This window comes from Arenibacter catalasegens (assembly GCF_002909235.1).
Lineage (GTDB): Bacteria > Bacteroidota > Bacteroidia > Flavobacteriales > Flavobacteriaceae > Arenibacter > Arenibacter catalasegens.
The window spans coordinates 1-57671 of the sequence record NZ_PHQQ01000014.1 but is presented as its reverse complement, the minus strand read 5'-3'; the positions used below and the strand labels follow the sequence as shown (position 1 = coordinate 57671).

Below are 57671 nucleotides of genomic sequence, written 5' to 3'. Positions count from 1 at the left end.
CTCCCTTCAATTAATTCCAGACCCAGCACTTTTTCATAATTTGGAGTAACAATCAACATATTTTGGGTTTCATACTCAAAATCCCCGTCTTTTCTACGCCACTCCATGAGGTATGGGTCTAATGGAGATGCTCCTTGTGCAAAACTCTTTATTGAAGAATTTGACGCCAGTTCATTTTTCAAGTGCTGAAATGTTTTCGCGTCCTCTATTTGTTGTTCTTCTTTGGTATCATACTCCTGATTTACAAAAAGTTCGGTGATAATAATATCGTCTTTATCAAAACCTAAATCTTTGCCCAACATTAATTGAAGCTGAAGGACAATTGTAATAGAGGAAATCAACAACAAAAAGGACAGTGCATATTGAAAAATTACCACCAACTTTCTACCCGCTATTTGATTTCCAGTAAAGCCCTTGTTCTTTAATCCATTTATTATGGAAAAACCATAAGTAGCAATGATGGGATAAATGGACCCAAGGAATACCAACAGACATAAAATTGCCATGACCACAGTTGTCACCTGCCATAGGGGCGGAGTGTAATTAAGGCCGATAAAACTATTAAAGGTGGGCAATACCATTTGAAACACTACCGTAACAATTACAGCGGCGAGACTGATAAGTACTGCCTGCTCTATCATAAATTGCCCAAAAAGATGTCCCTTTTGGGCTCCATTGATTCTTTTTAGCGCGCTATTCTTGACCCTGACATTAGCGCTGATCACTTGTAGGTTCGAAAAATTCAGTACCGAGACCAAGAGAATCACCAACATGATCACAATTTGCATGTACATGTTTTTTTTGTCCACAATATGGCTAATAATATTATTAGTATTTAGGTTTTCCTTTTCAATTGCTTCCTGGTCAAAAGGGATTAGGCCGAGTGTACTCTCTTTAAATTGAAAGTGATCTTGTGCTTTGAATTTTATCTTTTCTTCAAAAGCCGTCCTGTCAATATTTTTTCGCATCAATAAAAAATCGCCCCCCATTCTACTAAATAAATGGAGATCGGAAGTCTGGGTCGGCAAAATAAAATCGAACTCTATGGAACTATTTTGAGGAGGATCAATGAGAATTCCACTTACTGTAAAATTTTTTTTGACACGAGTTTTCACTTGTACTACCTTGCCCATAGGATCTTCTTCCCCGAATATGATTTTGGCCAATTTTTCGGTCAGTACTATGCCATGGGGTTGGGCTAAAGCGGTTTCTTTATCGCCAAATTTCAGTTTATAATCAAAAACTTGAAAAAAAGTACTGTCCGCAACTAGTCCTTCGGGAGAAAAGAAATTGTCATTATAATAAATTGCCAAGTTCCCCTTTACATATTTACTGATTCTAACTTTATGCTCCACTTCAGGATAGTCCCCATAATTAATTTGCGCAAATGCTTTTCCATCGAATATTTGAGGGAGACTTTGTGGCGTTGCATTTACCGAAAGCATATAGATATCTTTTTTCCTATTATGAAAGCCATCCATATTAAGCTCATTGGGCACATAGGTAAAAAGTAATGCTATGCAAAGTGCCCCGAGACAAAGGGTTAGTAGACTTCCGCCAAATATGACCTTGTTAGCCTTAAAATTCCGGATGGCAAATTTTAGATAGTGTTTTAGCATAATGCTTTCGTTTATCGTTGTCCGTTATTGCTCATTGTTTACTTCTTACGGCCAACTTTTTACTGAAAATTGTCCACTAAAAAAATTGTTTACTGTATACTGCTCACTGGCAACTGCCAACTGTTTACTGTTCACTTTTTCACTCCGTCCTCAAGCTTTTTACCGGATTGGCCAATGCCGCTTTAATACTTTGGTAGCTTACAGTAAGTACAGCTATGGTTAGGGCAATTAGCGCCGCAAAGGCAAACACCCACCAACTAATTTCAATTCTATATGTAAAATCTTCGAGCCATTTGTTCATTAGGTACCAGCCAACGGGCAAGGAAATAATAATCGCTACCCCCACCATTTTTAAAAAGTCGGTCGTAAGGCGATAGGTAATTTGGCCAATACTTGCACCCAAAACTTTACGGATGCCTATCTCTTTGGTACGTTTTTGAGCATTGAAAGCCGCTAAACCAAACAATCCAAGGCATGCGATTAAAATAGACAGGATGGTAAAGGTTACGAAAATGCGTCCTAATTGCTGTTCGGCTTCATAGGTGGTATTAAAGGAGTCTTCCATAAAACGATAACCGAAAGGTTGCCCTGGAGCCATTTCATTCCATATCCCTTCAACACTTGCGATGGAGTTCGAAAAATCTCCAGCTTCAAGTTTTATGGCCATTGAACCGATTGACGTGCCTAAAGTCATACTCAAAGCACCAATATCATCCCTTAATGATTCATAATTAAAATTTTTGATAATGCCAATAATTGTAAAATGGTCGGAAGTACCATTTTCAAAATTGCGGATAATGCGCATTCCTAAGGCCTCTTTGGGCTGCACTCCCAAAATGGCGACCGCCGACTCGTTGATCAGCATAGCCGTAGAGTCGGTACCAAACTGTCTATCGAAATTCCTGCCCTCTAGGATTTCCATATTCAAAGTGGGGAGGTAATTATCGTCAACATTCCATATCTGCATATTGATGGAATTTTCCGCTGTTGCCCCCCCTTCCTTAAAAAAGGAGGTATTACTTCGGACAGATGGTGTTGGTAAAAAGCTGCTCAATGTAGCACTTTCCACTTGGCCAAGTTGTTCCACTTCTTCCTTAAAAGCCGTGGCTTTATTGCTCAATGTATATACATCATCAACAATTAAAACCTGATCTTTTGTGAAACCCAGATCTTTACTCTGAATGAACTCCAATTGCATAAAGACCACCAAAGTACTTACAATTAAAAACACGGAAATTGCAAATTGGAATACCACAAGAAAACTTCGAATGTTGCCGCCACCAGTACTAGTTGTGCCAGCACCCTTAAGTACTTTCACGGGCACAAAACGGGACATGAAAAATGCGGGATACATTCCTGAAAAGAGGGCCAGTACTGTCGCCCCAAAAAGTAAGGCTACCCAGAAAACAGGATCGGTAAATGGTATGGAAATAGACTTGCCAGAAAGTTCATTAAAATAAGGCGTGGCTACTATTGCTATTGCCAAGGCAAACAAAAGCGAGATGAAGGAAATTAAACCTGATTCCGTCAAAAATTGGCGTATCAAGGCAGATTTGTCCGACCCCAATGTTTTGCGAATACCCACTTCTTTTGCTCTTTTAAGGGACTGTGCCGTTGATAGGTTCATAAAATTAACGCTAGCCAATAAGATCAAGAACAAGCCAATGAACGAAAGAATATAGACATTTTGAATACTACTATTTGGGCTTAGTTCATGGTCTTTGTTAGAATACAGGTGTATATCCTTTAACGCAATAGTGCTATAATAAAGATAATTACCAGAATCGGCCAACTGTTCTTCGGTTGCTCCTGGCAAAAATGTCTGTACGTAGGGCATTATGTATGTACCTAACATAGACTGTAAAGGCTCCTGAAAATCGGCAATATCGGCACCAGGTATCAGCTTAATAAAGGTGAAGAAATTATGACTTGTCCATTCCTGGTTTTGCGCATCTTCATTCCCCGCCATAGCCATAAAAACGTTGTGATTTCTAAGAAATGAACGCTCTGGCATATCCTCTATAACCCCTGTTACCGTATAGGTATCGGTATTGTTCAATAATAAACGTTGGCCTAAAGCTTTTTTTATATCAAAATGTTTTATGGCGGCAGATCTGGTCAGTACTAAGGTGTTGGGTTCTTTTAGTGCGGTTTTCATATCCCCTACCAACAGATCCAGACCGAACATCTCAAAGAAAGAAGCATCCACAAAGGTTGAACCTTGTTCCTTTATATTTGCTTCCGTATCACTCTTTCTTAGCAGCATACTGCCCAAATTCCTAAATCTAGTAGTTAGTTCCACTTGTGAAAAATCGCTCTTCATGGCGGCAGCCATAGGTGCTGAAACTTGTGCGGATCTGCTCTCCGTACCCCCGAATTTTACATCTGTATTTATTCTATGAATACGGTCGGCATCTTTGAACATCGTATCAAAATTCATCTCATCATAGATGTATAAGGAGATAAGCAATCCCCCAGCCATTCCAATGGCTAGACCGAAGGTATTCAGAAAGGTAAAAAAAGGCTGCCTTTTAAGGCTTCTCCAAGCAATTTTAATGTGGTTTTTAAACATGATGCTCGATTTTGATGCCGAAACATTTTCAGCATTGATTGATGAATAAACACTCTTTCTCCTATATACCTGCAAGGTTTCCAAAACCTTGTAGGTTTTCATTGCCATGTAGGTTTCCGAAACCTATTGGTTTCACTTCCAAGTCCTAGCCCAGACCTACAAGGAGGTCCGCCAAAAAAGGCGGACTACAAACTCTCTTCCTCCTTAACCTGAAAGGTTTCCAAAACCTTGTAGGTTTTCATTGCCATGTAGGTTTCCGAAACCTATTGGTTTCACTTCCAAATCCTAGCCCAGACCTACAAGGAGGTCCGCCAAAAAGGCGGACTACACCTTGCAGGTCTTTCGTTGCCGTTACTTGGTATTCTACTTCATGGCTCCCATAGCCCTATTATGGCTTTCCGTAGCAATCTGTCCGTCAAATAGGTTCACGATACGATGTGCATAATGCGAATCCCTATCCGAGTGGGTAACCATCACTATAGTAGTGCCTTCCTGATTTAGTTCTGTCAACAGGTTCATCACTTCGATCCCGTTTTTGGAATCCAGATTTCCCGTAGGCTCATCCGCCAAAATCAACTTTGGGTTTGTAACAACAGCCCGTGAAATAGCCACACGTTGTTGTTGACCTCCCGAAAGTTGTTGTGGAAAATGCTTTTCACGGTGCGCTATTTTCATTCGCTCCAAAACGGCCATTACCTTTTGCTTACGCTCACTTTTATTCATTTTGAGATAGATCAATGGCAATTCAACATTTTCAAATACGGTAAGTTCATCTATCAAATTAAAACTTTGGAAGACAAAGCCGAGATTACCCTTTCGCAATTGTGTACGCTGATTTTCCTTTAAGTGTCCAACCTCATGGCCGGCAAATTGGTAATTACCAGAAGTGGGATTGTCCAGCATACCTATAATGTTCAAAAGGGTAGATTTGCCACAACCCGATGGGCCCATTATGGCTACGAACTCTCCATCCTGAACTTTGAGGTTGACATTGTTCAAGGCCAAAGTTTCTACCTCCTCGGTCCTAAAGCTTTTTTTAAGATTTTGTATCTGTATCATTCTAAAAGGTTTACACGTTAATTAAAGGATGTCCTTACCATCCCGTTTGTGACAGTTTCGGATATATATTTTTATTATTATTTCAACACTATATTATCGGCGTCTCCAAAACTATCATAGTTAGAAGTAATTACCTTTTCACCATTCTCCAATCCTTCCAATACTTCATAATATCTGGAGTTTTGTTTTCCTATTCTTATATTCCGCTTTAATGCCTGATTGCCATCTGGATCTACTACAAAAATCCATTGTCCACCAGTACTTTGGAAAAAGCTTCCCTTGGGTAGCAAGAGCGCATCACTGGATTCCCCCAATTGTAATTTTATATTATAGCTTTGACCTGCGCGAATGTTTTGCGGCTTTTCACCTGTAAAAACCAAATCAATCTTAAACTTGCCATTTCGTACTTCAGGATATACTTTTCTTAACCTGAGGGTATGCTCTGTCCCATTCCGCTCAAAACTTGCATTTAAATCGCGCTTCACTCGGTCTATATAATGCTCATCTATATCTGCTTCAATCTTATAATCTGTTAGCACATTCACCTGACCAATACGTTCGCCTTGACCTATATTCTGCCCAATTTCTGCATCTAAAAACCCCAATTGCCCGTCTGCCGGTGCCCGTACGTTCAAATGATCGAGACGTTCATAGACCATAGTCAACGTCTTCCGCATGCGCTCAAGATCCGTATCCAAACCCGATAAGGATGTAATTCGCATTTCATCATCGTGTTCCGTTTGTAGTTTAACAATTTCATATTGTTTTTTGGAAAGCTCAAAATTTTCTTTAGAAATTAAATAGTCCTCCTTCGAAATTAATTCGTCGTCATATAAAGCTTGGTTTTGTTCAAAATTTCGTTTCAACTTCGTAAGCTCGTACTGGGAATTGGCCAAGGATTTTCTGCCTTCTACCTGCCTGGAATCGAAAGTTAATTTAGTGGACCTGAGGTCGTTTTGCTTTAAGGCCAAATTACTTTCACTATTTAATATTTGCTCATATAGACCTATATTTTCCAACTTTAAGATTATGTCTCCTTTTTCTACCATTGTCCCTTCTTCAATTAATTTTTCGGTAACCCGACCCCCTTCATAGGCATCCATATAAATTGTGGCTATCGGTGCCACAGTTCCATTAATGGTGATATAATCATCAAATTTCCCCTGTACCACCTCTGCAATAGACAATTTGTCCTTTTCAGTTCTGAAAGTGTTGCCCACACTGCCCGTTATCATTTTCCATCCCATAAAAAGCAACAACACCCCTAGGGCAATGTACCCGTAGTGTTTTGGCCTCAGTCCTTTCTTCTTTTCTAATTGTATATCCATTTTAATTATTGCTATTAATGTTAAAAATAGGTGAGCCCTGGTAAAAAGACAGCGTATTTTGGTTAATTTGGTGTAGTAGTTTTACCTGTAAATTTTTGTTTTGAGAGGTGGCATACATTGACTTTGCAAGATTTAGTTCCATAATGGTAAACAGTCCCTTTTCATATTTTTTTTGTGCGACACCAAAAGCCAGTTCTTGAGCCATAATCTGTTTTTCACTTTGGACAAGTTCAACATTTAATGCCTTATTTTCTTGAATTAGTTGTTGTATGGCCTTATATATTTCCTGCTCCTGAATCTCCATGTTGTTTTGCTCCCTACTTATTGCTATTTTCTGTTGCTTTATAGCAGAACGTGTAGACCAAGCATTAAAAATGGGAACGCTAAGGGAAAAACCAACAAATCTGGAGGCATTATCCTTAATTTGATTTTTGAATGGAATAGTAACGCCTAAAGTATCTCTAGTAGTCTCGTAATATCCTGTCCCATAACCGGTAGCAAAAGAAAGTGAAGGATAAAGCCGACCCCTGGTAATTCCCAGTTCCTTTTTGGCTGCCTCTGTTCTATACCTTTGTGCCTTTAACAGGGGCACAAAATCTTTCGCTAATAGGTAAATACTGTCCGTTTCCAATTCGATTTCAGCTAGTGCAAGAGGAATAATAGGGCTAAGTTGAATGGTGTGGGCATTTTCCAAATTCATTTCCTGAATCAAAATGAGCTTTGCCGCTTGTAATTGATTTTCACTTTGGGTAACATCCAATTGATCCGTATACAGTATGGATTCTGCCTCATACAGATCTGCCCCAGCTTTCAACCCAAGTTCAATCTGCTTTTTGGCGAGTTTAAAATTCGCTTCAGAGATGGTCAGTTGCTCCTCTGAAATGGCCAATAGACCTTCATAAAACTGTATATCGTGATAGGCCGTCATTACCCTTAGCGCCAACAAAAACCTTTGTTGCTGTGCAGTTTCTTTGGTTGCTTTGAACAAAAGCTTTCTTGCCTTAATAGTATTGATCTTCTGGAATCCTTGAAAAAGATCAATGGAAGCACTCAAAGAATAACCATTGGAAAAGAAATCGGTATTTATAATATCATTGGTATTTGGATCGGTAGATCGGCCATAACGAATATTATAATCAGCGAATCCGTTAACCCTAGGAAGAAGGTCCCTTATAGACTGATTGTAACTTTCCTTACCGGAATTTTCCAAATATTGATAATCCATCAGGGTGAGATTATGCTCCAAGGCATAAGAAATGCAGTTGTCCAATGTCCAGTTCTCCTGGCCAAAGACATACACGGTGATGAAAAATAGGATAAAAAATAATTTTCCTTTCTTAAAATTCATAATGCAAATACGATTAAAAAAGTCACCATATTGATAAATATATCAATTGTCGACCCACAACCACATTCCAAGTTCGTGCCATATACTTATTTAATTGATTTACAGGTATTTATGTATTAATTTTAAAATTCAACAAATATTAATGTAAAATAGTTATACAATAAATGTCCAATATTTGGACACTTATGATATTTTAATGAGCAGGTTTTGTAGTTTTAACTTTACCAAATTTGAGATAACCATGGTAGATGCGAAAATCCTAGTAATAGACGACAACAAAAGTGTCTTAAGTGCACTGGAAATATTATTGCAGTTCGAGTACGACAATATCATAACAATTTCCAATCCAAATCAAATATCATCCTTTCCTGACTTGGCTAAAATTGATGTTGTTCTGTTGGATATGAATTTTTCCGCCGGTGTGAATTCCGGAAACGAAGGCCTGTTTTGGCTAAAGGAAATCAAAAAAAAATCACCCTTTACTGCTGTTATTATGATGACAGCCTACGGGGACGTAGAGCTTGCGGTTAGGGCCCTGAAGGAAGGTGCATCAGATTTTATCTTAAAACCTTGGAACAATGAGAAGTTTTTGGCCACCGTCAAAGCTGCCTATATGCTGCGTAAATCCCAAAAGGAAATAAATCAACTAAAACAAAAGGAAACCAATTTAAAACAGGTCATTAACCAAGATAAAACTTTTATCATTGGCAATTCAAAAGCCTTGACTTCCGTATTAAATCTAACCCAAAAAGTAGCCAAAACAGATGTCAATGTCTTAATTACGGGTGAAAATGGAACAGGGAAAGAACTCATTGCACGACAACTTCACAGACTATCTCCTAGGCAGAACGAAGTCTTTATTGCTGTAGATATGGGCTCCATTTCCGAAAATTTATTCGAAAGCGAACTATTTGGTCATCTTAAAGGGGCCTTTACAGACGCTAAGGAGGATAGAATCGGTAAATTTGAAGCTGCCAACGGAGGCACCTTGTTTTTGGATGAAATTGGAAACCTATCTTTCCAAATGCAGGCCAAATTGCTTTCTGCAATCCAAAATAAAGTCATTGTGCGTGTTGGTTCCAATAAGGCTATTCCAGTAGATATTCGATTGGTCTGCGCAACCAACGGCAATTTGGAACAAATGGTAATAGATGGCCTATTTAGGGAAGATCTGTTGTATAGAATAAATACCATCCAAATTGAAGTTCCTGCACTACGGGAAAGAGGTGATGACATATTGATATTGGCCGATTTTTATTTAAAGAAATATAGTGCCAAATATGCAAAACACGGAATCCGCATTAACGATATTGCCGAAGAAAAGCTGAAACAATACTCTTGGCCGGGAAATGTGAGGGAATTACAACACACCCTGGAAAGGGCGGTAATACTCTGCGAAGGAAATATTCTAAAACCTACCGATTTCATATTGAATGCCAAGTCTTCACCATCAACTGAGCTTGGGCCAAAGACCTTGGACGAAATGGAGGAAATTATGATTATGGAGGCACTTCACAACAATGAAGGCAATTATAGTGCAGCAGCGGCCCAATTGGGAATCTCTCGACAAACACTCTACAACAAAATTAAAAAGCAGGAAAAAAATGGTGAGTAAAAACTTCTATTTCCAGACCATTGGCAGAGTAGTATTTATAAGTGCTACAGCCATTTTAATTGCTTATCTACTATTTAAAGAAAGCTATGTCCTTGCCGCCCTAACATCATCCGTTCTTGTATTGCAAACCTACCATTTAATAAGATATGTAAATGAGACCAACAGAAAAATTGCCTACTTCTTCGACGCTATAAAAAATGAGGATTTTACCCTTAGATTTCCAGAAAAATTGAGTGTTAAGTCGCTTAAAGAACTTAATCACAGTCTGAACATGCTCAATGAAATGATTCAAAAGATTCATTTAAAAAATCAGACACAAGAACGGTTTTACCAAGAGATCTTAAAACAGGCGGACATTGGCATTTTAGCGATCAATAACAAAGGACATATCCTTTTTGCCAATCCAAGACTTGAGCATATGCTTAATTATACACCGCTTAACCATATTAAGCAACTATCACAGGTTGACGAAAATTTATACCAAATTTTCAGTGAATTAAAACCTTTCGAGCGCCGAATGTTCCAGTTGACCAATGAACGCGAAAAAGTAGATCTCGCCATAAAGTCCTCTTCCTTTAATTTAGACGGACAAGAATTATTATTAGTGGTTATCCAAGATATCCATCAGGAATTGGACGAAAAGGAAACCGAATCCTGGACCAAATTGATTAGGGTGTTGACCCATGAGATTATGAATTCCATTACGCCAATAACTTCCATTTCCGATTCCATTTTAAAATATCACTCAACGGCAAATAAAGACCTTGTGGATGGAACTGAATATCAAAAACGTTTGGACAACACCATTAAAGGCTTGGAAGTGATTAAAGATCAAGGAACTAACCTGATGAGCTTCGTACAATCGTACCGAAGTTTCTTAAATATACCTCTGCCAGATAAGAAAATTGTTACTGTTCAAAATTTATTGGATAAGGTAATATTGTTGGTAGGACAGGATCTAGAGAATTCGAATACGTCCATTGAAATGCAAATGGAGACCCAAGGCTTAGAACTATTTATTGATGAAAATCAAATTACACAAGTCTTAATCAATTTGTGTAGAAATGCATTGCAATCCCTCGAACAACAGAAAGACAGTTCCATAAAACTGAAGGGCGGAACCACTGCTGTCGGACAAAAATATATAGAAGTAGAGGACAATGGTCCCGGTATTCCTGCTGAATTGATAAATGAAATTTTTGTCCCCTTTTTCACTACCAAAAATTCTGGAACGGGTGTAGGTTTAAGTCTTTCCAAACAGATTTTACGGATGCACGGGGGTAATTTAAAAGTGAGCTCCCAACCCGACAGGTATACCACTTTTACATTGTTATTTTAAATCCACCTTTACTATTAAATAATTCTCAACCACTATTTTTATAAAAACCCCAACCCCATGGATTTTTTCAATATTGCAACAGTACTTATTTTTCTTTCTGCCATCTTCGGATATATTAATGTTCGGTTCCTGAAATTACCCAATTCCATTGGCCTAATGTTAATTACCATATTGTTTACCTTGGTAGTTTTCGCTATAAGTGGATTTAATGACACTTTATTAAATGCCGAAAAATATATCATTACCCATATCGATTTTAGAACTGTTCTAATGGATGTAATGTTGAGCTTTCTATTGTTCGCCGGGGCATTGCACACCAACTTTGAGCAGCTAAAAGTGCAACGTTGGCCCGTATTCGCCTTTGCTACCCTTGGGGTTTTAGTTTCCACGTTTCTAGTGGGAACAGCCATGTATTATATTTTACAAATTACCGGTTTACAGGTAGATTATGTTTACTGTCTACTTTTTGGCGCCCTCATATCCCCAACCGATCCCATTGCCGTTCTTGGCATCTTAAAAAAGGCTGGGGTTCCAAAAAAATTGGAGACCAAGATTGTTGGAGAATCCCTGTTCAATGACGGGGTAGGCGTGGTCGTATTCTTGACCATTTTTCAAATTGCTTCCTTTGGAAGAAGTGAAATGGGAGCGAGCGACATTTTTAAACTATTTGGTCAAGAAGTTATCGGTGGACTCGCTTTAGGATTACTTTTAGGATGGGTCACTTTTAGACTCATGAAGTCGATTGATGATTACGATATAGAGGTTATTATTACTTTGGCAGCAGTAATGACGGGAACCGCCATAGCACATCAACTACATCTTTCGGCTCCATTAGCTATGGTTACGGCCGGATTAATTGTCGGCAATGACAAAGTAAGAAACACGGCCATGTCCGAGAATACCGAAATTTATGTGGATAAATTTTGGGAATTGCTGGATATCCTTTTGAACACAGTGCTATTTGTACTTATTGGAATGGAAATTTTGGTCCTTACTATTGAACTTAATTATTTCATAGCAGGTCTAATAGCCATTCCCATTGTATTGGCATGTAGATACCTATCTCTTTTACTCCCCATTAATTTCTTTAAGAAAAAATTGAACTTTGTTCCCAATACCAACATTATTATGACCTGGGGTGGCCTTAGGGGTGGTATTTCCATTGCCCTGGCATTGGGACTTACCGCTGAAATGCACCGAGATCTTTTCTTGGTCATCACCTATGTAGTTGTGGTTTTCTCAATTTTGGTACAGGGCTTAACAGTAGGGAAACTTGTCAATAAGTTATCTAAGTAACACCGTCCAATGATTAAGCCAGGGACTCCAAAGCTAGCCAAGCCATTAAACCACCTCCTGTTTCCAAGGCAGATTCATCAATATTAAAAGTAGGGGTGTGCAATCCAGAAGTAATACCTTTTTCTATATTCCCTACTCCCAATAGATAAAAGCAAGCTTGATTTTTTTGTGTGTAGTAGGCAAAATCCTCAGCAGCCATCCATAAATCCAGATCTACCACATTATCTTCTCCTAGAAATGATATTGCACCTTGTTTCATGGAATGGGTCAAGGCCATATTATTGTTAAGATGTGGATACCCTCTTGGAATATCTACAATGCATTCCGCTCCCATGCCTTCTGCAATCGATTTTATCATTTTCGTGAGTTTTTCTATGGCCTCTGTTCTCCATTCCTCATCGTAGGTCCTAAAAGTACCTTCAATGGTTACCTTGTCCGGTATTACGTTATTGGCACCATCTCCAATAATACGCCCAAAAGACAAAACGCTGGGAGTTTTAGGTGATGCCATTCTACTAACTATTTGTTGGGCAGCTACAATAACATGGGAAGCAATTAGAATGGGATCTATGCATTCCTCCGGTACCGCGGCATGACCGCCTTTACCGATGATGGTTATATAAATCTCGTCCATACTCGCCATAAATAGTCCAGGTCTAAAACCAACCTTCCCGGCTGGAAGATTGGGCATCACATGTTGTCCTAAATGGGGAATTGGGCCTAGGGACTTATAAGCGGCTTCTTTCATAACCAAGGTTGCCCCTCCTGGCATTACTTCTTCCCCGGGTTGAAATAATAATTTTACAGTTCCAGAAAATTCATTCCTAAGCTCAAATAGAATTTTAGCCGTCAGCAACAAAGAAGTCATATGCACATCGTGCCCACAAGCATGCATAACCCCTTTATTTTGGGAAGTGTATTCCACTGTATTTTCTTCATGAATGGGAAGGGCATCCATATCCGCCCTTAAAAGGATGGTTTTTCCTTTAGCCGTTCCATTAATAGTGGCCAATAATCCAGTTTCTGCAACCGATTCAATATCCTGAATCCCAATGGCGGTAAGTTGTTGCCTTACATAGGCACAGGTCTCCTGCTCTTTAAACGAAAGTTCCGGGTGCTGATGAAGATACCTTCGTATGTCTATAAAATCTGAAGAATAGATTTTTGCCAGTTCTTTTATTTTGTCAATTGTATTCATATAACTTCCCGTATAATTCTATTAAACTATAATTTTACAGCTAAAATCCTAGCCCGTGCATCACCCCTTCCGTCCCAATCCACTCATCCTTGGATTGGGCCACCTACCCCTTCTAGGGGAAGGGGCTTTTTAAGCTTCACAATTCTTGAAATTACCCCCTATATACCATTCACTTTGCTCCTTCCCTTGATAAGGGAAGGTGGCTTTTGGACCTTTTTCAGGGACAAAAGTCGGAAGGGATTCACTACAGAACATCAATTTATTCACCCAAGTCACCCCTTCCGTCCCAATCCACTCATCCGTAGATTGGTCCACCTTCCCCTTCTAGGGGAAGGACCTTTTTAATCTTCACTATTCTTGAAATTATCCCTTATTCCCTGTAATACACTGGGCAAATTCTCAAAAACCATTTTATTTTCAAAACGAATAACCTTGAATCCTTTTCTTTTCAAAAATGCAGTTCTTATATCGTCCTTTTCAACGGCGATCGTATTGTTATGCACCTCTCCATCCAATTCTATTATCAAGTTCTCCTGCGCACAATAAAAATCTGTAACATAATTGCCAATTCCATGTTGTCTTCTAAATTTTCTGCCATCCATTTTATTGGCCTTCAACTCATTCCAAAGAAAAGCCTCCGCAGAAGTCAAGTTCTTTCGTAGTTCTATTCTATTGGTTTTGGTTTCAGGTCTATTATGTATTTTTTTAGGCTTCATATCCCTTCCAAATATAATACTCATTTTGCTCCCTCCCTTGACAAAGGAAGGTGGCTTTTGGACCTTTTTCACGGACAAAAGTTGGAAGGGATTTAGCGCAGAACGCCAATTTACCCTCCCAAATCACCCCTTCCGTCCCAATCCACTCGTCTGTGGATTGGTCCACCTTCCCCTTCTAGGGGAAGGACCTAAATGATATCTTTTATGTTTAAAATTACAACCATAAATCAAAACCTTTGCTCCTTCCCTTGATAAGGGAAGGTGGCTTTTGGACCTTTTTCAGGGACAAAAATCGGAAGGGATCAAATACAGAACACCAATTGATTCTGCTAAATTACCCCTTCCCCTTCCACAGGAAAAAACCACAGCTATTTATTGATTATATTCTTATTTCAATCTTCAATTATATAATTCAAAAATTCCGTGCTATTCCACTGCTGGTATTGTTCAGGGACATCCTCTACCATAAACACCCCTAAATTAAGGGTTTCTTCGATAACCTTTCTACCCTCATCAATTCCAAGCACACTTAAAGCAGAGGCATAGGCATCTGCCATAGTCCCATTGGGAGCTATAGTCGATACTTGAATATTGTTGCTTAGGGCCATCCCATTTCTGGGGTCTATTATATGGGAATATCGTTTCCCATCGATCATGACATATTGATAGAAGTCACCGGAAGTGGCCACTGCCTGATTTCTCAACTTTATTTTTTGAAAAACTTCCTCCCCATTTTTATCAAAAAAACTAAATCCTAAAATCCAAAACTCTTTATTGGGCGGGGCATCGCTAACGGTGATATCACCCCCCATATCCACCAACGCTGCTTTTATACCATGCCTTTTCAACAATTTTATAGCCTCATCCGCAGCAAACCCTTTACCTATTCCTCCCACGTCCAATTGCATGCCTTCCTTCCTTAGTTTTATGATATTCCCAACCTGGAATTCCAGATTACCATAACCTATGCTGTTCATGGCGGACAGTATTTCATCAATTAAGGGAAGTTGGCTGTTTTGTCTGGCCTTTCTCCAAAGTTCAATTAATGGCCCTAGCGTAATATCAAAAGCACCATAGGTCTTTTTTGAATAGGCATCAGAAACATATAGGAGGCGAAATAGATCATTACTAGCTGCGAAGTCCATCTTCGGACTACTACTCAGCTTGTTAATTTCACTTTGGGGAAGATAATTGCTTAAAGTACTATTTAAGTCATCTATTCTATTAAATACCATTTCCGCAATGGAGTCTGCCTTAACCTTATTGTTATCCCTGTGGTAAAACACCAAACCAATTTGGGTACCCATTTGCTTATGGGTATATTCAAACCTGGTCTGAGCGGTTAAAAAGGAATGAAATAGATATATTATAATTGGGAGATGGAAAGCTCTACTCATTATTGGGAATTGTAAATCCGCTCACAAAATTACTCTATAGTATCTACAATAGTATCTTTCTCTATAAATACTGTTTTAAGTTCTGGATCTATTCCGTGGTCCAATTGCAAATTGGGCAAGGCTTCTTTTAGCTCGGAGAGTCCCTTATCCGAAATTTGTGTTTCCCATATATAAAGACTTTTTAGTCCCTTTAAATCCTTTAGAACGGCTACACTTTTATCTGTAATCCTAGTTTCATAAGCCTTGAGTACTCTAAGATTTAGAAGACCTTTTAATTTCAAGAATTCTATGTCCGTAATGGGGGTGCGATCTACTTCCAACCATTCCAAATTTTTGCACATCGCTACCAATTCCATTTCCTTTACACCAATGGGGATGCTACTTAAATCCAATTCAACAATATTGTTTGCAATCCGTTTTAAATCGGTAATATTTTTTGTATTGTATTCCGGTGGCAAAAATACGGATATACTGAGTGCTGCCTGTGAATCACTTGATATCCTTTTAATGGTGATGTAATCCGATGTCAAATTTTGCAAGGTACTATCTGCGACCCTGGGAAGTTTTGCCCATGTATTGGTTGCTCCTGGCTTCATCATTTTTTTAACCATTCCCGCCAGAGGTTCATTGTTATCCAAATGACTTAATTTTACGGTGTCCGAGGCTCCCAGAGTTATCCAGCGCTCCAGTATTTGTATTTCATTTTCAGATAATGGTTTCTTACCATCAGGCGGCATATGTTCTTCGTCATCCATAGGTAAACGTAGACGTCTAATAAGCTCGCTCTTCATTGGATCTCCCATAACTATGGAAGGCCCACTTTCACCACCTTCAATTAGCTCACTAATACTGGTCATTAAAAGCTCTCCTTTTTTCTTGTTCGGATTATGACAACCGATACAATTATTATCCCAGACCCTATGTACTATATGTTCATAAATCAAAGGGTTTTCAGGTATTTTTTCCAATGTTTTACTCTTGGGGAGGGCCAAAAAATCTTCCCCATGGGTAATCATTCCCCCATAATGTCCAGTTATTCCTACCAAGAAAATCAATACCACCTGTATGCCTTTGACCAAGTAAGTTTGCTGTAAGTGGTTAGTGCTCAGCCAATACCAAATAACCGCCAAAATAGCTACGCCTGCCCCCATCCATTGGTGCCAAAAAATAAGGTCTCCCTTGGGCACTGTTTCCGTTCCCAAGAAGAATCCGGTAATGGCAGTAATCAAAGCGGACAACGTTGCAACCGTAAGTAAAAGTGTGGGTACTATTCTATTGAAAAGGCCAATTGCAGCTGCCATTAGTAAAAGTACGATGGGAAAATGCAAAATCAAAGGGTGCCAGCGACCCAACCATGCCACAAGACTAGGAAGGTCCATAAAAGATTCAAAAATTAAACAGAAAATAAGAAATACGGTAAGACCGAAAATAACATAATCGACCCAAGGAGAACTATTTTTTTGAGCCATATACTATGTTAAGATATCATTTACAACATTACCCGCAACATCCGTCAGCCTAAACCTACGTCCCTGGTATTTATAAATTAATTGTTCGTGATCCAGTCCTAAATTATTCATGATAGTGGCATGGAAATCGTTGATATGAACCGGGTTTTTTACAATATTATACCCAAACTCATCGGTTTCCCCATAGGTGATACCAGGTTTTATTCCGCCACCGGCCATCCAAATACTAAAAGCTCTAGGATGGTGATCCCTACCATAATTTTTTGGATCAAAATTCCCTTGACAGTAGTTGGTCCTTCCAAACTCTCCGCCCCAAATAACCAAAGTATCCTCCAACATTCCACGTTGTTTCAAATCTAGGATAAGAGCGGCAGAGGCCTGATCAACGTCCTTGGCCTGCCCGGCCATTTCATTGGGTAGATTTCCGTGCTGGTCCCAACCTTGATGGTACAACTGTATAAATCGAACCCCATTTTCCGCAAGCCTTCGGGCTTGTAAACAATTGGCGGCATAGGTGCCGGGTACCTGAGAATCCTCCCCATATAATTTAATTATGGATTCTGGTTCCTTTTTAATATCCATAACATCGGGCACGGACATTTGCATCCTATAGGCCATTTCATACTGCGCTATCCTAGATTCTATCTCATCGTCCCCAGTTTCAACATGATGCATTTTATTGAGTGAAGACACATGATCTAATAAATGCCGCTTATCCGAACGTGAAATCCCATCAGGGTCGTTCAAATATAGCACAGGATCTTTACCAGAGCGCATCAATACACCTTGATGCTTGGAATCCAAGAATCCACTGGACCATAATTTGGAATATAACCCCTGACTATTTCCTTTCCCTCGCGATGTTAGCACTACGAATGAAGGTAAATTTTCATTCTCACTTCCCAGTCCATAACTCATCCATGAACCCATACTAGGTCTTCCCGATTGCTGGCTACCTGTCTGAAAAAAGGTAATTGCCGGGTCATGGTTTATGGCCTCTGTATGCATACTATTAATGATACAGATCTCGTCCGAAATTTTGGCAATATGCGGAAAAAACTCACTTACCCATGCGCCACTTTTTCCATGTTGCGCGAACTTGGCCGCGGAAGGCATCAATGGAAATTTATCCTGCCCAGAGGTCATTCCGGTAAGACGCTGCCCGTTACGTATAGATTCCGGTAAATCCTCCCCCATACGTTTGGTAAGGGTAGGCTTATAGTCAAAAGATTCCAACTGGGACGGTGCCCCGGATTGGAACAAATAAATGACTCGTTTTGCTTTTGGGGCAAAGTGTGGAATTCCAAGCGGCTGACTGGCCAATGGAACTTTACCACCTTTAAATAGATCTGGTATTAATAATGACCCCAAAGCCACAGAACCTATCCCTACACTTAATTGGGAAAAAAAATGCCTCCGGTTTACCTTTAGTGGGTCTTCAGATTTGGTTTTGTCTTTATCCATAATTGTTATTCTTTGGTAATTGTTTCGTCGAGATTGTAAATCACCTGTGCTGTTAACATCAGGGCAGCTGTTTGTTCCGGATCGGTTTCTAAACGCTTATAATCCCCCTGGGCCACCAATTTCTCTGCATTACCTTTGTTATTCAAAAAATTGTCAAGGGCATCGGTATAGTACTCCTCCAAAACCTTTTTTTCTTCCTCTTTGGGGTTCCGTACTAATATACGCCGAAAAACAGTTGTGACCCATTCATGGTCATCCTTGATATCTGTAATGGTATTTTCCGCCAGAACCCTCGCTGCCTCCAACATTTGCACATCATTCTGCAATGCCAGTGCCTGTAGCGGGGTATTGGTCTTTTGCCTCCTTACCTCGCATATGTCCCTATTGGGCGCATCAAAAATAGACATACTCGGTGGTGGCAAGGTCCTTTTCCATAAGGTGTACAGGGATCTCCTGTACAATTTATTACCTTCATCGGCAATATAAGTAGTAAGCACTCCTCTATTGCCCCCCGCGTTGGTTTCCTCCCATAGTCCTGCTGGTTGGTACGGCTTAACGCTGGGCCCACCTATTTCCCTATTTAACAGTCCACTGGTGGCCAGAAAATAATCACGTATGATCTCCCCGCTCATCCTAAACCTTGGGGCTCTGGAAAGCCACTTGTTATCGGGGTCCGCCTTTTTGGACTCTTCCGTGGCAATGGAACTTTGTTGATAGGTAGCAGATAGCATTATTTTCTTCAAAAGATACTTGATGTCCCAGCCATGCTCCATAAAATCCCTTGCCAACCAATCCAATAATTGTGGATGGGTGGGCAGGCTGCCCTGTACCCCGAAATCCTCCGAGGTCATTACCAATCCGTTCCCGAACAGCATGCCCCAGACCCGGTTCACGAAGACCCTGGCCGTAAGGGGGTTGTTCTCATCGGTCACCCATTGCGCAAGGCCCAATCTATTTTTTGGAAGATCTTCGGAGAACGGTAGAATTATTTCCGGCGCATTGGGAGCCACTTCCTCTCCCGGGCTGTCATACTCGCCACGATTGAAAATATAAGTTTTTCTAGGTGTGGAATCGTTCATGACCATCACCTTAACATCCTCCCCTTTTGCCTTATTGATAAATGACAAAACTCCTTTGGACTCCTTATCGGTAATAGCTATAAAAGGGGCGTCTGCAAAATATTTCTGGTTGGCCGCTTGTACGGCATCCATGCGCAGCCCTTTTTCATCTACATTATTAAAGAAAGAATAGATTTCAAAATAGTCCCGTTGTTTTAACTGATCATATTTATGGTCATGGCATTTGGCGCATTCCAAGGTAAGACCTAAGATTCCCTTGCCCAGGGTATTGGTTCGATCCACCACATAATAGGATCGGTATTCCTCCTGTATAACACCACCCTCTTGGGTTATGGGATGGTTCCTATTGAACCCCGTGGCCAGGACCTGTTCCCTACTGGCATCCGGCATTAGGTCACCCGCCAGTTGCTGTGTCAAAAAATCGTCATAGGGCAGGTTCTCATTGAACGCGTGAATCACCCAATCTCGCCAGGGCCACATACTCCTAAAACTATCGTCCTGATAGCCATGGGAATCCGCATATCGGGCCACATCCAACCAGACCTGGGTCATCCGCTCCCCATATGCAGGAGAGGCCAAAAACTCATCTACGGCCTGTTCCAATAAATTTCCCGGGGAATCCGAAAGAAACCGTTGTACCTGCTCAGAATTGGGCGGAAGGCCCGTGAGATCCAAACTCATTCTTCGGATCAACGTATGCTCCTCTGCTTTTTTAGAAGGGGCTAGTTCGTTCTCCTCCAACTTCTCTAAGATAAAGGCATCGATCTCGTTCTGTACCCAACCCTCTGTTGCCGTTTTCGGAAGATCCGCTTTCTTTGGCGCGATAAAGGCCCAGTGCTTTTCGAACTTGGCACCTTGTTCTATCCATTTTTTTAGCAGTTTCTTTTCATATGAATTCAATTTCAATTGTGAATCCGGAGGTGGCATAAGTTGCTTGGGGTCATCCGAGACCACATTTTGGTACAACACACTGTTAGCTGGTTTCTCGGCTACAATGGCATATTTCCCTGGATTCTCCGGCAGTTCCGCAAAGGCGGCCTGCTCATGGTCCAGCCTTAGGCCGGCCTTTCTCTTGTTGGCGTCCGGTCCGTGGCAGGTATAGCAATTATCCGAAAGTATAGGTTTAATATGGAAATTATAGTCCACGACCTCTGGCAGTTTCTGATTGACGTACGCATCTTGGGAAGATTTAAAAAATCCCGATTTAAAGGCGAACAGTAAAGCAACTAAGCCCAATAAAATTAATACTATACTTACTTTTTGTTTCATCAGGGAACTACATTTTCATTTGTTCATGTTATGGGAAAGAAAAACTACATATTCTATTACCCGCCATTGAGAAGATACTACTTCTCACTTTACATATATTATATTATTTATACTAAAATAGGAACATATTACGAATTTTCGGTATAATTTTTTCTTAATTATATATAATATTTACGCCTCCTTAATTGCTTTAGTCAAACACTCTACTACAATAATCGCTATTCTCTGGTAATTGTTTCGTCAAGATTATATATCACCTGAGCGGTTAGCATTAGTGCAGCGGTCGTTATTGGATCGGTATCCGACCTTTTATATTCGCCATGGGCAATCAGTTTTTCTGCACTTTCTTTATCATTCAAGAACTTATCCAGTGCATCGGTATAGTATTCCTTCAAAACTCTTTTTTCTTCCTCTTCGGGATTCCGCACCAATATGCGCCGGAAAACGGTGGTTACCCATTGCTGGGAATCTTTGGTTTCCAAAATGGTATTTTCCGCCAATACCCGAGCCGCCTCCAACATTTGAACATCGTTCTGTAGTGCCAGCGCCTGTAAAGGCGTATTGGTCTTTTGCCTTCTTACTTCACAAATATCCCTGTTGGGCGCATCAAAAATGGACATACTTGGTGGCGGCAGCGTCCTTTTCCACAAGGTGTACAGGGAACGTCTATACAATTTATCACCATTGTCTTGCACGTAACTGGTTAAACCGCCCCTGTTGCTCCCGGCCGTGGTTTCCTCCCAAAGTCCCGGAGGTTGGTAAGGTTTTACACTTGGACCCCCTATTTCTCTGTTCAACAGCCCACTGGTGGCCAGAACATAATCCCGTATTATCTCTCCGCTCATCCTAAATCTAGGGGCCCTTGAAACCCATTTATTGTCGGGGTCCGCCATTTTGGACTCCTCGGTTGCAATGGAACTTTGTTGGTAAGTGGCGGAAAGCATTATTTTTTTTAAAAGATATTTAATGTCCCATCCGTGGTCCATAAAATCCTTTGCCAGCCAATCCAATAATTGTGGATGGGTGGGCAGGCTTCCCTGTACCCCGAAATCCTCGGAGGTCACTACCAATCCGTTCCCGAACAACATCCCCCAAATTCTATTCACGAAGACCCTTGATGTCAACGGATTGTCCTCATCGGTCACCCATTTGGCCAATCCCAATCTATTTTTGGGAAGTTGTTCCGAATATGGAAGTATTATTTCAGGGGCATTGGGCGTTACCTCCTCTCCCGGACTGTCATAAGCCCCACGATTGAATATGTATGTCTTTCTGGGAGTGGAATCGTTCATCACCATCACCTTGACGTCTTTCCCTTTAGCCTTGTTGATAAAGGATAAAACGCCTTTGGTCTCCTCATCGGTAATTGTTAAAAAGGGTGCATCGGCAAAATACTCCTTTTTAAAAGCATCACCAGCTGTCTTTTGCAATCCCTTTTCATCCACGTTATTGAAGAAGGAATAAATTTCGAAATAATCCCTTTGTGTCAACTGGTCATACTTATGGTCATGGCATTTGGCGCATTCCAAAGTAAGGCCCAAAATGCCTTTCCCCAGGGTATTGGTACGGTCCACTACATAATAGGACCGGTATTCCTCCTGTATGATACCCCCCTCCTGGGTTATGGGATGGTTCCTGTTGAATCCCGAGGCCAGGACCTCTTCCTTATCAGCATCCAGCATTAGGTCGCCCGCCAGCTGCATGGTCAAAAACTCATCGTAAGGAAGGTTGTTGTTAAAAGCGTGGATCACCCAGTCGCGCCAAGGCCACATACTTCTATAGCTATCGTCCTGATAGCCATGGGAATCCGCATATCTGGCCACATCCAACCAGACCTGGGTCATCCGCTCCCCATAGTTCGGGGAAGCCAAAAACTCATCTATCGCCTGTTCCAATAAATTCTCCTGGGAATCCGAAAGAAAGCGTTCTACCTTCTTCGCATTGGGGGGCAGCCCTGTAAGATCCAAACTCATCCTACGGATTAAGGTATGCTCCTCCGCTCTATTAGAAGGGACCATATCGATCTCCTCCAACTTTTCCAAAATAAAGGCATCTATCTCATTTTGGGCCCAATCCGCCTGTTCCGTTTTTGGCAGCTCCGCTTTTTTAGGCGGGATAAAGGCCCAGTGCTTTTCAAACTTGGCGCCCTGCTCAATCCATTTTTTTAATAGTTTCTTTTCAAAAGGATTCAATTTCAACTGGGAATCCGGCGGGGGCATCAACTGTTTTGGGTCATCGGAAACTATATGTTGGTACAAAAGGCTCTGACCGGGCTTTCCGGCTACAATGGCATATTTCCCGGGATTCTCCGGCAATTGTGAAATTGAGGCCTCCTCTTTATCCAGTCTTAATCCCGCTTTCCGCTTATTGGCATCCGGGCCGTGGCAGGTATAACAATTATCCGAAAGTATAGGCTTTATATGAAAATTATAGTCTACCTCCTCAGGCATCTTCAAATCGGCATACCCCTCTTGGGAGGTTTCAAAAAGTCCCGATTTAAAGGCAAATAGCAAAGCCACCAAGCCCAATAAAATTAATACTATACCAACTTTTTGTTTCATTAGGGAACTTATTTCGATCTGGTTTATTTCATTGTAATAAATAATAACATCTGTGCAACTAACTTAAACCATTGGAAAGAGTAAAACCCCATATATAATCCATTGGATATTTCTTTTCGCTAAATCGCCAACCTTACATCCCCAGTATTAATTCAGGTCGATTCTCTTCAGCCTTAAAATTAGCCACCTCATCCGCTGTTATGGTCGTTCCCCATACATATACGCGCTTTAAACCCTTCATTTTAGTAAAGTTTTCAAAGCTCGAGGCCGTTATATTGGTTTGATATAAATTGAGTCCTATTATACTCTGGTTGCCCGATATTTCCCCAATTCCAGTATCCGTTACCGGATTTTTTTCAATCTCCAGTTTTTGAAGGTTTACAAATTTACCAATGGTTTTTAAATGTTTGTCCTGGACATAGTTGTCCTTTAGGGAAAGCCACATAATATTATCCTTTATAGGCAGAAGCTTTTCCAACTTCACATCCAATTCACTACCATTATTGGATGTTATTGATTGTGGAGGTAGAACAAGCTCGTACAAACCGGATTCGAATATTAATTCACGTATCTTAAATCCAGCTTCCTCAATATCCCTTAGCATTTCCGCGTTAACAACTTGAACTTTTGGCAAGGCTATTCCACTCTTACCAGTTGCATCTTCCAATCCCAAGATAGTGGAAGCTATACTTGCTATTTCCTCAGGGGTTTCCAAATCGGCCAACTTCACTCTAAAATCGGCATTGGCCTTCTCTATCCAAAAGGCTAAAATTGATTTCTCTTCATCTGTAAGGGGAGTCTTTCCTTCCGGAGGCATATAATCCTCATCATGTGGGTTCAACATAACCCGCCTTATCATTTCTGACTTGGCTATATTCCCGGCAATAAAGGCTTCCCCATTTTTTCCTCCCTTTATTATGGCAATAGTGTCCTGAAAGGACAGCCCACCCTTTTTCTTACTGGAGTTATGACAACTTGTGCATTTAGCTTTAATAATAGGATTTACCAAATAGTCATAAACAGCCGCTTCCTCCAAATTGGCAATTGGTGGGAGTACTACCTTTTCTGTTCTTCCGAAGGGTGCATACTTTACCAAATAATCGCTTCCATGGGTTAAATTTCCTCCATAATGTCCGGTAACACCCACCAAAACCACTACTAAGGTCAGGACAGCCAAATTGGGTTTTAGACCGTTTAATTGTGGCAAATTAAGCCTGCCAGAGCGTATTGCCCAGGCCAAAAAAGTAATTATTGTTGTGGCTATTCCAAACCAGAAATGGGTATCCAACATGCTCTCATCATAGTCCCCACTTAATGAAAGCATATATCCTAGAACGCTAGCAGCCAAAGCACTAATGGCTCCCGCGAACAAGGCCAAAGTAATGGCCATGGACAACCCGGCATTCTTATTCCAGCGCCAATATAATTCCAGAACAAAGGCAAAGAATAGAAAACCTATAGGCATATGCACCACAAGTGGGTGAAATCGACCTAAAAACAATACAAAATCGGGCACACTACTATCCATTTACATTTATTATTACTTTTTATTTGAATAAGTCTCTCCTAAAGCTTTTCGATTTTAAAGGATTACCCAATATTTTTACTTTAGAAATATTTACATTCTTTTCAATTTAGGGTCGATGTATTTTAAATTAACTAAGAATATCTTTCACCACATCTCCATGTACATCGGTAAGTCTAAAACGCCTACCCTGATGTTTATAAGTCAATCGTTCATGGTCAATACCAAAAAGATGCAATAAAGTAGCCTGAAAATCATGGGTATGTACTGGATCCTTTATGATGTTATATCCAAAATCGTCTGTTTCACCATAGGTAAATCCCGGTTTTACACCCGCACCTGCCATAAACATAGTAAAAGCTTTTGGGTGGTGGTCCCTACCGTAATTGGTATCCGTCAATTGGCCTTGGGAATATACCGTACGCCCAAATTCTCCGCCCCAAACCACTAAGGTATCCTCCAACATGCCCCGTTGTTTAAGGTCTTTGATAAGTGCAGCCGTTCCCTGATCTGTGTTCTTGCTTTGATGTTTTACTCCCCCTGGACAATCGCCGTGTTGATCCCAACCCTGATGATATAATTGCACAAATTTCACATCCTTTTCCAATAATTTGCGGGCCATTAAACAGTTAGCCGCGTAAGTACCTGGATTGCGACTATCTGGGCCGTACATCTCAAAAATATGATCTGGTTCGTCTGAAGTATCCGTAACCTCGGGTACGGAAGTTTGCATTCTAAAGGCCATTTCATATTGCGCTATCCTTGCATTTATTTCTGGATCCCCATAAGCATCATATGCTATCCCATTCAATTTTTTTAAATAGTCCAGCATCTGTCTACGATCATTTCCGTCATAATTCTCCGGATCACCCAAATAAAGTACCGGATCTTTTCCGGAACGGAACTGCACTCCTTGATGTTCTGTTGGCAAGAAACCATTACCCCACAAACGGGAGTACAAGGGTTGGCCCGAACCGTTTTTGGAGACTAAGGAAATAAAGGTCGGCAAATTATCGTTGTCGGACCCCAGCCCATAACTGATCCAAGAACCCATAGAAGGTCTGCCCGGTAGTTGGCTCCCAGTTTGAAAAAAGGTTATGGCAGGATCATGATTAATGGCATCGGTATGCATCCCCTTAATAAAACATAAATCATCAACTATCTCCGATAAATAAGGCATAGCCTCACTGACCCATGCCCTAGATTCACCATATTGCTTAAAATTTAGGGTTGATGCTGCTATAGGGAAGGCTGTTTGATCTGCACTCATCCCCGTAAGACGTTGACCCGCCCTTATTGAATCTGGTAAATCCTGACCAAACATATCTTTGAGTTTGGGTTTATAGTCGAACAAATCCAATTGAGAAGGCCCCCCACTTTGAAAGAGATATACGATACGCTTTGCCTTGGGCAAATGATGTGGCAGTCCCAATTTATTTTTAGTGAAGGCATTCAAAGAATTCTTTTGGTCAGCGATAGGATTAACAGCACTCCAAACCTTTTCCGTATTCAATAGGGAACCAAGCGCAATGGCACCGATCCCAAGGGAAGTCTTTTTAAAAAATTCCCTCCGATCCAATTGGCTTTCTATACCTTGAAAATCCCTGTTGTTTGATCTTAATTTATCGTGATGATCGCACATATCGTCTTGTTTAATTCTAGTTTTCCCTTAATACATTTATCTTTTAGTGATACAGGCATCCGCATTCATAATAGCGTTGGCCACAACCGAATTTGCAGCGACCAATGATTTATCTGCCCCACTTTGCAATTTAAATTGACCTGTATTTAACCATCCTTTGGTCTTGTCAAGGTTGCTAGAGAATTTTTTATATTCATTATCCTGAAGTTCTACCAATAATTGCAACTCATTATCCTTTATTTTTCGACCTGTCAGTTGCCTAAAAACGTTGGAAATAGCTAATTGTATATCCTCGGTATCGCTCATACGTTTGCCAAAAACCCTCGAGGCTTCAATATAAGTTGGGTCATTGAGCAATACTAAAGCCTGTAATGGAGTATTGGTTTCCTGTCGCCGAATAGTACACACATCACGCGCAGGGGCATCAAAAGTGGCCAAGGTAGGGTGTGGCACGGATCGCTTCCAAATGGTGTACATACTTCTTCTATATAGTTTATCTCCGGTATCCTCTTTGTAGGTTGCATTGTTTACCCTCCACAGTCCTTCAGGTTGATAAGGGCTTACACTTTCCCCTCCAATGGATTTATTCAGTAATCCAGAACTTGCCAAAACATTATCGCGTAGCATCTCTCCCGATAATCTTTTTGAAGGCCCTCTTGCCAAAAGCCTGTTTTCAATATCCAATTCCATCAGCTCTTCACTTACCAAGGAAGATTGCTGATAGGTGTACGACATAACGATCAATTTCTGAAATGCCTTAACATCCCATCCAGAATCCCTAAACTGTAATGCCAACCAGTCTAATAATTGTGGGTGACTAGGCATTTCACCCTGATTCCCAAAATCTTCTGAAGTCTTCACCAAGCCATTCCCAAAATAGTGCTGCCAAAACCTATTCACAGCCACCCTGGCAGTCAGGGGATGGTCCTTATGGAATAACCATTGCGCAAAGCCCAAACGATTTTTTGGATAGTCAGTGGGCATGGGAAGTATTGCCTCCGGAGTATTCGGGAACACTTCTTCTCCTCTAGCGTTATACACTCCTCGATCCAATATATAGGATGGCACTGGTTCAGGGGTCTCCTCCATAACCATTACTTCTTTTACCTTTTCCACGCTATCCACATAACTCTTGCGCAATTCGGCTAACTTACCCCGTTGTAAAATGGTTGCCTTGGAGACCGTTTTGGAAAAGTGTTCCACCAATAATTTTTTGTCTTTGGCAGTAAAATTGGCAAGTTCTTTTTTCTCCAGATCATTCAAATTGACATCATTTGCCAATTGCATAACCTCGATGGTAGATAAGTCCCTTTTATAAACCCGTATCTCATCTACAACCGCTCCTTTTATTCCTTTCCCCCTTAATCGTGCCCCCAATTGAAGACCTGGTTCATTGTTGTTTCTAAAAAGTATGTCCTTGTATAAATTATCGGTTTTCACGATGGTCTCCATCTCCATTCCATTAACAAATAGTTTAAACCCATCTGCTCTGCTGGACCCATCATAGGTGACAGCGAAATGCACCCATTCGTCTCTAGGGAATCCAATTTTCGAAATCTCAACAATGGCGTTATTCGGGGCGGTATGTGCCATCATTAGTTCCAACTTGTTGTCAACAATCTTAAGGTGATAACCCCGCCAATTGTACAAAATAGCGCCGTCGCCTTTATGAAAAATATTTCCATTCTCAATATCCGAAGGAATATTGGACCATAGACTTACGCTGAAGGCATCGTTTCGCCCAAAAACCCCAACTTTTCTTAAATCCAACCAAGTATCTCCGTTTAACAGAACACCTTTACCCTGTTTTCCTTCAGCGAGATTTATTTTTTGCCCTTCAGTCCCTTCCCGCTTCATGGTACCTTTTTGACTTGGATCGATGGCATTTCTTAAACTTTGATCATTAAGGTCAAAGTAGGCTGTCAGTCCCTTCGAAGGGATTTTACTTTGAATAGATTTATATTGTTTTTCGGAAAGCCATTTATCAAAATTTGCAGCTATGGCCTTTTGATCCAGTTTCCCGATTTCCATTTCCTTCTCCTCAACAAGTTGCTTCATATAGGAAAGCACCTTATCCTCCTCTTCTGTAGTCAACATCAAGGTAGGTACCGGTGTAGCACTGTTCCAAGAAATCTGTCCCGACTCGTTCACATTGTTAAAAAAACTGGTGAGTTCATAAAAGTTTTTATGTGATATGGGGTCATATTTATGATCATGACATCTGGCGCAGGCCACAGTCAGCCCCATAAAGGCCTGACCTACTGTACTTGCCCTATCCACAGCATATTCCACCAAAAACTCTTCACTTACAATACCACCCTCCATGTTTTGTGGATGAACACGATTAAAGGCCGTGGCCAAAATAGATTCCCGAGTGGGATTCTGAATAAGATCGCCAGCCAATTGCAATGTTACAAACTGCTCATAGGACATGTTTTTATTGAAGGCATCTATGACCCAATCCCTCCAAGGTGACATGTCTCGATAACGATCAACACTATAACCATGAGTATCTGCAAAACGGGACAAATCCATCCAATCCAATGCCATTTGCTCGCCGTAGTGGGGTGAGTCCAACAATTTATCCACCACCTTTTCATAGGCTTCGGGCGAAGAGTCCTTCTGAAAAGTATCCATATCCTCCAAAGTTGGTGGCAATCCCGTTAAATCAAAATACAGTCTTCTCAATAATAATTCCTTGTCCGCTTTGGGAGAGAATTGTAAGTTATCCTGTTCCAAACGTGCCAGTACAAAATTGTCGATTGGGTTTTCTATCATTTCCTTTCCCTTAACCTGGGGCACATCAAATGCCTTTGGCTTAATAAAGGCCCAATGATCTTTATATTCCGAGCCTTGTTCAATCCATTTTATCAAAACCGCTTTCTCATGGTCGGACAAGGAGAGGTGGGAATCTGGCTCGGGCATGACATAGTTGGGATCCTCGGAAAGAATTCTATAAAAAACTTCACTCCTACTTAAATTCCCAGGAGTCAATGCAAACTTACCAGGAGATTCTGTTAATTCCTTAAAGGCTACTGTAGGGCTATGCAACTGAAGATCCGCCTTTATTTTTGCCTTGTCCGGACCATGACATATGAAACATTTATCGGAAAGAATAGGTTTTACATGAAGATTAAAATCTATCTGCTTAGGCAAATTATCATATTCCAAGGATACCAGTTCGGGCAACTCGGGACCTCCACAAGATAGCGTCAATAAAATCGAGGAATAAACTAACAGATTCTTAATAATTGCCATATATCACCATACTATTTAATACTTTTTCAAAGATAAAATTTAAGGATTCATAATTCCCATCCAAATCAGTTTAAGTATTGCACATTTCCGACATTAGTATTTTATAATTTGTTAATATTTTATAACTTATATACCAAATCAGGGCATTTAATCCTAAATTACTATAAATATTTAATTTATTATCATTACTCCAAATCCGACAATATACTAATTATGTCTAAAATACTTCAATCCTTAAAATTAGCCTTATTAAACGTGGGGTATGCAAAACTGGGCCCTCTGTGGGACTATGATGACGTGATTAGTCCGTTTATTCGACTTTACTACATTACCACGGGTAGTGCCATGGTATATCACAGTAATGAGGCCATCCAATTAAAGCCCGGTCACATTTACCTCATACCCAGTTATACTTTTGGCAGGTATAAATGCGATGACTATCACGAGCAATTTTACATTTGTTGTTTGGAAGAAATTAAAAATGGCTATTCCATTTTTAATTATAGTAATTTTAATTACGAATTGGAGGCAAGGCCAATGGACCTTTACTACTTTAAACGCTTATTGGAATTAAATCCACAAAGGCAACTGGAAAACTACAATCCAAAAGTATACGACAAGCGACCTACATTAATGGATTTTAAAAAAAAGAACGAAGCGTTAAGTCTTTCCGAATATCTGGAAACCCATGCCATTTTGGAGATTCTTCTCTCCAGGTTCATTAAGGACACTAACTCTGAATCCCCAAAAAGTAATGTCAAAAAGGAATTTGGAATGGTTTTAAATCACATTCATGAGAATCTGCACAAAAATTTAACGGTAAAACAACTGGCCGACTTTTGCCACTTAAATACGGACTATTTTTCTAGGGTTTTTAATGAAAATTTTGGCATGCGGCCTAATAAATATATCCAATCAAAACGTATTGAAAGAGCGCAACTACTTTTACATTCCACCAATAAATCCATAAAACAAATTGCTGAAAAAGTGGGATTGGAAAACTTGTCCTATTTTACCAGAATCTTTAAAAATCATACCGGGAAGACCCCTGGGATTTTCAGGGAAGAAAAATTGCAAAAATAGGCCACAGGTCCATAATGGCATTTTATATGATGAGAATTCACAATTCTATTAAAAAAAGACTAGCCTTTTGTGAAAATTAAATTAAAATCAATGGTAACATTGTCCCCCACAATAATCTGTCCGAACATGGCCGTTGGCGGCACCATGTCATAATCTTGTAGTTTAATCTCCTTTTTGCCCTTAAATACATAATTGCCGCCTACTCCTTGAAATTCCGATGCAATGTCCACCTCTTTTTCAATACCGGCAATATTTAGAACACCAACAATTTGGAAAGAATTTTGTGAACCGGAGTCCTTCTTTATTTCTTGAAATTTAAAAGATACCTCAGGATGCTCTTCCATCTTAAGGGCTGCATGCATTTTCTTGTCCATGGCCGCACCACGTTCACTTTTTATTTGGACCACCTCTACTTGAAACAGCATCTTTTGTAAGGCCCCGGCATTCATCTCCAGAGATCCTTTCATAGCATTGGCCATCACTGTCCAATCATGGATAGTAGAAGAACCATTGATCTTAAGGATACTTTCTTTGGACAAGGTGTATGATTCTTGGGCATAGCCAGCAAAAACCAGGAATAATAATGCGATTAAGGACAGTTTATTTTTCATGTGATATTTTATTGTTTGCCTTATATATTGAAATTGCTTAAATCTACCTACTCATCCAAAACAGTCTGCCAAAACTGTTTTTGCTCCTCTTTTGAAGGTTGTACTTTTGGACTTACCAATCTAAATCCAATAAAGTTGGAATCGGTATTCCACCAAAAACTTTTTGGTATCTGCGGATCTCTTTTTTGCAATTTTAAGCTAGATGCGACTCTTGCGGAAGACCTAAGTGTCTTTGCATCATCGTCCCATGATCCACCTTTGATCACTCGTGGATGAATTACGGTTGGTTTAACCCAAGGATTTTTTGATTCGGTAATGGCTAAAGCATTTTCCTTATACTCATCCAAGGTCCATTCGGCAACATTACCATGCATATCGTATAGCCCCCATGGATTGGGCATTTTACTTCCCACCTTGGCATACTGATTATTGGCGTTTTTATAATAAACAGCATATTCGTCTAATTTTGTCAGATCATCACCAAAAGAATAGGCGGTATTGGTTCCTGCCTTAGCTGCATATTCCCATTCCGCTTCTGTCGGCAATCTATAAAACCTGCCCGTTACGGTACTTAACCACTTGCAGAAGACTAAAGCCGAATAGGCAGACATACTTATGGCAGGATATCCTACCTTTCCCATACCATAGGAAGGATCCTCATAAGGAGGACTGGGCCTAGTAATAGCGTCTATATTACTTAACTTATCCGCTTCCAAAGTCTGGAACAATTCTTTATTTTGTTTAAAAAATAATTCAAAAACCTCCCAGCCAAGTTCATACTTCCCCATATAAAAGGCATCCAGCTCAACATTCTTTACAGGACCTTCATCAGCCTTTCTATTAGCTTGATTATCTGGACTTCCCATCATAAATTTTCCTTCAGGTATCAGCACCATTTCAAATGAAATATCCGTGACCGGGATATTTTCTGTAAATACTTCTGGTGTATGTGTTTTATTATCAGGCCCAGCTACCACTGTCTTTCCCGATTTACAGGATCCTAATGAGATTATCAGAAAGGGAATTAAAAGAAAATTGAAAAGAGGCCATTTAAAAAATCCCGAGGTAATTCTATGCATTTGTAAAATCAGTTTAGGTTGAATGCATAAAAATATTACTAATTTTTAAAAGAGCCATCGCAAACTCATATTTATAAGTTTAAAACTTAAAATTTCTATGGTCTCAGCCTCTAAATCACCCTGTAATTTTTGTATTATTGAATAACGAAAACTACACTTCCATGAAAACTAAAATCTTATCGCTTATTTGGGTCGGATTAATTTTAAGTAATATTTCCTTTGGCCAACTTAAAAAAGTTGCTTCTGTAGAAGGAATAACCGAATATAAAATGGATAACGGATTAAAGGTCCTACTATTCCCAGACAATTCCTCTCAGACCATAACCGTTAACATTACCTATCTAGTAGGGTCCAGACACGAAGGTTACGGAGAGAAAGGAATGGCCCATTTATTGGAGCACATGGTTTTTAAAGGCACCCCAAACCATCCGGACATCCCAAAAGAGTTAAGCTCCCATGGAGCCAGACCCAACGGTACAACTTGGTTCGACAGAACCAACTACTTTGAAACTTTTAATGCTACGGATGAAAACTTGGATTGGGCTTTGGATCTGGAAGCGGACCGTATGGTGAATTCGCATATCGCCAAAAAAGATTTGGATTCGGAGTTCAGTGTAGTTCGCAATGAATTTGAAAGTGGGGAAAACGACCCTTCAAGGGTTCTTATGCAGAAAGTAATCAATGCAGCTTATCTTTGGCATAACTACGGCAATAGTACCATTGGAAATAGGTCCGATATTGAACGTGTTCCCATTGAAAATCTTAAGGCTTTTTATAAAAAATTCTACCGCCCGGACAATGCCATTCTAATGATCACTGGCAAATTCGACGAAAGTAAAACGTTGGCCCTGATTGAAAAAAAGTTTGGTGAAATTCAAAAACCCACCACCCCAATAAGGGATTCGTATACAGAAGAGCCTCCACAGGATGGGGAAAAGACGGTACATCTCAATCGTGTTGGCGACCTGCAGATCGCTGCCGCCATGTACCACACCCCAGCTGGTTCCCATGAGGATTATGCCGCCATATCCATAATAGAAAACGTCTTAGCAGATGAACCTTCAGGTAGACTCTACAAGGCACTGATCGAAACAAATAAAGCTTCTTCATTATGGTCTTTTTCGCCCTTCACCAAAGAGCCAGGCTTTTTATATATAAATGTAGATGTGCCATCGGATAAGAATGCGGACGAAGCTGAAAAAATACTTAAAGAAACTTTGGAAGCTATAAGAACTTCGCCCATCACTCAGGAGGAATTAGATCGTGCCAAGGCCAATCTTTTAAAACAAATAGATCAAATCCTTAGAAATTCTTCCTATCTAGGAACCTTTATGAGCGAATTTATTGGTGCAGGCGACTGGCGCTTAGCATTTATACAACGTGATAGAATTGAAAACACCACTCTGGAAAAGGCAAATAAGGTTGCCAAAAAATACCTGATCAACACCAATAGAACCCTCGGTAGATTTAAGCCCACAAAGGAGCCTGAGCGAGTAGAGATTGAACATACACAAAATCTTGATGCCCTGGTAGCAGAATACAAGGGGAAAGAAGACATGGGTACAGGTGAAGCCTTCGATGTTTCCTATGATGCTATTCAATCTAGATTGGATAAAGGTGAGCTTTCCAACGGAATTGCGTATGGAATCATTAAAAAAGGAAATCGAGGCAAAACCGTCCGGATTAGTTTTAGTACTAGAAATGGTAACGCAGAATCCCTGTCCAACAAAGGTGTTGTTCCGTCATTTACAGCAAGCATGCTGAACAGGGGTACCCTTTCCAAAAAAAGACAACAGATAGAGGACGAATTGAGCAGGTTAAAATCATCGATATCCTTTAGAGCCAGTAATGGCAATGTTTACGCCAATGTAGTTTCCACCGAAGAAAACCTCATGTCAACATTGGCCTTAATGGCCGAAATGCTAAAGACCCCATCTTTTGAGGCAGCGGAATTGGAAAAATTAAAAACCGAATCCTTGGCTTATTTGGAAAGTAATAAGACAGAACCGCAATTTTTGGCTTCCAAAAGATTATCGGAAATAAACAACACCTTTCCAAAAGGACACCCTTTATACTCCATGACCCTAGAAGAGGAAGAAGCTGCCATAAAAGCAACCAATACTGAAGATATAAAGAAGTTTCATAAAGATTTTTACGGTCTAGGCAAGTCCATACTGGTAAGCATAGGAGATTTACAACCCATGCAGCTAAAAACCTATATGGAAAAAGAATTTGGCAATTACAAAAGCAAAAAGGCCTACGAGCGACTTAAAGATCCATTTCAAGATTCTCCTCAAGTCAACGAGGACCTACTAACCCCGGATAAAAAAAATGCCATGACGCTTGGGAACCTGAACATTAAAGTTAGTCAGGACGATGAGGATTACGCAGCATTAAATATGGCGACTACCATTTTGGGAGGTGGTTTTCTAAATTCGAGGATTGCCGAAAGGTTACGCCAAAAGGATGGTGTTAGTTATGGAGCAGGTGCCGGATTCCAAGCCGACTCCAATGCCGATGACCAAAATTCATCCATATACTTATACGCCATTTACGCACCAGAAAACTATAGTAAGGTACAACAGGGGTTTTTGGAGGAATTAGATCGCTTTATTAAAGATGGTATTACGGAGGAAGAACTAAAGAATGCCGTTAACGGCTGGGTCCAAGAGGAAAATGTCTCCCGAGCCAAAGATGCCGAACTGGCTGGTCTGGTAAACAACAACATTTATTATGGCCGCACCATGGACTTCCAGAAAACCTTGGAAGAAAAAGTGAAAAATCTAACTGTAAGCGATGTAAACAAGGCCATACTAAAATATATTAAACCTTATGAAAATTGGACAGTCATTAATGCCGGGGATTTTAAGAAATAATTTTCGCTAAATATCCCACCAAACGAAAAACAGCCTAAAAGTGATTATTTTAGGCTGTTTTTTTTGATTTATAACTAAGTCTTATTGGCCAATATCCATTGCTTCAAAACCACTAAGCTCTCCATCATTAAAAACAGGAGTCACGGATATGGGATTGCAGCAAACTTCACAATCTTCCACATAAGTCTGCCTAGTTATGGACGGATCCAATAACATAGATATTTCTTCCCAACAAAAGGGACATTGAAAAAAGTGTTCGTACATGTTCCGTAAGTTTAATTCTTAAACTATATGACTATGACCAGATAGGCTTCTTCTCCTTGGACAAATAAAGCTGTACTCTTAAAATTCTATGGATAACAACTGACCAGTTAATTGTAACAGTTGTAATTCAGCCAGCTTGGCATCATATTTTGCCAAATTCTTATTGGTCTGTGCATTTAGCAGGTTAATTTGGGCCTGCCTAAATTCTATGGATGTTATTCTTCCCAATTGAAATTGTTCCTTGGAACGTTCAAAATTATTCTGATTGGTTACTACATTCTGCCCCTGAATTTTAAATATCTGCAACCTATTTTCATAGATTCCCAAAGCATTTAAAATATCCCTATCAACTTCAAGTGTTACTTGTTCTTTGAATAATTCTTGATTCTCATAAGCTATTTTGGCGTTTTTCACCCGCACAGTGGTTCCGCCACCGTCAAATAAATTCCAAGTAAGGTTGGCCCCCAATGCTAAATTTAAACTATTCCTATTGCTGCCTGGGATAATTTGGCCAGGAAGAAAGGAAGTTGCTGCACTTTGGTTTAAATTCCAACCATAGGAACCAGTTAACCCTAAAGTTGGCAGGTACCCCGATCGGTTTACTTTAACATCGTACTCGTTAATGGCCAAATTCCGTTCAGTCTGAAGTATGGCCACATTGTTTTCTTTGGATTGGGAAATATAATCCTCCAATTGTAATTTTGGGATAAAACTTACTAAGGTATCCACCACAAAGGTTTCATTTAGGTTTTGATTGATCACCACATTTAAATCCCGTTTGGTATTGGCCAAGCTCTGCTGAACATTCATTAAACTGATGCTGTCGTTGGTTACATCTACCTGCGCATTAAGGATGTCCAATTTAGTGTTTTGACCGTATTCAAAAGAATATTCAGCTCTTTTAATTCTGTCTTTGGAGATATCCAACGCTTGCCTCAATACATTTTCGTTTTCTGTTAGCCTTGCTATTTCGTAGTACACGCTAAATAATTGGAGAACGGTATTTTCTATGGTTTCCCTTGCTTGCAGCTCCGTTAATTGATACTGTTCCTTTAGCCGCTTAAAATTGTAAAGTCTACCCATACCATCGAAGAGGGTATAGTTTAAACTTAGTCCGGCGTTATACGCCTGTGATTCGGCATTTTTAATTTCCAAATCCTGTCTTGGGTCACCATTAGTTTCAAATTGACCAGGGTATTCTGTATTACTATTAAGATCGTTATAGGTGGCCCCGGCCGTTCCAGTAAGTCTTGGCAAATAACCAGAGTTCAAGATTCCCGAGTTATTATCGGCAATGGTTACCTGATTCTTGGCTACCTTAATGCCAAAATTGTTTTCCAAGGCCAGTGACACGGCGGTATCCTTGGACAATAATTTCTCTTGTGCACTTAACCCCCCACAAATACTGATTAGTAAGGCTGCAATTAAATATCTATATCCCATTATTTATTGTCTTCCAATTCGTTAGAAATTACAATTTCATCTTCTAACGATGTTTTAATTTTAGGAGTTTGACCCTTCTGCTCATGTTTTTCAAAATTTTGCATATGACTTTCTTCCATTTGTTCCTTTATGGCCCTTTCCACCTCTTCTTTTGTCACTTTTTCACCAGTGACCAACCACTTGGAACCTACCTTAATTTTATTACTAAATGCCAGAAACAGTGGCAGCATTAATAAGGTCAACACTGTTGCATAACCAATTCCATAGGCAATTGATATGGCCATAGGTTTAAGAAATTGGGCCTGGCGACTTTTTTCCATTAATAGTGGTGCCAAACCTGCAATAGTAGTTATGGATGTTAAAAATATGGCCCTAAATCTTGATTTACCTGCTTCATAAATGGCGTCATCAAATTTCATTCCCTCTCTAAGGTTCCCATTAAATTTCCCAATCAGCACCAAACCGTCATTCACCATTATACCAATAAGGGCTATTATCCCCAACATGGATAAAACGTTAATAGGAAAATCATGGATCCAATGGCCCCACGCTACGGCAGTAATACTGAAAGGCACTAAAACAATCAACATTAGGGGCTGACTAAAACTCCTGAAGGTAAAGGCAATGGTGATGTAGATCAACATCAAAACCGTAAGACCAACAAATTTTAGTGACCCAAGTAGTTTATCGGTTTCCCTGTTCTGCCCTTCGTACGACGCAGTAACAGTAGGATATCTTGAATGGATATCTGGCATTATTACCGTCCTTATATCATTCATAATATCTGTGGCGCTTGTAGTCTTGTCATCCTTTATATCAGCGGAAACCTGAATTTCCCGTTGACCTTCCAAGTGATTAATAGCAACATCACCCCGCTCTATAACATAACTGGCAATTTCCTTTAAGGGCACTTTACTACCATTAGGAGTGGTAATCCTCATATCATCCAAATCATTGATAGAGGATCGGTTAGTGCGATCATACCTAACCCACACCCTTATTTCGTCTTGTCCACGCTGAAACCGCTGAGCTTGAGCTCCAAAAAAACCAGCTCGCACCTGATTCATTACGCTTCTCAAGTCCAACCCCATTAAATAGGCATTTTCCTTCAGTTCTAAACGAATTTCTTTAATTCCCGCAGGATCATTATCGGCAACATCCTTTAACAGGGCATTATTCTCTAAAATGGTCTTTAGCTCCTTTTTTGCCGCTTTTAATTCTCCTATATTATTTCCCAGAAGGGAGACAGAAACGGGGCTACCCCCAAAATTGCCTCCTGAGCCGTAAATAAGGCTTTCCACGCCAATTACCGGACCTACCAATTCTTGTAGCCTATTAGTAATCAGATCTGATCGAATTTCATCTGGCCGTTCTTCCCCTGGCAATAGATTGATATCTAGGGATGCTGTAGAGGAGCCTGGTCCAACTTTACGAATCATGTTTTCGAACAGCTCCTTGCCCGTACCTTTTAAATACTTCTCTGTAAGTTCTTGGTTTACAATCTTTGCCTTTGCCTCTATCAAACTGATAATGGAGTCGGTTACCCTTTCATTGGTACCATTGGGCATTAGTAAATCTACGGACACCCTATCACTGGCCACCCTTGGGAAGAAAGCTGTTCGGATGATTCCGCCACCAATGGACCCAAAACTCAAAAATAGTAACATTACGAATATGGAAAACATTAGCAATTTATAACGAAGTGAGAATCGCAACAAGGGGCCATATAACTTATCGCGCATCCATACCATAAAGCTATCTCCCCACTCATTTATTACCCTTAATTTGGCAAATAACTTTGCTATTCCTTTTTTCGGCTTATTGTCCATGGGTTGCAGTGCCTTCGAATGGGCCAAATGCGCCGGTAATATAATAAGGGCCTCTACCAAGGAAACCACCAATGTGAGAATTACAATTACCGAGACCTCCCCAAAAAATTCACCGATCCTACTATCCAAGAACAGGAAAATAGAAAAAGCAAGAATTGTGGTAATGATGGCTGATATTATCGGAGGCAACACCTCCATAACACCATCAACAGCTGCCTGAATTGGGGGTTTGCCTTTTTCGTAATTCTGGTAAATATTTTCGGCAATTACAATACCGTCATCCACTAGGATCCCGATAACGATAATCATTCCAAAAAGTGACAAAACATTGATGGTCACATCAAAGAATCCTGCAAATACGAACATTCCCAAAAATGCCACGGGCAATCCGAATGCCACCCAAAATGCCAAGCGGGTATTAAGAAATAGGGAAAGGAAAACAAGTACCAAAATCATTCCCATTATAGCATTTTCCGTCAACAATTGGGTCCTTTGGTTCAAGGTGACCGATTGATCACTTACCACACTTAATTTTACATTGTTATGTTTCTGATTATATTCTTCAATATAGGCCTTGACCTTCTCCGAGGAGGTTAAAAGATCCTCCGTATTAGTACTGGTAATAGAAATATTTACTGCAAGATTCCCATTAAAATAAGTAGTATTGGGAGTTTCTGAAAACCGGTCCCTAATTTCGGCAATATCTTTTAAACGTACCGTTTTACCTGATGAGGTTGCCCTTACTACCAAATTGGATAACTCGCTACCGTAATACGACCTATTATTGGCCCTAATAAGGAATTCTTCCGCATCGGTCTTAATATTACCCCCAGTCACCAAAATATTTGCATTGGAGACGGCCTGTGCCACCTCGTCAAAGGAAACATTGTAGGCCAAAAGGCTATTTTCGTTCACGGCTATCTCAATCTCCTCTGCCGGGTATCCCGTTATAGCGATTTGGGAGATACCTTCCATGGCCCTTATATCGTTCTCTACCTGTCTACCTATCTGCTTTAAGGCCGACAAGCTTATGCTTTCACCACTAATGGCAAAACTAATGGTCTGTCTTACCGTCTCCAGTTTAGAGACCACCAAAGGCTCCATACCCGTAGGAAATGAAGGAACTCTGTCCACGGCATTTTTTACTTCCAAGAGCATAAAGTCTATATCCCTACCCTTCTCGATCTCCACATTTATAATACCACTGTTCTCCCTAGAAGTGGAAGTAACCCGGTCTACCCCTTCCAAACCTTTTAAATTGTCTTCTATCTTAAGTACAATTCCCTCTTCCACCTCTTGAGGAGAGGCACCCGGATAGGTCACATTTATAGTGATGTTTTTAGAGTCCGTTAATGGAAAATATGAAGACTTTAGTGATAGCGCCCCAACGATACCAAAAATAAGGAAAGCCACAATTATTACATTTACGGCTACATGATACTTAATAAAATAGGCTATAATATTCCTCATTAGTCTTGATTGTTGGTTTCTTGGTCTTTAAATACTTTTACCAACATTCCAGAATAGGCCCCCATTACCGGTTTGGATAAAATTGTTAGTCCATCCGGTACATCTTTGAGCACTACCTTACTATTCGAAAAATAGACAGGACTTACCGGTATTAAATCCAATACGGAATCCCTAACAACAAAAATTTGGTCGTTTTCCAATAGCAGACTTCTGTTAACTTCAATGGCATCAACCTCTTCCCTTGCGGTGAGATTGGCCTCTAGGTACATCCCTTCCCTGAGATCCGGATCCTTGACTTCGATAAAGGCCGTTATGGTTTGGGATGCTAAATCTACCCGCCCATTGATCCTAGCAACTTTCCCTATGTAGGTTTTGGACTTGTCTATACTTTTTAACTCCACCACTTCACCTACCTTAAGCAAATCGCTATAGGTTTTGCTTATGGCTACTTCCAGTTCATAATCGTTAGTATTGATAAATTCACCCAATTTTTGGCCAGATCTAACCAAGGAACCTTCTGTGACCAAGGCCTCCGTTAGAACTCCATTAAAAGGTGCCGCAATAGTATATTTGGCCAAACGTTGTTCTAAATTCTTAGTCGTGTAGTAATTGGTCAAAATACCTCTGCCGGAAATAAAATATTTCTCTTTTTCTGTGGACATTTCTGGAAGAGCAGGTACACTTTTATTTATGTCAAAATTAGCCAGATATGTTTGCCATTTATTGAATACCTCCGGATAGTCCAATCGAAGGTCTGGCATTATGGAAGTTATTAAATTATATAAATTACTTTTTGAAGATTGGACATTGGCATAATATTCAGCAGCATCAATTTGAATCAATAATTCTCCAACCCTATATTCCTGTCCCGGCTTAAACAATTTTTTACCTGATTTGAACACCCCCTGGACCTCTGCGTAGAGTTCCACCCTTCTTTTAGCCACTAGATTTCCGTTTGCCGGAACAACAATTGGCACATTACCATTTTTAACAATTTCAACAATAACCGTTTTTATTACTTTTTCCGGTCGTGGCTTCGGGGTATTCTTACTGTTGATAATATATTTCGCACCAAAAATGGAGCCTACTATAAGGAGGACCCCAACAATAGATAAAACAATTTTTCTTGAATTCATAAAAGGGCTGTAAGTTGGTTTGATTGCAAAACTATCTATAAGTTTAAGTGACTTTTGTTAAATGTATCTTAAAGTTCAAAAATACTAATAACACAAAAAAGGGATACACATTGTATCCCCACTAACCAAACCAACTAAATTTTAAATCAATTTTATTCCTCCATTTCATCTTCAAACTTCGTATCTGCCATTCTAGTTTTAATAACATCAAAATCTTTATACTTGTTCTCCTCTTCTACCTTCTTATCGTAATCAAATACAAGGAACTGACCCGAATTCATACTGTCCATATTTTCGAATGAGAAAATATTATTATTTTGAATTTGAAGGACCTTAAGGCTGGACAATTGACCAAACTCCTTTGGAATTTCGCCACCAAGCTCGTTGTTGGCCAAGACCAACTCCTTCAATTTATCCAATTTTCCCAATTCTCCAGGAATAGAACCGTACAATTTATTTTCAAAAAGCCCCAAAGTCTCCAGTTTTGAAAGTCCTCCCAAAGAATTTGGTATGCGGCCAGTTAGATTATTACTGGACAAGTTCAGCTCTTTTAGAGTCTGGATATTCCCAAGACTTTCGGGTATTCTTCCTGACAAGAAATTATTAAAAGCCGACAGTTTTTCCAAGGATTTCATATTTCCGATTTCAGATGGTATTTCACCTTCCAACCTATTCATTTCCAATTTTAAAACCTCCAACTTACTGAGCTCGGCAATACTTTTTGGAATCTCCCCGCTAATAGTATTGAACGCAAGGTTTAAATGTACTAGGTGCTTTAATTCACCTAAACTCTTAGGGAGACTACCCACAAGGTTATTCCTAAAAAGGTTGATTTCCACTACATGGCCGTTTTGCACAGTTACTCCATACCATGTATTTACCGGGGCATTAACATCCCAGGTAGTATTCCAATTTTGTCCTTGCGTACCGTTGTACAGTTCCAATAGCACTTTTGTCTCGTTTTTTGGTACTATGGCATTAACCGCAGCTGTACATAACAGGCAAAATATAACCAGTACCAAAGACCCTGTATTTCTTAATTTTAGTTGTAACATATTATCTATATTTTTTTTAATCAATACCATCCTCAAAGCGTGTTTCAGCCGTTCTAACGTCCTTATCACTATTTAATTTATCAATGTCAAAGATTTTATTATTTCTCCCATCAAAATCAAAAAGGGCCAACCTATCAACGGCGGTATCACCGTTAAAATCATGTTTACCAAATCTGTTATTCTGAAGTTGGACCAATTCAAGACTAGGAAGGTTCAAGATATCTTCTGGAAAATCTCCCTTAAAATTATTTTCTGCCAAAACCAGCATTTTCAGATGGGTAAGCTTAACCAAATTTTCCGGTACTACACCATCAAAATTGTTATCTGCCAACTCCAATCGTTCCAAATATTTCAAATTTCCAAATGACAATGGAATAGAACCGCTTAATCCGTTATGTGAAAGTAATACTACCTCTAGTTTTTTAATATTTCCCAAACTAACCGGCAATTCCCCGGTAAGGTTGTTATAAAACAAATCCAAAACCGCCAGCTTTTCCAAATCCCCGATATTTTCAGGAATTCTACCGGTAATTTTATTCTTACCCAATCTAAGTACAACCAATTTTTTTAATTGCGTTGTACTTTCAGGAATATCCCCACTAATTTTATTCAAAGCGAGGTTCAAAACTTTTAAATTAACTAGGTTACCTATTGAATTAGGCAAGCTTCCACTAAGGTTGTTATTCATTAAATTAATAGTAACCACCTTATTGTTCTCAAGCTTTACGCCCTCCCATGAGGAAACAGGACTGTTCAGGTCCCAACTATTGGTCCAAGAATCACCATTAGCACTATTATATAGGTCTATTAAGGCATTTTTCTCCAGATTAGAAACCTGTCCTGACAAAAATTGCCCAACAACAACCATAAAGAGCATTAGTACGCCTTTTTTCATATTTTTCAATATTATCCAACTATTACCCCTTTAAGGGTTAAGAATTACCCTACAAAATAAGATTATTGTTCGATAAGTCGCAAAAATACTCGACGAAATAAGCCTAAAAGTGCTATTTATGTTGTGAAAGTGCGAAAAGTTGTGGTGAAAGAAATTTAACTCTTTGGATTATTTTTCCTACAAAGCAATCGCTTCAAGTTCCATGGTAATATTTTCCCAAGTTTTCATTAGTTTTTCAAGACTCTTTTTTTTCTTCTGATAGGTATCGAAAAAATTGGATTTTGCAATGGTAGTATCATAATTCATAAGTAAGTCATGATCTATACCTGCAATCTCCTTTTCCAGCTTGGATATGTCACTTTCCGCTGAACTTAGCCTGTTTTTTAGGGATTTTATCTTTTTTTGATCTTCGAAATTAACATGTCTATCCTTGGGCTTTTCCTTCTTTTGGACTACGGTTTGTTTTTTTTCTATTGCTCGAAAATCCTCGACCTTTCTCTGTTCCAAATAGAAGTCGATATCCCCAAGATATTCTTTAATATTACCATCTTTAAATTCATACACTTTATTGGTAAGCCCCTGTAAAAAATCCCTATCGTGACTCACCAAAATCAATGTTCCGTCAAAATTCTGAAGCGCTTGCTTTAGTACATTTTTAGATTTGATGTCCAAGTGGTTCGTAGGCTCATCCATCACCAACACATTAAAGGGTTGTAGGAGCATTTTAGCTAGGGCCAACCTGTTGCGCTCACCTCCGGAAAGGACCCGTACATATTTATCAACCTCATCTCCCCTAAACAAAAAAGAGCCTAGAATATCCCTTACCTTACTTCTGTTTTTCTCATTGGCAGCATCAATCATAGTATCCAAAACAGTCTTTTCGCCATCCAAATATTCCGCTTGATTTTGTGCAAAGTAACCTATCTGTACATTATGTCCCAGTTTTAAATGCCCTTTATGGTCCAAATCCCCTACCATTATTTTGGCTAAGGTAGATTTGCCCTGTCCATTTTGGCCTACAAAAGCAGTCTTGGAATCTCGTTCTATTAAAAGATCTATACCCTTTAAAACATGGTTATCACCATAACTCTTGGCCAAACCTTCAATTTCCGTAACCACCTTACCTGGAGTCACAGAAATTTGAAATCTCAAATTCATTACACTATTATCATCCTCATCAACCTCTATTCGCTCCATTCTATCGAGCTTTTTGATCAAGGACTGTGCCATGGAAGCCTTTGTAGACTTGGCCCTAAATTTTTCAATTAACCTTTCGGCCTGTTGAATTTCCTTTTCTTGATTTTTCTGGGCATTTAACTGTTGCTGTTTAATTTCATTACGCAGCACCAAGTATTGGGAGTAAGGTTTACTGTAGTCATAGATCCGTCCCAAGGATATTTCTATAGTTCGGTTGGTAACATTGTCCAAAAACATTTTATCGTGCGATACAATCATTACACCACCGGTATAATTTTTCAAATAGTTCTCCAGCCATATAATGGATTCAATATCCAAGTGGTTTGTTGGCTCATCCAACAACAGCACATCATTGCTCTGTAACAACAACTTGGCCAACTCTATCCTCATCCGCCAACCACCGGAAAAAGTCTCTGTTTTACGATCAAAATTCTCACGTTTAAAACCAAGACCCAATAGTACTTTTTCAGTTTCTCCCTGATAGTTGTAACCGCCCAATATTTCATAATGATGAGTTACATCGTTCAAATCAATAATCAATTGATTATACTCCTCACTTTCATAATCTGTCCGCTCGGCCAGCTGGTGATTAATTTCGTCCAACCTAAGCTCTAAAGCTTTTATTTCCACGAATGCTTGATGGGCTTCTTCCTGTACGGTTCTACCCAGATCAAAATCGATATCCTGCCTTAAGAACCCCATTTTAATATCTTTATCAGAGGCTATAGTTCCTGAATCTATGGGCATATCCTTTGATAAAATTTTCAATAGGGTAGATTTACCTGCCCCGTTTTTTCCAATAAGACCAACGCGGTCACCTGAATTTAAACGGAAAGATATTGCTTCAAATAAGTATTCTCCTCCAAAAGCAACGGAGAGGTTATGGATATTAAGCATATATTGTGACTAGTGTTACATTGATTAACTCTACAAAATGTACTTTTGCAGAAACTTTTTGCAAATGTTAAAAAAAGGAAACAAACTCAACAGCATTTTAACAGGAACTTGTCCTAAATGTCACGAAGAGAGCATGTATAAGGATAAAAACCCCTATAATATTGGAAATGTCTTTAAGATGAACGAACGTTGTTCGCACTGTGGTACAAAATATAAAATTGAGCCTTCCTTTTTTTATGGTGCCATGTATGTTAGCTATGGTGTTGGTGTTGCATTTGCTGTGGCCACCTTCATTATTGCATTTGTAATCTTTAAGGCTTCATTGATTCAAACCTTTATTGCCATAATTGTTATCATGGTAATCCTAATGCCTTTTATTATTCGAGTTTCGCGAAATATATGGATTAATTTCTTTGTAAAATACGACCCTAAGGCCGCAAAGGTTAATTCTTAAAATGTTTTTTGGTAAAACGGGATAGGTCCATTTCAGGCTCCAAGACCTCCCCTTTTTCTATGAAGCCGTAAAGCTGTCGAGAAGCCATTGGAGCAATCATGACCCCACGAGACCCTAAACCGTTGAGCAAATACATATTTTCATGTTCCGGATGTCGACCAACAAGTGGCTTCCTATCACTTACCGTTGGCCTTATACCAGCCACATGATCAATAACCTCATAGGTACATTTTAAAAAGGTATCCAATTTCTGCAGAAGTTCTTGTTTACTTTCTTCGGTAGGCACATTGCTTTTATCTTTCCATTTATAGGTAGCTCCTACCCTATACATATCATTGCCCATGGGAATTATAAACACCGAGGATTTTATAACCCGATCCTCTTTTAAAGCTGGAGCCTTAATAGTCAACAGTTCCCCTTTGGTACCATTTAGTGGTAAATAATTGAAATACGGATTAGTTTTTATGCCAAACCCTGTTGAGAACACTATTTTTTTTGCATTTATACCACGGTATTCCATATATCCATCCCGTAACTTAAGGGCATCAAAATCGAATGTTTCCTGGAGCATCAAATTTTGTTCCAACAGATATCGGGTATAATGGGACACCAATACCGAGGTATCTATCCTACCCGTGTGCAACACTTCTCCGTAGCCATAAGGCGCTTCGATGTTAGGGTTATGGTTAGACAATATTTTAGGGGCTATAAAGTGACTTAAATTAGGCTTATCCGAAGCTTCGAACCAAAGGTTCTGTTCAGTTATAGTGGCAAAACGCCTAAGGATAGGAATTTTGTAATCCAATTGCACTTTTAGCTTCTTTTCCAATTGGGCATAGAAAGGAAGCGCCAGTTCCAATTGATCCTTGGCATTCCAAGCCAAGGTAAATCGCTTAAGGGTAACCGGATTGTACAGACCACCTGCCACCACCGAAGAAGTTTGGGAATCATCACTGACCACCTTGAACGACTTTCCATTCCCTTCCAAAACTTCGCAAAAAGAAATGCCGGCCAAGCCTAGGCCCACAATTAAATAATCTAACATGATGCAAAAGTAGAGAAGGAATTCCAATTCTTCATGAAATTGAAATATTAATCATTATCCGTCTAAAATGAGCCTCAATCCACACCCCATTCATGATACAAAACCTTTGTCGATAATGGGCAAAAAGGAAGCGCCACATCATATGATGTGGCGCTCTGCTTTATGTGAATTGGAATATTATTAAGGCTAGTAGGCCCACATATCTTGCTCCTTATCTCGGATAACCTCTTTAATACGCTTGGATTCCAATAATTGGAACAAGGCATTATCAGCTATATAATCCTTAACCTCACGGTCTCCATACACATTATCCTCTTTATAGATAGTAGCATTGAATCTTCTAGCATTCAACAACATATCAAAGGAGATGGGCTGTGCAGAATTTCGTTGGTTAAACACTTTAGCCTCATGTAATATTTGTCTTGCACTAGGATACCATACCCAGAACAATGGAACTTTTGCCTCGGCCAAATCCATAGACTCATCATCTATAAAGTTAACATCCGGAGCTACGGGAGCAATACCCAACAATCGGTATTTTAACTCTCCCTGTCTTTTGTCGAAATACCAGATTCCTTTTACAAGGTACTCTTCCAAATCGGCAGCTGTAAGATTCCTACGATTAATATATTCGGGAGAAATTGGTTCTCCTGCATTATATTGCTCGTAACCATAATCTGTGGTATCCACTTTTTGCAAAGTAGCGGCCAAATCGCTGAACTTTCTTTTTTCGGTAAAGTAAGAATCTACATATACATCTTCCAGTGTACCATTTTTGATGTTCTTGATCAAAACGTCGTACAACGACCTTCTGTCCGGACCAATATCAATGGTATCCAAAGGATAATATAGCGGAAAATTAATACGCTCATCCAAGTCGATTATTTCCCATATGGTTTTGGACCAGAGTATATCCCTGTCGTCCACATAGGCGTATGGTAAAGGACCGTCATTGTCTTTCGCTATCTGAGCCTCCGTCTTTTTTCCTATTTCCGTCGGCAACTTGGCATTCAAGATATTAGCCTGGGCGGAAATAGACAACGGTAACAGGACCACTACTCCAATTAATAAAACATTTTTCCAATTCATCTGTTTACATTTATTATTTTTAATCCTCAGCCCAGTTCTTCAGTAGACTGGTGTAATTGGCCATGGTAAATATTCGTTATTTGCCATGGCCAATTTCACAACATTTTTACTAGTTTGTTATCTCCACAACTACTGGAGACACCTTTTTAAGCTTATAGCCTTTATTGTTTGTAATATAGGCTTCAATATCAAATATCTGAACAGCATCTCCACGGCCTGCTCTTTTAAGGGCCGACTTAGCTCTTGCGTCCAATTTGTTACCATTTACATCTACCGTTGGTTGCCCTGGTACTTTAAATTTAAATCCGCTAACCGCAAGGTTAAGGTCGAAATCAAAATCTTCCAGCAACGCTCCTATTGTAGAAATCTCTAGGTTGTTTTTTCCCATTTTTGCACTTCCGGATTCTCCTCTTACGGAACCTGAAGGTCTTGGAATATCCTTAATTCTGAACTCAGAAGAAGTTTTAATCATTTGTCCATCAGGCAACTTACCTGAAGCAGTAATGGAAACAGTTCTTCCTGTACCAGGATTCATAGCATATTTACTTCCACTTTGCTTACTAAGCCCGGGAGCCGATGCAGAAACATTATTATCAGGAATACCAGGAATGGATATAGTAATCGGGTTAGAAACCCCACGGTATACCACATTCATTTTATCAGCTGAAATTACAGCAGCGTTTGGCTTGGTAATAGTTGCAAATGTTGAGGATACTGGCACTTCCGTACGCTCTCCATCTTGCATAAATACTAGATTACCAGCTATTTTATGATCTCCTGCACTTCCTGCACTAATCGTTAATCTAACCTTACCGTCCTCGATCACATAATCAGAACCTTCGCTCAACTTTCTACCATCAAGCGTTAAATTAACTTCATTAGGCTTTGTAGTTGCATCTTTACGACCCAATACAATATTACCGGCAAACTTTTCACCTGCATAAAAAGCAGATTTTTCTTGCTCCAATAAGGTGGTGTAATTGGTCATGGAAACCTCACTACTCAATTGACCTTGAAGCATAGCTTTTAATGCATCTTCTTCGGTAGCCTTAATGTCAGCTTGAAGCGAAGTGATTTTAGTCAATGATGCCACTAAAGGATAGCCTTCAAAGTTATAGTTCAACCAATCTTGTTTGGAACCATCCCTTTTTTCAACTTTACCGTTTTCATCACCGGTTTCAAACCTACTCTTAACAGAAGACTTTACAGACTCCAGTTCAGCTGGCATAACACCTGCAATTTGTGTGCGATAGTTAACTAAGCGATCCAAAAATTCTTTTCCATCCGCTCCAAGTTGGTCTCCTTGGAAAAACTTTTGGTCCAAATAATCGGTTTTATCCATTATTTGATAATCTTTTGGATCCTCAACATCGGCCATCATCTCTTTTTTCAAGTTTTCCAAATATAGGTAATACTCAAAAGACAATTCCTTTATCTTCTTGGCGTCTTCTAGAAGAGGGCCAAATTTCTCAGCATTTTCAGATGCCTTAGTTTCAAGACCACTTAAGAAAGCCGTATTGTTTTCCGTGGTTTTTATGTTAGAAGCTTCTAACTTTTCGTTCATAAGACCGAAAGCCGATAGAACTTCTTTTCCCATATTTAGGGCCAACATCGCGATGAAAATCAAGTACATTAGGTTGATCATCTTCTGACGTGGTGTTGCTTTTCCTCCTGCCATTTTTCTAATTAGTTTAAATTATTAATCGATTTGGGTTTGGTTATTGAATTATAACTAATTAGTTTCTAGTCATTGCAGATAACATACCACCGTAAACTCCATTCAAAGAAGAAAGGTTAGTAGCCAAAGATTCCATTTGATCTTTAAGGGCACTTGAATTTTGTACCACTTCCTCGTTAATAGACGCTTGTCTACTTGCGCTTTCCAACTGAACTTTGTAAAGACTGTTTAAAGATTCCATTTGAGAGGCAGCTTGTACCATTTCATCAGAATACTTTTTAGTAGACTCCATAGCATCAACAGTAGGGGCAATACCTTTGGCAGCACCTTCAAAGTTTCTAATGCTAGATCCAAGACTTTCCATAAGGTTGGCATCTACACCAGCTTCTTTTAACAAATCATCCAATTTTTTGGACAAAGATGATTCCGCTTCCTTCAATTCTGCATTAGCATTAGTTTTTCCCAATGAAGCACCTCCACCTAATTCTGGGTATACCAATGACCAATCGTATTCGTCATCTACAGGTTCAAATGCACTAATAGCAAAAATTAATGCTTCGGTAATAAGTCCAATTGCCAATAACAATCCACCCGTAAGTGGTCCAAATTGCCAGTGAAGGATCTTGAATAATGCTCCTATAATTACTACAGATGCACCAAGGCCGTAGGCCATGTTAAATAATTTCTTAGTTGATTTTGACTGTGCCATAATTTTAAATTTAATTAAGTAATGTTAATAATAAGTATTTGGTTTAACGTTTGATCTAATATAAAGGTCTTCTTTATTTATATTTTAATTGGTAGAATCTTCCTCTCCCATGTAATCCTGTACGGTTCTAAATCCGATGTAACTACGTGCTGAATCTTGATATTCGTAATCCCTGGTACTTACCTGTAGGAAATAAGCAACATCTTTCCAAGATCCACCTCTTATAACTTTTCTAGCATTTTGTGTAGATTCTGCATTTGGGTTCATAGTGGACACATATTCGTACGAATTTGGGTCATAACTACTATTGGTCCATTCGGAAACGTTACCCGCCATGTTGTACAAGTTATAGTCGTTTGGCTCGTAGGCCTTAGCTTCTACTGTATACAAAGCTTGATCTGCCGCATAATCTCCTCGCTGTGGCTTAAAGTTCGCCATAAAGCATCCTGTATCACTGATAACATAAGGACCACCCCATGGGTATGTTCCTCCTTCTATACCTCCTCGAGCAGCATATTCCCATTCCGCTTCTGTAGGTAATCTAAAGCGGTTGACAAATTGCTTGCTCCTACTTTTTTGATCGTCGTTCTTGAATTTTGTTCTCCAGTTACAAAAAGCCTGAGCTTGTTGCCAAGAAACACCCACTACAGGATAATCACTATAGGCATCATGCCAGAAATAATCATTGTGCATTGGTTCATTATAGGAATATGAAAAATCCTTAATCCATACCGTAGTATCCGGATATATCTCCAATTCTACCTGTTTTATGAAATCCTTTCTACTTCCCTTTTTGGCACGAGCTGCTGCTTCAATATCCATCCAGGTGTATTTGTATTTCAATCTAGTAACATCAATATTACGTTGTCCGTTATAAGATTCTTCTTCCGGCAGGTACATGGAATCTACCATCACTTCCGTATAATACTCATCCGGATATTTTGATATATCCCATATCAAATCAACCTTTCTATTCAAGGCCCTTCCTTCGTAGCCTGTTACACCCATACCGGAATGGTTGTTTAGCATATACTTATCGTAGGCTGACAATTTTGTGGTATCGGCATCCTTAAAGGCATATTCCCCTATACCGCCATCATCGGGACCCAATCCCAATTCATCAGCTAGTATAGCCAATTTTGTCCGAGCAATGGAATCTTTTACCCATTCTACAAATTGACGATATTCGCTATTCGTAATTTCGGTATCGTCCATGTAGAAAGATCGAACAGTAACGGTCTTTGTCGGGGCATTTAGTGTCTTAGCCTGATCTTCCTCACTCTTACCCATGATGAATGCTCCTCTAGGAATCAATTCCATACCATAAGGTTTTTCGGGATACCACTTTTTTCCTTGAGCTCCGACTAGCTCCCCTTTTGTTTTGGACCCACAACTTGAGAGTAAAAAAACAAATGCTATAGATGACAACAATAGCTTCTTCATACGTTAGGTTAAATTTCGATTATGATTATAAATGCAAACACAAGTATTATTCTCTAAAACTTATTTTTAAATAATTTATTGTATAAAATTTGTTTTATACCCTAAAATTATTATTTCAATTAAACCCTTTTTTGTAGGCTTTAAACCACCGCTCAGGAATATTTTGATTACATGCATCTAGATAATCCAATTCGGTGCATGGTAATAACGCAGGTGAATTTGTTTTAGTATGTGAAGTTAAAATTGAAGGTACCTCTACCCACCATCTTTCGCTAAGATGGCTTTTATAGAAGATAAGAGACTCTTCTTCGGTAGGAACGGTATACTTGGTGAAGTCGTTACTATTACTATTGGGTAATTCTTGAATTCTAAAATTTAGGCCCTCAATAAAATACCAAATTATTTGGGCAACAAGTTGAAAAGATTGATTGCTGTTCTCGCATTCATAGATCCCAAAAACAGATACATTATCGCTAATTCCAGCATATCGGGCTATGGCACAGATTTCCCGACCGTTAAAACCGTTTGGGGAAAAATTTCTGGAATACCCTATATCGGCAGCGCGTATGGCACGTGCATCCAAACTAACCACATGGGCATTCCTAAGCACGGGTTCTGCCAGGGTTATGTTCGAAATTAATTCTCCCAACCGGTAAGAATCAAAGAAAAGACGCTCCATAAGGTCTAATTCTTCCTGGGAATTAAAATAACTCTGATAGCCTATATTGGAGAAGTTAAAGAGGTTATTTGGTTTATCTGTTATTATTTTACTCATATAGGAATGGGAAGAAATAAGTTCTTCATCCATCCCAAAATCGAACCTACTATCTATGGACACTAAATTGACCATGTTTTTAAGTCCGTCGAAAGCCCTATAAGTAGGATAGGTTATATCCTGGGTAGCACCAATAACAATGGGAATAATGTTTTCTTCCAACAGGCCGGCAACAATTTCCTTGACCACAAAATAAGTATCCTCTACGGTCTCCCCTTCCTCTATATCCCCTAAATCTACTATAGAGGAATTCCAATTCCCCATCATTAAATTATAAAGCTGAAGCCGGATTTCCGATATATCCAAGCGCTCCGGTTTTTTCTCGAAAGCATTTCTGGATTCGTTAACTCCTAGTATGGCTACACTAACATTTGCCAATACCGGAAGACCATGCCGTGAAGTATGCATATATACGTGTTTCCCTAATGCTTGGGCCGGTAGTAATTCGCAGTGGGCCAATACCCTATCACTAACGGGTACTAAAAAATCGAATGCCATATTATTTTTTAGCCTTAGGTTTTGCTTTGGTTTTTTTCTTCGGTGTCTTTTTCTCTATTAATTCCTGTGCATTTTTAAGGGAAATCTTGGTAGGATCCACATCTTTGGAAACTTCCACTTTTATTTTACCCTTAATAATAGTATGCCTTCCCCATCTCGCCTTCTCTATGCGAATACCTTCCTCTGGCCATTCTTGGACCAATTTATCAATTTCTTTTTGTTTTTTAGCCTCTATTATCTCCTCAATTACTTCTTTTGTAAGATTATCAAAGTCATACTTCTTACTTACATTGATAAACATACCGTCCCATTTAATAAATGGACCAAATCTACCAACTCCTTTTGTAACATCCTTGTCCTCGTAAAGAGCTATGGGGGCATCTGCTTTTTGCTTTTCTTTAATGAGCTCAACAGCGCGATCCATATCTATTTCCATCGCACTTTCATCCTTGCTTAGGGAAACAAACTTTTTCCCAAACCTTATATAAGGCCCAAATCTACCAACATTGGCCTCGACCTCTTCCCCTTCATAAACTCCAAGCTTTCTTGGCAATTTAAACAAGTCCATGGCTTCTTCATAGCTGATACTACTAAGTGACTGGTCTGGTAACAAGCTGGCAAACAAAGGTTTTTCCTCATCCTCTACTGTACCTACCTGCACCATGGGTCCAAAGCGGCCCAATCTAACAGAAACCTGTCTCCCTGTTTTGGGATCGGTCCCCAAAATACGTTCTCCACTTGCCCTATCGGCATTTTCTTCCACATCCAATACCTTGGTATGAAAATCCCCATAGAAATCCTTCATCACTTTTTGCCAATCTTCATCCCCTGAGGCAATCTCATCAAAATCCTCTTCTACCTTGGCCGTGAAATGATAATCCAAAATTGTTTCAAAATGACTTACCAAAAAGTCGGTTACGATCATTCCAATATCTGTTGGGACCAATTTACCTTTGTCCGATCCCACATTTTCAGTTAAATTTTTAGCTATGAACTTATCGGACTTCAACAGCAACTGCACATAATTTCTCTCTGTACCCTCAATGCTGCCCTTCTCAACATAACCTCTATTTTGAATAGTGGAAATTGTAGGGGCATAAGTAGATGGTCTTCCTATCCCAAGTTCCTCAAGTTTTTTCACCAAAGAAGCTTCGGTAAATCTATAGGGAGCCCTAGAAAATCGTTCCGTGGCCGTTATATAATTATTAAGGATCTTTTCACCTTCCTTCATTGCCGGAAGCATTCCTTCCTGCTCTTCACTTATATCTTCCTCATCGGTTCCTTCCAAATATACCTTTAAGAAACCATCAAATTTGATTACCTCTCCATTGGCTGTAAATTCTTCCTTATGGGTATTCGATTTTATTTTAACATTGGTGCGTTCCAATTCGGCATCACTCATTTGTGAAGCCAGGGTACGTTTCCAAATAAGTTCGTATAGCTTGGATTGATCTCTTTCCAAGGAAGGGGACTGATTGGTCATCTCCGTAGGGCGAATGGCCTCGTGAGCCTCTTGTGCACCTTTGGATTTTCCTGTGAAATTCCTAACCTTACTATATTGTTTGCCGTAATTACTTATAATAGCATCCTTTGCTGCATCCAAAGCGTCTGTGGAAAGGTTAACACTATCCGTTCTCATATAGGTTATTAACCCTGCCTCATAAAGGCGTTGAGCCACCTGCATAGTCTTTGAAACGGAAAAATACAATTTCCTTGATGCTTCTTGCTGTAATGTTGAAGTTGTAAATGGGGCGGCCGGTGATTTTTTGGCCGGTTTCTTATCTAGGGAGGCAACAGAAAAACTAGCTCCTATATTTTCCTTTAAAAAAGCTTCCGCCTCTTTCTGGCTTGCATAAGTCTTATTTAACTTGGCGGTAAAAATACTGCCCTCATTTGTTTTAAATTCGGCAGATATCCTAAAAGCTGCTTCGGGGTTAAAGGCTTCTATATCCCTTTCCCTTTCCACAATTAGTCGGACTGCAACAGATTGAACCCTACCTGCAGATAATCCCGGCTTAATTTTTTTCCACAGCACCGGGGAAAGTTCGTATCCCACCAATCTATCCAGCACTCGTCTGGCTTGTTGGGCGTTCACCAAATTGTAATTAATTTCTCTCGGATTTTCAATTGCTTTCTGAATGGCCGATTTTGTAATTGAGTTAAAAACAATCCTCTTCGTTTTGCTCTTATCCAACTTTAACTCTTCAGCCAAATGCCAAGAAATAGCCTCTCCCTCTCGATCCTCATCACTAGCAAGCCATATGGTCTCCGCTTTGTCGGCCAAATCCTTTAGCTTTTTTACAAGAGCCTTTTTATCCTTGTCTACAATATATTTAGGAGCGAAATTATTATCTACATCCACTCCCAATTCTTTAGAAGGTAAATCGGCAATATGCCCGAAACTGGACTCTACCTTAAAATCTTTCCCTAAAAATTTTTCAATTGTTTTTGCTTTAGCAGGGGACTCTACGATTACTAAATTCTTTGCCATTAACTATTTTTTGGTGACACAAAAGTATACCAATTTTTTTATTTAACGGATTTTCATTTGCGCTACCATAAAAAAACACCCCTATTTCTAGGGGTGTTTTGAATTATTTCACAAGATTAATTAAGGTTAAATGCACTAATGAGCTTTATTTTATTTTCAAGATATTCATATTGATAAATGATCTCTTCCCCGATCATCAGCAAATTATCTTCCATAGGAATAACATCAAAAGTATTAATATCCTTAAAATGATTTAGCTGTACCAAATTCTGAACATCGCTTTTGTCATAGACCTTAAGTCCTGAAATTCCATCGCAGACAAATAATTTTTCATGCTTTACACCCAAGCCATAAGGGCCATCCATGGGGTATGTCTTAACCAATTCGGGATTGGTTAAATCTGAAATATCCACGATAAAGAGTCCGCTCTCCGTAGCACCGCACATATTCCCACCCCTTAAGGTTACGTAGGCATAATCGCCGTCAACCACCACTGGATCACAGGCCGTACCATGTTCAAATTCAGAAATCAAGGTAGGTTTGGCCGGGGAAGAGATATCATAAATGTACATACCCCGCATGCTCCCTAAAAATAATTGGTTTCCGCTATTAAAGATAGTTTCAATATCAAATCCAGCATATACGTCGTCCAAATCTTTGGGATTTTCCAAATCCTGAATATTGAATACATTGATACTATGACTATCCACGGCGTATAAATAATCATTTACGATCTTAAAGCGCGCCAAAGATCCGCCTTGTCCTGTTGGTGCCGAATTTTGTGTGGCATTGGCTAGCATCACATCAAACTCACGAGAAAACTGAATTTCCACTTCTTCTATTAGCCTTCTTTCTTTTACCGTTTCCCAACCAACTACAATATCGTTTTGATAGTCTATATCCTGCCATTCATAAATATCAACCTCAAAAGGAAAAACTACATTATCCCTTAAAACATTCTCCAAACGGTTAACCATTTTAATATTATTGATGTCGGAGATATCCAGAACAATCAAATCTGTAATACTATCGGCATACAAATAATTTCCCTTTACGGAGACATCTACGTTCCCTGGTATTTTTATAAAGGCTATTTTCTTAGGAGCTTTGGGATTGGAATTATCCACTACATGTACCCCTCTATATTTATCATTAACAAAAATATAATCCCCATAGACATAAATTTTTCCAGATTCATCCAAAGGAATAGGCGCTATGATATCTACAGCCTTTTTAAATTCTGCTTTGCTCATCTTAATCGGCTTGGCTACCAGGTATTCTGCATATTTACCATCGTCCTCGTTATTACATGAAACAAACCCTAGGGCAGCCAATACAAAAATTAGTGTAATCGTTGTTCTCATAACTATGGAAGTTAAATGGTTATCTACAATTAGATACGGGCGCACTTATAAAGTTGCGTAGATTTTTGAGAAATATTTAACTGTCATTATGTCACATATCTCTATATAATGCTATCTTTGCCAACTCTTAAAGATGAAGATGAATGCACAATAAAATGGAGAAGATTATAGATGAATCTGTTCAAGGAACTGCCATAGCCATTGCTGATAAGCAAAATAGCACCAGAAAACTATACATAGTAGTATATGCATGATTTTAATTCATTTAAATACAGCACTATACATTTGAAAATTTTATAGTTATCCCCTAGTTATCCCCATTTTACAATATTTTCCCTACCTTTAAAGTTAAGGTAAAAACCACTATAATGGGCAAAAATAAAGTGACTGAAACAATCATGAAATCTTATGGTGCAAAAAACGGTCATAGTATACCACCCTGGCCGGATTAAAGTGAGCCACCCTCGCCGGGTGAAAGTGAACCACCTTCGCCGGATGAAAGTGAACCACTAAGAAAGTCGATTCTATTTGTAAAA

Annotated in this window: 39 protein-coding genes (1 of these 39 running past the window's edge); 6 read left to right on the top strand and 33 right to left on the bottom strand. The window is 39.5% G+C overall.

The genetic code is table 11. From position 1 onward, the window contains the following. From CWD90_RS12370 to CWD90_RS12350, 5 genes are all read right to left on the bottom strand, one after another. A protein-coding gene (locus CWD90_RS12370) for an ABC transporter permease (RefSeq protein ID WP_103476382.1) crosses the window boundary here: on the bottom strand, positions 1 to 1619 show its 5' portion. It extends 760 nt beyond the left edge of the window; only the first 1619 of its 2379 coding nucleotides appear in the window; it begins with the start codon at positions 1617 to 1619; its stop codon lies off the left edge, out of view. A 139-nt stretch (positions 1620 to 1758) separates the two neighbouring features. Then, on the bottom strand, positions 1759 to 4293 hold the full coding sequence (locus CWD90_RS12365; protein ID WP_317045726.1) for an ABC transporter permease: 2535 nt from the start codon (positions 4291 to 4293) through the stop codon (positions 1759 to 1761). A 261-nt stretch (positions 4294 to 4554) separates the two neighbouring features. Continuing rightward, on the bottom strand, positions 4555 to 5250 hold the full coding sequence (locus CWD90_RS12360) for an ABC transporter ATP-binding protein (RefSeq protein ID WP_103476381.1): 696 nt from the start codon (positions 5248 to 5250) through the stop codon (positions 4555 to 4557). Between the two features lie 77 nt (positions 5251 to 5327). After that, complete coding sequence (locus CWD90_RS12355) at positions 5328 to 6578, bottom strand: efflux RND transporter periplasmic adaptor subunit (protein ID WP_103476380.1); 1251 nt, start codon at positions 6576 to 6578, stop codon at positions 5328 to 5330. Between the two features lies 1 nt (position 6579). Then, positions 6580 to 7926, bottom strand: a complete 1347-nt coding sequence (locus CWD90_RS12350) for a TolC family protein (protein ID WP_103476379.1) — start codon at positions 7924 to 7926, stop codon at positions 6580 to 6582. Between the two features lie 241 nt (positions 7927 to 8167). Between CWD90_RS12350 and CWD90_RS12345 the strand changes: the two genes are divergently transcribed. The 3 genes from CWD90_RS12345 to CWD90_RS12335 are packed head-to-tail and all read left to right on the top strand — an operon-like array spanning position 8168 to position 12176. Further along, positions 8168 to 9541 carry a sigma-54-dependent transcriptional regulator gene (locus CWD90_RS12345; RefSeq protein ID WP_103476435.1) on the top strand — a complete coding sequence of 458 codons (1374 nt, stop codon included), beginning with the start codon at positions 8168 to 8170 and terminating at the stop codon, positions 9539 to 9541. Next, positions 9531 to 10880: a sensor histidine kinase gene (locus CWD90_RS12340; RefSeq protein WP_103476378.1), complete on the top strand. Its 1350-nt coding sequence runs from the start codon at positions 9531 to 9533 to the stop codon at positions 10878 to 10880. The genes CWD90_RS12345 and CWD90_RS12340 overlap by 11 nt, the downstream gene beginning before the upstream one ends. A gap of 57 nt (positions 10881 to 10937) precedes the next feature. Continuing rightward, entirely contained in the window at positions 10938 to 12176 is a 1239-nt protein-coding gene (locus CWD90_RS12335; protein WP_103476377.1) for a cation:proton antiporter, read from the top strand. Positions 12177 to 12189: 13 nt separating this feature from the next. On the opposite strand, the gene CWD90_RS12330 is transcribed toward CWD90_RS12335, so the two are convergent. From CWD90_RS12330 to CWD90_RS12280, 11 genes are all read right to left on the bottom strand, one after another. After that, positions 12190 to 13374, bottom strand: coding sequence for a M20 metallopeptidase family protein (locus tag CWD90_RS12330; RefSeq protein ID WP_103476376.1), 1185 nt, complete (start codon positions 13372 to 13374; stop codon positions 12190 to 12192). Positions 13375 to 13503: 129 nt separating this feature from the next. After that, positions 13504 to 13689, bottom strand: coding sequence for a hypothetical protein (locus CWD90_RS12325; RefSeq protein ID WP_103476375.1), 186 nt, complete (start codon positions 13687 to 13689; stop codon positions 13504 to 13506). Positions 13690 to 13715: 26 nt separating this feature from the next. Further along, positions 13716 to 14114: an endonuclease domain-containing protein gene (locus CWD90_RS12320; RefSeq protein WP_239986512.1), complete on the bottom strand. Its 399-nt coding sequence runs from the start codon at positions 14112 to 14114 to the stop codon at positions 13716 to 13718. A gap of 368 nt (positions 14115 to 14482) precedes the next feature. Beyond that, positions 14483 to 15487, bottom strand: a complete 1005-nt coding sequence (locus CWD90_RS12315; protein ID WP_103476373.1) for an FAD:protein FMN transferase — start codon at positions 15485 to 15487, stop codon at positions 14483 to 14485. Positions 15488 to 15516: 29 nt separating this feature from the next. Next, positions 15517 to 16956, bottom strand: coding sequence for a c-type cytochrome domain-containing protein (locus CWD90_RS12310; protein WP_103476372.1), 1440 nt, complete (start codon positions 16954 to 16956; stop codon positions 15517 to 15519). A 3-nt stretch (positions 16957 to 16959) separates the two neighbouring features. After that, a complete protein-coding gene (locus CWD90_RS12305) occupies positions 16960 to 18420 on the bottom strand; it encodes a DUF1501 domain-containing protein (protein WP_103476371.1) in 1461 nt (486 codons plus the stop codon). A gap of 5 nt (positions 18421 to 18425) precedes the next feature. After that, positions 18426 to 20768, bottom strand: a complete 2343-nt coding sequence (locus CWD90_RS12300; RefSeq protein ID WP_103476370.1) for a PSD1 and planctomycete cytochrome C domain-containing protein — start codon at positions 20766 to 20768, stop codon at positions 18426 to 18428. A 218-nt stretch (positions 20769 to 20986) separates the two neighbouring features. After that, positions 20987 to 23329, bottom strand: coding sequence for a PSD1 and planctomycete cytochrome C domain-containing protein (locus CWD90_RS12295; RefSeq protein WP_103476369.1), 2343 nt, complete (start codon positions 23327 to 23329; stop codon positions 20987 to 20989). Positions 23330 to 23462: 133 nt separating this feature from the next. Further along, positions 23463 to 24857, bottom strand: a complete 1395-nt coding sequence (locus tag CWD90_RS12290; RefSeq protein ID WP_103476368.1) for a DUF2231 domain-containing protein — start codon at positions 24855 to 24857, stop codon at positions 23463 to 23465. A 127-nt stretch (positions 24858 to 24984) separates the two neighbouring features. Then, entirely contained in the window at positions 24985 to 26496 is a 1512-nt protein-coding gene (locus CWD90_RS12285) for a DUF1501 domain-containing protein (protein WP_103476367.1), read from the bottom strand. A 36-nt stretch (positions 26497 to 26532) separates the two neighbouring features. After that, the gene (locus tag CWD90_RS12280; RefSeq protein WP_103476366.1) at positions 26533 to 29754 is read right to left on the bottom strand and encodes a DUF1553 domain-containing protein; all 3222 of its coding nucleotides are present in this window, start codon (positions 29752 to 29754) and stop codon (positions 26533 to 26535) included. A gap of 213 nt (positions 29755 to 29967) precedes the next feature. Between CWD90_RS12280 and CWD90_RS12275 the strand changes: the two genes are divergently transcribed. After that, positions 29968 to 30837: an AraC family transcriptional regulator gene (locus CWD90_RS12275; RefSeq protein WP_103476365.1), complete on the top strand. Its 870-nt coding sequence runs from the start codon at positions 29968 to 29970 to the stop codon at positions 30835 to 30837. Between the two features lie 59 nt (positions 30838 to 30896). Here CWD90_RS12275 and CWD90_RS12270 read toward each other — a convergent pair whose 3' ends face one another. Continuing rightward, positions 30897 to 31448 carry a YceI family protein gene (locus CWD90_RS12270; RefSeq protein WP_103476364.1) on the bottom strand — a complete coding sequence of 184 codons (552 nt, stop codon included), beginning with the start codon at positions 31446 to 31448 and terminating at the stop codon, positions 30897 to 30899. A 47-nt stretch (positions 31449 to 31495) separates the two neighbouring features. Further along, positions 31496 to 32527, bottom strand: a complete 1032-nt coding sequence (locus tag CWD90_RS12265; RefSeq protein WP_103476363.1) for a formylglycine-generating enzyme family protein — start codon at positions 32525 to 32527, stop codon at positions 31496 to 31498. Between the two features lie 161 nt (positions 32528 to 32688). On the opposite strand from CWD90_RS12265, the gene CWD90_RS12260 reads away from it, so the two are divergent. After that, the gene (locus CWD90_RS12260) at positions 32689 to 35403 is read left to right on the top strand and encodes a M16 family metallopeptidase (protein WP_103476362.1); all 2715 of its coding nucleotides are present in this window, start codon (positions 32689 to 32691) and stop codon (positions 35401 to 35403) included. An 81-nt stretch (positions 35404 to 35484) separates the two neighbouring features. Here CWD90_RS12260 and CWD90_RS12255 read toward each other — a convergent pair whose 3' ends face one another. The 7 genes from CWD90_RS12255 to CWD90_RS12225 form a co-directional block, all read right to left on the bottom strand. After that, positions 35485 to 35667 (bottom strand): CPXCG motif-containing cysteine-rich protein, encoded by a 183-nt coding sequence (locus CWD90_RS12255; RefSeq protein ID WP_103476361.1) that lies wholly within the window; start codon positions 35665 to 35667, stop codon positions 35485 to 35487. 78 nt (positions 35668 to 35745) lie between these two features. Next, positions 35746 to 37110: a TolC family protein gene (locus CWD90_RS12250; protein ID WP_103476360.1), complete on the bottom strand. Its 1365-nt coding sequence runs from the start codon at positions 37108 to 37110 to the stop codon at positions 35746 to 35748. After that, positions 37110 to 40409 carry an efflux RND transporter permease subunit gene (locus CWD90_RS12245; protein ID WP_103476359.1) on the bottom strand — a complete coding sequence of 1100 codons (3300 nt, stop codon included), beginning with the start codon at positions 40407 to 40409 and terminating at the stop codon, positions 37110 to 37112. Before CWD90_RS12245 ends, CWD90_RS12250 begins: the two co-directional genes overlap by 1 nt. Further along, on the bottom strand, positions 40409 to 41545 hold the full coding sequence (locus tag CWD90_RS12240) for an efflux RND transporter periplasmic adaptor subunit (protein ID WP_103476358.1): 1137 nt from the start codon (positions 41543 to 41545) through the stop codon (positions 40409 to 40411). The genes CWD90_RS12245 and CWD90_RS12240 overlap by 1 nt, the downstream gene beginning before the upstream one ends. 152 nt (positions 41546 to 41697) lie before the next feature. Next, a complete protein-coding gene (locus tag CWD90_RS12235; RefSeq protein WP_103476434.1) occupies positions 41698 to 42600 on the bottom strand; it encodes a leucine-rich repeat domain-containing protein in 903 nt (300 codons plus the stop codon). Positions 42601 to 42616: 16 nt separating this feature from the next. Then, on the bottom strand, positions 42617 to 43495 hold the full coding sequence (locus CWD90_RS12230; RefSeq protein ID WP_103476357.1) for a leucine-rich repeat domain-containing protein: 879 nt from the start codon (positions 43493 to 43495) through the stop codon (positions 42617 to 42619). Between the two features lie 177 nt (positions 43496 to 43672). Beyond that, the gene (locus tag CWD90_RS12225) at positions 43673 to 45589 is read right to left on the bottom strand and encodes an ABC-F family ATP-binding cassette domain-containing protein (RefSeq protein ID WP_103476356.1); all 1917 of its coding nucleotides are present in this window, start codon (positions 45587 to 45589) and stop codon (positions 43673 to 43675) included. Between the two features lie 64 nt (positions 45590 to 45653). Here CWD90_RS12225 and CWD90_RS12220 point away from each other — a divergent pair, with 64 nt between their 5' ends. Further along, complete coding sequence (locus tag CWD90_RS12220) at positions 45654 to 46043, top strand: DUF983 domain-containing protein (protein WP_103476355.1); 390 nt, start codon at positions 45654 to 45656, stop codon at positions 46041 to 46043. Here the strand turns inward: CWD90_RS12220 and CWD90_RS12215 are convergent. The 8 genes from CWD90_RS12215 to CWD90_RS12180 all read right to left on the bottom strand — a co-directional run bounded on the left by CWD90_RS12215 (position 46033) and on the right by CWD90_RS12180 (position 57135). Beyond that, positions 46033 to 47088 (bottom strand): NAD(P)/FAD-dependent oxidoreductase, encoded by a 1056-nt coding sequence (locus tag CWD90_RS12215; protein ID WP_103476354.1) that lies wholly within the window; start codon positions 47086 to 47088, stop codon positions 46033 to 46035. The two genes, CWD90_RS12220 and CWD90_RS12215, sit on opposite strands and share 11 nt — an antisense overlap. Before the next feature lie 186 nt (positions 47089 to 47274). Continuing rightward, the gene (porN, locus tag CWD90_RS12210; protein WP_103476353.1) at positions 47275 to 48177 is read right to left on the bottom strand and encodes a type IX secretion system ring subunit PorN/GldN; all 903 of its coding nucleotides are present in this window, start codon (positions 48175 to 48177) and stop codon (positions 47275 to 47277) included. A 109-nt stretch (positions 48178 to 48286) separates the two neighbouring features. Then, a complete protein-coding gene (gene porM, locus CWD90_RS12205) occupies positions 48287 to 49855 on the bottom strand; it encodes a type IX secretion system motor protein PorM/GldM (RefSeq protein ID WP_103476352.1) in 1569 nt (522 codons plus the stop codon). Between the two features lie 58 nt (positions 49856 to 49913). Further along, positions 49914 to 50564, bottom strand: coding sequence for a type IX secretion system motor protein PorL/GldL (porL, locus tag CWD90_RS12200; RefSeq protein ID WP_103476351.1), 651 nt, complete (start codon positions 50562 to 50564; stop codon positions 49914 to 49916). Between the two features lie 84 nt (positions 50565 to 50648). Next, complete coding sequence (porK, locus tag CWD90_RS12195) at positions 50649 to 52007, bottom strand: T9SS ring complex lipoprotein PorK/GldK (protein WP_103476350.1); 1359 nt, start codon at positions 52005 to 52007, stop codon at positions 50649 to 50651. A 115-nt stretch (positions 52008 to 52122) separates the two neighbouring features. Then, positions 52123 to 53280 carry a formimidoylglutamase gene (locus tag CWD90_RS12190; RefSeq protein ID WP_103476349.1) on the bottom strand — a complete coding sequence of 386 codons (1158 nt, stop codon included), beginning with the start codon at positions 53278 to 53280 and terminating at the stop codon, positions 52123 to 52125. A 1-nt stretch (position 53281) separates the two neighbouring features. Continuing rightward, entirely contained in the window at positions 53282 to 55771 is a 2490-nt protein-coding gene (gene topA, locus CWD90_RS12185; protein WP_103476348.1) for a type I DNA topoisomerase, read from the bottom strand. A 116-nt stretch (positions 55772 to 55887) separates the two neighbouring features. Then, positions 55888 to 57135 (bottom strand): LVIVD repeat-containing protein, encoded by a 1248-nt coding sequence (locus tag CWD90_RS12180; protein WP_103476347.1) that lies wholly within the window; start codon positions 57133 to 57135, stop codon positions 55888 to 55890. Between the last annotated feature and the right edge of the window lie 536 nt (positions 57136 to 57671).

Excerpts from the sequence above, each read along its gene's own strand:
- CWD90_RS12365 (WP_317045726.1), bottom strand. The coding sequence starts at position 4,293 with ATGAAAACCTACAAGGTTTTGGAAACCTTGCAGGTATATAGGAGAAAG.
- CWD90_RS12360 (WP_103476381.1), bottom strand. The coding sequence starts at position 5,250 with ATGATACAGATACAAAATCTTAAAAAAAGCTTTAGGACCGAGGAGGTA.
- CWD90_RS12355 (WP_103476380.1), bottom strand. The coding sequence starts at position 6,578 with ATGGATATACAATTAGAAAAGAAGAAAGGACTGAGGCCAAAACACTAC.
- CWD90_RS12350 (WP_103476379.1), bottom strand. The coding sequence starts at position 7,926 with ATGAATTTTAAGAAAGGAAAATTATTTTTTATCCTATTTTTCATCACC.
- CWD90_RS12345 (WP_103476435.1), top strand. The coding sequence starts at position 8,168 with ATGGTAGATGCGAAAATCCTAGTAATAGACGACAACAAAAGTGTCTTA.
- CWD90_RS12340 (WP_103476378.1), top strand. The coding sequence starts at position 9,531 with ATGGTGAGTAAAAACTTCTATTTCCAGACCATTGGCAGAGTAGTATTT.
- CWD90_RS12335 (WP_103476377.1), top strand. The coding sequence starts at position 10,938 with ATGGATTTTTTCAATATTGCAACAGTACTTATTTTTCTTTCTGCCATC.
- CWD90_RS12330 (WP_103476376.1), bottom strand. The coding sequence starts at position 13,374 with ATGAATACAATTGACAAAATAAAAGAACTGGCAAAAATCTATTCTTCA.
- CWD90_RS12320 (WP_239986512.1), bottom strand. The coding sequence starts at position 14,114 with ATGAGTATTATATTTGGAAGGGATATGAAGCCTAAAAAAATACATAAT.
- CWD90_RS12315 (WP_103476373.1), bottom strand. The coding sequence starts at position 15,487 with ATGAGTAGAGCTTTCCATCTCCCAATTATAATATATCTATTTCATTCC.
- CWD90_RS12310 (WP_103476372.1), bottom strand. The coding sequence starts at position 16,956 with ATGGCTCAAAAAAATAGTTCTCCTTGGGTCGATTATGTTATTTTCGGT.
- CWD90_RS12305 (WP_103476371.1), bottom strand. The coding sequence starts at position 18,420 with ATGGATAAAGACAAAACCAAATCTGAAGACCCACTAAAGGTAAACCGG.
- CWD90_RS12300 (WP_103476370.1), bottom strand. The coding sequence starts at position 20,768 with ATGAAACAAAAAGTAAGTATAGTATTAATTTTATTGGGCTTAGTTGCT.
- CWD90_RS12295 (WP_103476369.1), bottom strand. The coding sequence starts at position 23,329 with ATGAAACAAAAAGTTGGTATAGTATTAATTTTATTGGGCTTGGTGGCT.
- CWD90_RS12290 (WP_103476368.1), bottom strand. The coding sequence starts at position 24,857 with ATGGATAGTAGTGTGCCCGATTTTGTATTGTTTTTAGGTCGATTTCAC.
- CWD90_RS12285 (WP_103476367.1), bottom strand. The coding sequence starts at position 26,496 with ATGTGCGATCATCACGATAAATTAAGATCAAACAACAGGGATTTTCAA.
- CWD90_RS12280 (WP_103476366.1), bottom strand. The coding sequence starts at position 29,754 with ATGGCAATTATTAAGAATCTGTTAGTTTATTCCTCGATTTTATTGACG.
- CWD90_RS12275 (WP_103476365.1), top strand. The coding sequence starts at position 29,968 with ATGTCTAAAATACTTCAATCCTTAAAATTAGCCTTATTAAACGTGGGG.
- CWD90_RS12270 (WP_103476364.1), bottom strand. The coding sequence starts at position 31,448 with ATGAAAAATAAACTGTCCTTAATCGCATTATTATTCCTGGTTTTTGCT.
- CWD90_RS12265 (WP_103476363.1), bottom strand. The coding sequence starts at position 32,527 with ATGCATAGAATTACCTCGGGATTTTTTAAATGGCCTCTTTTCAATTTT.
- CWD90_RS12260 (WP_103476362.1), top strand. The coding sequence starts at position 32,689 with ATGAAAACTAAAATCTTATCGCTTATTTGGGTCGGATTAATTTTAAGT.
- CWD90_RS12255 (WP_103476361.1), bottom strand. The coding sequence starts at position 35,667 with ATGTACGAACACTTTTTTCAATGTCCCTTTTGTTGGGAAGAAATATCT.
- CWD90_RS12250 (WP_103476360.1), bottom strand. The coding sequence starts at position 37,110 with ATGGGATATAGATATTTAATTGCAGCCTTACTAATCAGTATTTGTGGG.
- CWD90_RS12245 (WP_103476359.1), bottom strand. The coding sequence starts at position 40,409 with ATGAGGAATATTATAGCCTATTTTATTAAGTATCATGTAGCCGTAAAT.
- CWD90_RS12240 (WP_103476358.1), bottom strand. The coding sequence starts at position 41,545 with ATGAATTCAAGAAAAATTGTTTTATCTATTGTTGGGGTCCTCCTTATA.
- CWD90_RS12235 (WP_103476434.1), bottom strand. The coding sequence starts at position 42,600 with ATGTTACAACTAAAATTAAGAAATACAGGGTCTTTGGTACTGGTTATA.
- CWD90_RS12230 (WP_103476357.1), bottom strand. The coding sequence starts at position 43,495 with ATGAAAAAAGGCGTACTAATGCTCTTTATGGTTGTTGTTGGGCAATTT.
- CWD90_RS12225 (WP_103476356.1), bottom strand. The coding sequence starts at position 45,589 with ATGCTTAATATCCATAACCTCTCCGTTGCTTTTGGAGGAGAATACTTA.
- CWD90_RS12220 (WP_103476355.1), top strand. The coding sequence starts at position 45,654 with ATGTTAAAAAAAGGAAACAAACTCAACAGCATTTTAACAGGAACTTGT.
- CWD90_RS12215 (WP_103476354.1), bottom strand. The coding sequence starts at position 47,088 with ATGTTAGATTATTTAATTGTGGGCCTAGGCTTGGCCGGCATTTCTTTT.
- porN (WP_103476353.1), bottom strand. The coding sequence starts at position 48,177 with ATGAATTGGAAAAATGTTTTATTAATTGGAGTAGTGGTCCTGTTACCG.
- porM (WP_103476352.1), bottom strand. The coding sequence starts at position 49,855 with ATGGCAGGAGGAAAAGCAACACCACGTCAGAAGATGATCAACCTAATG.
- porL (WP_103476351.1), bottom strand. The coding sequence starts at position 50,564 with ATGGCACAGTCAAAATCAACTAAGAAATTATTTAACATGGCCTACGGC.
- porK (WP_103476350.1), bottom strand. The coding sequence starts at position 52,007 with ATGAAGAAGCTATTGTTGTCATCTATAGCATTTGTTTTTTTACTCTCA.
- CWD90_RS12190 (WP_103476349.1), bottom strand. The coding sequence starts at position 53,280 with ATGGCATTCGATTTTTTAGTACCCGTTAGTGATAGGGTATTGGCCCAC.
- topA (WP_103476348.1), bottom strand. The coding sequence starts at position 55,771 with ATGGCAAAGAATTTAGTAATCGTAGAGTCCCCTGCTAAAGCAAAAACA.
- CWD90_RS12180 (WP_103476347.1), bottom strand. The coding sequence starts at position 57,135 with ATGAGAACAACGATTACACTAATTTTTGTATTGGCTGCCCTAGGGTTT.